The organism is Streptomyces guryensis, assembly GCF_021261325.1.
Lineage (GTDB): Bacteria > Actinomycetota > Actinomycetes > Streptomycetales > Streptomycetaceae > Streptomyces > Streptomyces guryensis.
In genome coordinates, this window is sequence record NZ_JAJSBI010000010.1 from 169,692 (window position 1) to 227,362 (window position 57,671).

The 57,671-nt window shown below is 68.7% G+C and carries 52 protein-coding genes and 4 tRNA genes (2 of these 56 cut by a window edge); 43 read left to right on the top strand and 13 right to left on the bottom strand.

Going from position 1 to position 57,671, the window contains the following annotated elements; genetic code table 11:
• Positions 1-332 carry the 3' portion of a DUF6082 family protein gene (locus LJ657_RS21400; RefSeq protein ID WP_232650372.1) on the top strand. Its footprint begins 232 nt before the window's first position, so the window shows 332 of its 564 coding nt (coding positions 233-564); the start codon falls outside the window, past its left edge; the stop codon is at positions 330-332.
• Between the two features lie 159 nt (positions 333-491).
• A complete protein-coding gene (locus LJ657_RS21405; RefSeq protein ID WP_030945221.1) occupies positions 492-749 on the top strand; it encodes a hypothetical protein in 258 nt (85 codons plus the stop codon).
• 98 nt (positions 750-847) lie between these two features.
• On the opposite strand, the gene LJ657_RS21410 is transcribed toward LJ657_RS21405, so the two are convergent.
• The 5 genes from LJ657_RS21410 to LJ657_RS21430 all read right to left on the bottom strand — a co-directional run bounded on the left by LJ657_RS21410 (position 848) and on the right by LJ657_RS21430 (position 7,796).
• Positions 848-1,927, bottom strand: a complete 1,080-nt coding sequence (locus tag LJ657_RS21410; protein WP_232650373.1) for a 2-oxoacid:ferredoxin oxidoreductase subunit beta — start codon at positions 1,925-1,927, stop codon at positions 848-850.
• The gene (locus tag LJ657_RS21415; RefSeq protein WP_232650374.1) at positions 1,920-3,848 is read right to left on the bottom strand and encodes a 2-oxoacid:acceptor oxidoreductase subunit alpha; all 1,929 of its coding nucleotides are present in this window, start codon (positions 3,846-3,848) and stop codon (positions 1,920-1,922) included. Before LJ657_RS21415 ends, LJ657_RS21410 begins: the two co-directional genes overlap by 8 nt.
• Before the next feature lie 282 nt (positions 3,849-4,130).
• A complete protein-coding gene (locus tag LJ657_RS21420) occupies positions 4,131-4,790 on the bottom strand; it encodes a response regulator (protein WP_308117070.1) in 660 nt (219 codons plus the stop codon).
• Positions 4,791-5,115: 325 nt separating this feature from the next.
• On the bottom strand, positions 5,116-6,474 hold the full coding sequence (locus LJ657_RS21425) for a sensor histidine kinase (RefSeq protein WP_232650376.1): 1,359 nt from the start codon (positions 6,472-6,474) through the stop codon (positions 5,116-5,118).
• Positions 6,475-6,602: 128 nt separating this feature from the next.
• Complete coding sequence (locus tag LJ657_RS21430) at positions 6,603-7,796, bottom strand: sensor histidine kinase (RefSeq protein WP_232650377.1); 1,194 nt, start codon at positions 7,794-7,796, stop codon at positions 6,603-6,605.
• Positions 7,797-8,023: 227 nt separating this feature from the next.
• Between LJ657_RS21430 and LJ657_RS21435 the strand changes: the two genes are divergently transcribed.
• The 13 genes from LJ657_RS21435 to LJ657_RS21495 all read left to right on the top strand — a co-directional run bounded on the left by LJ657_RS21435 (position 8,024) and on the right by LJ657_RS21495 (position 20,518).
• Positions 8,024-8,431 (top strand): NADH-quinone oxidoreductase subunit A, encoded by a 408-nt coding sequence (locus LJ657_RS21435; protein WP_232650378.1) that lies wholly within the window; start codon positions 8,024-8,026, stop codon positions 8,429-8,431.
• Positions 8,422-9,114: an NADH-quinone oxidoreductase subunit B gene (locus LJ657_RS21440; protein WP_232650379.1), complete on the top strand. Its 693-nt coding sequence runs from the start codon at positions 8,422-8,424 to the stop codon at positions 9,112-9,114. The genes LJ657_RS21435 and LJ657_RS21440 overlap by 10 nt, the downstream gene beginning before the upstream one ends.
• Entirely contained in the window at positions 9,111-10,571 is a 1,461-nt protein-coding gene (locus LJ657_RS21445) for an NADH-quinone oxidoreductase subunit C (protein WP_232650380.1), read from the top strand. The genes LJ657_RS21440 and LJ657_RS21445 overlap by 4 nt, the downstream gene beginning before the upstream one ends.
• Entirely contained in the window at positions 10,568-11,536 is a 969-nt protein-coding gene (locus LJ657_RS21450; RefSeq protein WP_232650381.1) for a complex I subunit 1/NuoH family protein, read from the top strand. The genes LJ657_RS21445 and LJ657_RS21450 overlap by 4 nt, the downstream gene beginning before the upstream one ends.
• Positions 11,536-12,156 (top strand): NuoI/complex I 23 kDa subunit family protein, encoded by a 621-nt coding sequence (locus LJ657_RS21455; protein WP_232650382.1) that lies wholly within the window; start codon positions 11,536-11,538, stop codon positions 12,154-12,156. The genes LJ657_RS21450 and LJ657_RS21455 overlap by 1 nt, the downstream gene beginning before the upstream one ends.
• Entirely contained in the window at positions 12,153-12,884 is a 732-nt protein-coding gene (locus tag LJ657_RS21460; RefSeq protein WP_372487944.1) for an NADH-quinone oxidoreductase subunit J family protein, read from the top strand. Before LJ657_RS21455 ends, LJ657_RS21460 begins: the two co-directional genes overlap by 4 nt.
• Positions 12,884-13,273 carry an NADH-quinone oxidoreductase subunit NuoK gene (gene nuoK, locus LJ657_RS21465; protein ID WP_232650383.1) on the top strand — a complete coding sequence of 130 codons (390 nt, stop codon included), beginning with the start codon at positions 12,884-12,886 and terminating at the stop codon, positions 13,271-13,273. Before LJ657_RS21460 ends, nuoK begins: the two co-directional genes overlap by 1 nt.
• The gene (locus tag LJ657_RS21470) at positions 13,270-15,264 is read left to right on the top strand and encodes an NADH-quinone oxidoreductase subunit 5 family protein (protein ID WP_232650384.1); all 1,995 of its coding nucleotides are present in this window, start codon (positions 13,270-13,272) and stop codon (positions 15,262-15,264) included. Before nuoK ends, LJ657_RS21470 begins: the two co-directional genes overlap by 4 nt.
• Positions 15,265-15,270: 6 nt before the next feature.
• The gene (locus tag LJ657_RS21475) at positions 15,271-16,869 is read left to right on the top strand and encodes an NADH-quinone oxidoreductase subunit M (protein ID WP_232650385.1); all 1,599 of its coding nucleotides are present in this window, start codon (positions 15,271-15,273) and stop codon (positions 16,867-16,869) included.
• Positions 16,866-18,386, top strand: coding sequence for an NADH-quinone oxidoreductase subunit N (locus LJ657_RS21480; protein ID WP_232650386.1), 1,521 nt, complete (start codon positions 16,866-16,868; stop codon positions 18,384-18,386). The genes LJ657_RS21475 and LJ657_RS21480 overlap by 4 nt, the downstream gene beginning before the upstream one ends.
• A gap of 193 nt (positions 18,387-18,579) precedes the next feature.
• On the top strand, positions 18,580-19,443 hold the full coding sequence (gene htpX / locus LJ657_RS21485) for a zinc metalloprotease HtpX (RefSeq protein WP_232650387.1): 864 nt from the start codon (positions 18,580-18,582) through the stop codon (positions 19,441-19,443).
• A complete protein-coding gene (locus LJ657_RS21490) occupies positions 19,440-19,832 on the top strand; it encodes a YccF domain-containing protein (RefSeq protein WP_232650388.1) in 393 nt (130 codons plus the stop codon). The genes htpX and LJ657_RS21490 overlap by 4 nt, the downstream gene beginning before the upstream one ends.
• Positions 19,833-19,951: 119 nt before the next feature.
• Positions 19,952-20,518 carry an SMI1/KNR4 family protein gene (locus LJ657_RS21495; RefSeq protein WP_232650389.1) on the top strand — a complete coding sequence of 189 codons (567 nt, stop codon included), beginning with the start codon at positions 19,952-19,954 and terminating at the stop codon, positions 20,516-20,518.
• A gap of 190 nt (positions 20,519-20,708) precedes the next feature.
• On the opposite strand, the gene LJ657_RS21500 is transcribed toward LJ657_RS21495, so the two are convergent.
• The gene (locus LJ657_RS21500; protein WP_232650390.1) at positions 20,709-21,959 is read right to left on the bottom strand and encodes an APC family permease; all 1,251 of its coding nucleotides are present in this window, start codon (positions 21,957-21,959) and stop codon (positions 20,709-20,711) included.
• Between the two features lie 171 nt (positions 21,960-22,130).
• Between LJ657_RS21500 and LJ657_RS21505 the strand changes: the two genes are divergently transcribed.
• Positions 22,131-22,397 carry a GlsB/YeaQ/YmgE family stress response membrane protein gene (locus LJ657_RS21505; protein ID WP_232650391.1) on the top strand — a complete coding sequence of 89 codons (267 nt, stop codon included), beginning with the start codon at positions 22,131-22,133 and terminating at the stop codon, positions 22,395-22,397.
• Between the two features lie 138 nt (positions 22,398-22,535).
• On the opposite strand, the gene LJ657_RS21510 is transcribed toward LJ657_RS21505, so the two are convergent.
• Positions 22,536-23,024 carry a YajQ family cyclic di-GMP-binding protein gene (locus LJ657_RS21510; RefSeq protein ID WP_232650392.1) on the bottom strand — a complete coding sequence of 163 codons (489 nt, stop codon included), beginning with the start codon at positions 23,022-23,024 and terminating at the stop codon, positions 22,536-22,538.
• 233 nt (positions 23,025-23,257) lie between these two features.
• Here LJ657_RS21510 and LJ657_RS21515 point away from each other — a divergent pair.
• Positions 23,258-23,339: transfer RNA gene (locus tag LJ657_RS21515), tRNA-Tyr, on the top strand.
• 464 nt (positions 23,340-23,803) lie between these two features.
• Here LJ657_RS21515 and LJ657_RS21520 read toward each other — a convergent pair.
• A complete protein-coding gene (locus LJ657_RS21520) occupies positions 23,804-26,275 on the bottom strand; it encodes an MFS transporter (protein ID WP_232650393.1) in 2,472 nt (823 codons plus the stop codon).
• Positions 26,276-26,505: 230 nt separating this feature from the next.
• On the opposite strand from LJ657_RS21520, the gene LJ657_RS21525 reads away from it, so the two are divergent.
• On the top strand, positions 26,506-26,718 hold the full coding sequence (locus LJ657_RS21525) for a hypothetical protein (RefSeq protein ID WP_232650394.1): 213 nt from the start codon (positions 26,506-26,508) through the stop codon (positions 26,716-26,718).
• A gap of 26 nt (positions 26,719-26,744) precedes the next feature.
• On the opposite strand, the gene LJ657_RS21530 is transcribed toward LJ657_RS21525, so the two are convergent.
• Positions 26,745-27,401: an NAD(P)H-binding protein gene (locus tag LJ657_RS21530; RefSeq protein WP_232650395.1), complete on the bottom strand. Its 657-nt coding sequence runs from the start codon at positions 27,399-27,401 to the stop codon at positions 26,745-26,747.
• A gap of 519 nt (positions 27,402-27,920) precedes the next feature.
• On the bottom strand, positions 27,921-29,225 hold the full coding sequence (locus tag LJ657_RS21535; protein WP_232650396.1) for an amidohydrolase family protein: 1,305 nt from the start codon (positions 29,223-29,225) through the stop codon (positions 27,921-27,923).
• A 297-nt stretch (positions 29,226-29,522) separates the two neighbouring features.
• Here LJ657_RS21535 and LJ657_RS21540 point away from each other — a divergent pair.
• From LJ657_RS21540 to LJ657_RS21575, 8 genes are all read left to right on the top strand, one after another.
• Positions 29,523-29,595: transfer RNA gene (locus LJ657_RS21540), tRNA-Thr, on the top strand.
• A 46-nt stretch (positions 29,596-29,641) separates the two neighbouring features.
• Positions 29,642-29,714, top strand: a tRNA-Met gene (locus LJ657_RS21545).
• A gap of 89 nt (positions 29,715-29,803) precedes the next feature.
• A complete protein-coding gene (rpmG, locus tag LJ657_RS21550; RefSeq protein ID WP_003948671.1) occupies positions 29,804-29,968 on the top strand; it encodes a 50S ribosomal protein L33 in 165 nt (54 codons plus the stop codon).
• A gap of 182 nt (positions 29,969-30,150) precedes the next feature.
• Complete coding sequence (locus LJ657_RS21555; protein WP_232650397.1) at positions 30,151-30,603, top strand: MaoC family dehydratase N-terminal domain-containing protein; 453 nt, start codon at positions 30,151-30,153, stop codon at positions 30,601-30,603.
• An 8-nt stretch (positions 30,604-30,611) separates the two neighbouring features.
• A complete protein-coding gene (locus tag LJ657_RS21560) occupies positions 30,612-31,040 on the top strand; it encodes a MaoC family dehydratase (RefSeq protein WP_232650486.1) in 429 nt (142 codons plus the stop codon).
• A gap of 150 nt (positions 31,041-31,190) precedes the next feature.
• Positions 31,191-31,760 carry a TetR/AcrR family transcriptional regulator gene (locus tag LJ657_RS21565; protein ID WP_232650398.1) on the top strand — a complete coding sequence of 190 codons (570 nt, stop codon included), beginning with the start codon at positions 31,191-31,193 and terminating at the stop codon, positions 31,758-31,760.
• Between the two features lie 122 nt (positions 31,761-31,882).
• Entirely contained in the window at positions 31,883-33,325 is a 1,443-nt protein-coding gene (locus LJ657_RS21570) for a DHA2 family efflux MFS transporter permease subunit (RefSeq protein ID WP_232650399.1), read from the top strand.
• 356 nt (positions 33,326-33,681) lie between these two features.
• On the top strand, positions 33,682-34,737 hold the full coding sequence (locus tag LJ657_RS21575; protein ID WP_232650400.1) for a UDP-N-acetylmuramate dehydrogenase: 1,056 nt from the start codon (positions 33,682-33,684) through the stop codon (positions 34,735-34,737).
• A gap of 19 nt (positions 34,738-34,756) precedes the next feature.
• Here LJ657_RS21575 and LJ657_RS21580 read toward each other — a convergent pair whose 3' ends face one another.
• Positions 34,757-35,389 carry an NAD(P)-dependent oxidoreductase gene (locus LJ657_RS21580; RefSeq protein ID WP_232650401.1) on the bottom strand — a complete coding sequence of 211 codons (633 nt, stop codon included), beginning with the start codon at positions 35,387-35,389 and terminating at the stop codon, positions 34,757-34,759.
• A gap of 103 nt (positions 35,390-35,492) precedes the next feature.
• Between LJ657_RS21580 and LJ657_RS21585 the strand changes: the two genes are divergently transcribed.
• Positions 35,493-36,089 (top strand): TetR/AcrR family transcriptional regulator, encoded by a 597-nt coding sequence (locus LJ657_RS21585; protein WP_232650402.1) that lies wholly within the window; start codon positions 35,493-35,495, stop codon positions 36,087-36,089.
• Positions 36,090-36,138: 49 nt separating this feature from the next.
• On the opposite strand, the gene LJ657_RS21590 is transcribed toward LJ657_RS21585, so the two are convergent.
• Both LJ657_RS21590 and LJ657_RS21595 read right to left on the bottom strand, forming a co-directional pair.
• A complete protein-coding gene (locus LJ657_RS21590; protein WP_232650403.1) occupies positions 36,139-37,167 on the bottom strand; it encodes an adenosine deaminase in 1,029 nt (342 codons plus the stop codon).
• A gap of 123 nt (positions 37,168-37,290) precedes the next feature.
• Positions 37,291-38,517 (bottom strand): pyridoxal phosphate-dependent aminotransferase, encoded by a 1,227-nt coding sequence (locus LJ657_RS21595; RefSeq protein ID WP_232650404.1) that lies wholly within the window; start codon positions 38,515-38,517, stop codon positions 37,291-37,293.
• A gap of 283 nt (positions 38,518-38,800) precedes the next feature.
• Here LJ657_RS21595 and LJ657_RS21600 point away from each other — a divergent pair.
• The 16 genes from LJ657_RS21600 to tuf all read left to right on the top strand — a co-directional run.
• Positions 38,801-38,873 (top strand) — tRNA-Trp (locus tag LJ657_RS21600).
• A gap of 108 nt (positions 38,874-38,981) precedes the next feature.
• Complete coding sequence (secE, locus tag LJ657_RS21605) at positions 38,982-39,266, top strand: preprotein translocase subunit SecE (RefSeq protein WP_232650405.1); 285 nt, start codon at positions 38,982-38,984, stop codon at positions 39,264-39,266.
• 80 nt (positions 39,267-39,346) lie between these two features.
• Positions 39,347-40,216 (top strand): transcription termination/antitermination protein NusG, encoded by an 870-nt coding sequence (nusG, locus tag LJ657_RS21610; RefSeq protein WP_232650406.1) that lies wholly within the window; start codon positions 39,347-39,349, stop codon positions 40,214-40,216.
• A 168-nt stretch (positions 40,217-40,384) separates the two neighbouring features.
• The gene (gene rplK, locus LJ657_RS21615) at positions 40,385-40,819 is read left to right on the top strand and encodes a 50S ribosomal protein L11 (protein ID WP_037858373.1); all 435 of its coding nucleotides are present in this window, start codon (positions 40,385-40,387) and stop codon (positions 40,817-40,819) included.
• 81 nt (positions 40,820-40,900) lie between these two features.
• A complete protein-coding gene (gene rplA / locus LJ657_RS21620) occupies positions 40,901-41,626 on the top strand; it encodes a 50S ribosomal protein L1 (RefSeq protein ID WP_030930575.1) in 726 nt (241 codons plus the stop codon).
• A 141-nt stretch (positions 41,627-41,767) separates the two neighbouring features.
• Entirely contained in the window at positions 41,768-42,700 is a 933-nt protein-coding gene (locus LJ657_RS21625; protein WP_232650407.1) for an SCO4651 family lipoprotein, read from the top strand.
• 110 nt (positions 42,701-42,810) lie between these two features.
• Positions 42,811-43,668, top strand: a complete 858-nt coding sequence (locus LJ657_RS21630) for an SCO4651 family lipoprotein (protein WP_232650408.1) — start codon at positions 42,811-42,813, stop codon at positions 43,666-43,668.
• Positions 43,669-43,942: 274 nt separating this feature from the next.
• Positions 43,943-44,473, top strand: a complete 531-nt coding sequence (gene rplJ, locus LJ657_RS21635; protein ID WP_232650409.1) for a 50S ribosomal protein L10 — start codon at positions 43,943-43,945, stop codon at positions 44,471-44,473.
• Positions 44,474-44,581: 108 nt separating this feature from the next.
• Positions 44,582-44,965 (top strand): 50S ribosomal protein L7/L12, encoded by a 384-nt coding sequence (gene rplL / locus LJ657_RS21640; protein ID WP_232650487.1) that lies wholly within the window; start codon positions 44,582-44,584, stop codon positions 44,963-44,965.
• Between the two features lie 589 nt (positions 44,966-45,554).
• Positions 45,555-49,040, top strand: a complete 3,486-nt coding sequence (gene rpoB, locus LJ657_RS21645; protein ID WP_232650410.1) for a DNA-directed RNA polymerase subunit beta — start codon at positions 45,555-45,557, stop codon at positions 49,038-49,040.
• 100 nt (positions 49,041-49,140) lie between these two features.
• On the top strand, positions 49,141-53,040 hold the full coding sequence (locus tag LJ657_RS21650; protein ID WP_232650411.1) for a DNA-directed RNA polymerase subunit beta': 3,900 nt from the start codon (positions 49,141-49,143) through the stop codon (positions 53,038-53,040).
• A 386-nt stretch (positions 53,041-53,426) separates the two neighbouring features.
• Positions 53,427-53,888, top strand: a complete 462-nt coding sequence (locus LJ657_RS21655; RefSeq protein WP_232650488.1) for a DUF1707 and DUF4190 domain-containing protein — start codon at positions 53,427-53,429, stop codon at positions 53,886-53,888.
• Between the two features lie 340 nt (positions 53,889-54,228).
• Positions 54,229-54,600: a 30S ribosomal protein S12 gene (gene rpsL / locus LJ657_RS21660; RefSeq protein WP_003948652.1), complete on the top strand. Its 372-nt coding sequence runs from the start codon at positions 54,229-54,231 to the stop codon at positions 54,598-54,600.
• Positions 54,601-54,602: 2 nt separating this feature from the next.
• Positions 54,603-55,073 (top strand): 30S ribosomal protein S7, encoded by a 471-nt coding sequence (gene rpsG / locus LJ657_RS21665; protein ID WP_003974303.1) that lies wholly within the window; start codon positions 54,603-54,605, stop codon positions 55,071-55,073.
• 39 nt (positions 55,074-55,112) lie between these two features.
• On the top strand, positions 55,113-57,239 hold the full coding sequence (gene fusA / locus LJ657_RS21670; protein WP_232650412.1) for an elongation factor G: 2,127 nt from the start codon (positions 55,113-55,115) through the stop codon (positions 57,237-57,239).
• Between the two features lie 179 nt (positions 57,240-57,418).
• Positions 57,419-57,671: the start of an elongation factor Tu gene (tuf, locus tag LJ657_RS21675; RefSeq protein ID WP_062706810.1), read on the top strand. Its footprint extends 941 nt past the window's final position; 253 of the gene's 1,194 nt are visible here — the first part of the coding sequence; the start codon lies at positions 57,419-57,421; its stop codon lies off the right edge, out of view.

The window sequence follows — 57,671 nt, forward strand, 5'->3', positions numbered from 1 at the left end:
TCGCCGACGCGTCGAGCACACTGGACGGCCTCAGTGAAGTGAAACGCCGTCAGATGATGTACGCCAACCGGCAGTTCGGCGCTCTCGTCCTCGCGCACCGGGTGGGCGCGCTCGACTGGGACCAGTTGCTCGGACACCTGCGGGTGCTGTGCCGCAACTCCGTGTTCGCCGAGTACTGGGACCGCACGGTCGAGCACCGGAGGAGTCTGCCGGCGGAGTCCGTGGACGCGAAGGTCGGCTCGGTCGTCGACGTCATGCTGGAGGAGCTGGCCGAGGATCCGGACGAGTGGTGGGTGGTGGGCTCGGTGCCCGAGCCCCCGGCGCATGAATGAGCCACTCCGTGCACCCGACGACCCAAGTGGGTGCGGAAAGCGCCGCATAGTCGTGCGTGCCGTGGCACATCAATAAGTGCGACGGGTTCATCGGGGTGGGCCGAACACGGCCGCACCCCGCTCAGGCGGGGCCACAGGCCCCAGGAGGGGACGGCTCAGTTGCACGACGAGTTCACGTCCGTCCGGATTGCGCGCCGCCTCGGCGATCCCCCTCGTAAAAGAGGCAGCTACACCCAGGAAACCTGCCCCGACCTCTTCGAACTCAGTGACGGAAACTTCGCCGTCATCGGGACCGAAGCCACGACCGCCCTCGACCCCCACCTCCCCCAGGACGCCGCCCGAGCCGACTACGAACGCATCGTCGTGATCAGCCGAGAGACCCTCATCCGCGCCAAGAAGGACATCCCGGACGCCTGACATCGACGCCTGACATCCGACTCCGACCCCTGACCGTCCGACACCGAGGGCCCGTATGCCGCACCGCCGCACACGGGCCCTCGGTACGCACGTACCGGTCAGCCGACGACCGTCCAGGTGTCCCCGCCGGCCAGCAGGGTGGCCAGGTCGCCCTTGCCGTTCTGCACGATCGCGGTGTCCAGCTGGTCGGCCATCTGGGTGTCGTAGACGGGCCGGTCCACGGACCGCAGCACGCCGATCGGGGTGTTGTGCAGGGTGTCCGGATCGGCCAGCCGGGACAGTGCGAAGGCGGTGGTCGGCGACGCGGCGTGGGCGTCGTGGACCAGAATCCGGGACTCGTTGTCCGCGGTCACGTCGACCACCTTCAGGTCACCGGTGGCCGCATCCCGGACGACGCCCTTGGACAGGTCGCTGCCGAAGCGGATCGGCTTCCCGTGTTCCAGCCGGATCACCGCCTCCTCGGCCTGCTGCTTGTCTTTCAGGGCCTCGAAGGCGCCGTCGTTGAAGATGTTGCAGTTCTGGTAGACCTCGATCAGCGCGGTGCCGGGGTGGGCGGCCGCCTCGCGCAGCACCGACGTGAGGTGCTTGCGGTCGGAGTCGATGGTGCGGGCGACGAAGGACGCCTCCGCGCCGATCGCCAGGGACACCGGGTTGAAGGGCGCATCCAGCGAGCCCATCGGCGTCGACTTGGTGATCTTGCCGACCTCCGAGGTCGGCGAGTACTGCCCCTTGGTCAGGCCGTAGATCCGGTTGTTGAACAGCAGGATCTTGAGGTTCACGTTCCGGCGCAGTGCGTGGATGAGATGGTTGCCGCCGATGGACAGCGCGTCGCCGTCACCGGTGACCACCCACACGGACAGGTCGCGCCGGCTGGAGGCGAGCCCGGTCGCGATGGCGGGCGCCCGCCCGTGGATCGAGTGCATGCCGTACGTGTTCATGTAGTACGGGAAGCGGGACGAGCAGCCGATGCCCGAGACGAAGACGATGTTCTCCTTGGCCAGGCCCAGCTCCGGCATGAAGCCCTGGACGGCCGCCAGGATCGCGTAGTCACCGCAGCCGGGACACCAGCGCACTTCCTGGTCGGACTTGAAGTCCTTCATGGACTGGCGGCCCTCGGCCTTGGGGACGAGCGTGAGCGCCTCGATCGTGCCCGCGCCTTCCGTGGACGTCTCAGCCATCGATGGCCTCCTTGAGAGCCGTGGCGAGTTGCTCGGCCTTGAACGGCATGCCGTTCACCTGGTTGTACGAGTGGGCGTCGACCAGGTACTTCGCCCGGACCAGCGTGGCGAGCTGCCCGAGGTTCATCTCGGGAATCACCACTTTGTCGTAACGCTTCAAGACCGCGCCGAGATTCCGCGGGAAGGGGTTCAGATGGCGCAGATGGGCCTGTGCGATGGACTCCCCGGCCGTGCGCAGCCGCCGTACCGCGGCGGTGATCGGCCCGTACGTCGAGCCCCAGCCGAGCACCAGCGTGCGGGCCTCGTGCGGGTCGTCGACCTCCAGCTCCGGCACGTCGATGCCGTCGATCTTGGCCTGCCGGGTGCGGACCATGAAGTCGTGGTTGGCGGGGGCGTACGAGATGTTTCCGGTCCCGTCCTCCTTCTCGATGCCGCCGATGCGGTGCTCGAGGCCGGGCGTACCGGGGATGGCCCAGGGGCGGGCGAGGGTCTGCGGGTCGCGCTTGTACGGCCAGAAGACCTCGGTGCCGTCCTCCAGAGTGTGGTTGGGTCCCTGCGCGAACTGCACGGTCAGGTCCGGGAGTTCGTCCAGTTCCGGGATGCGCCAGGGCTCCGAGCCGTTGGCCAGATAGCCGTCGGAGAGCAGCATCACCGGGGTGCGGTACGTCAACGCGATCCGCGCCGCCTCCATGGCCGCCTCGAAGCAGTCGGCGGGCGTGCACGGGGCGATCACCGGGACCGGTGCCTCGCCGTTGCGCCCGAACATGGCCTGCAGCAGATCGGCCTGCTCGGTCTTGGTCGGCAGTCCGGTGGACGGCCCGCCGCGCTGGATGTCGATGACGAGAAGCGGCAGCTCCAGGGAGACGGCGAGTCCGATGGTCTCGCTCTTGAGCGCCACACCCGGGCCGGAGGTCGACGTCACCCCCAGCGAGCCGCCGAAGGCCGCGCCCAGTGCCGCGCCGATGCCGGCGATCTCGTCCTCGGCCTGGAAGGTCCGTACGCCGAAGTTCTTGTGTCTGCTCAGCTCGTGCAGGATGTCCGAGGCCGGAGTGATCGGGTACGAGCCCAGGAACAGCGGCAGGTCGGCCTGGCGGGAGGCGGCGATCAGGCCGTAGGCGAGGGCCAGGTTCCCGGAGATGTTGCGGTAGGTGCCGGGCGGGAAGGCGGTCGTCGCCGGCGCGATCTCGTAGGAGACCGCGAAGTCCTCGGTCGTCTCGCCGAAGTTCCAGCCCGCGCGGAAGGCGGCGAGGTTCGCCTCGGCGATCTGCGGCTGCTTCGCGAACTTGGTCCGCAGGAACTTCTCGGTTCCCTCGGTCGGCCGGTGGTACATCCAGGACAGCAGGCCCAGCGCGAACATGTTCTTGCTGCGCTCGGCCTCCTTGCGGGACAGGTCGAAGTCCTTGAGGGCCTCGACGGTGAGGGTGGTCAGCGGCACCTCGTGCAGGCTGTACCCGTCGAGCGAGCCGTCCTCCAGCGGGGAGGCGGCGTACCCGACCTTCTGCATCGCCCGTTTGGTGAACTCGTCCGTGTTGACGATGATCTCCGCGCCCCGCGGCAGGTCCGCGATGTTGGCCTTCAGCGCGGCCGGGTTCATGGCGACCAGCACGTTCGGCGCGTCGCCCGGGGTGAGGATGTCATGGTCGGCGAAGTGCAGCTGGAAGCTGGAGACACCCGGAAGGGTCCCGGCAGGGGCCCGGATCTCGGCGGGGAAGTTGGGAAGCGTCGACAGATCGTTCCCGAAGGAGGCGGTCTCGGAGGTGAAGCGGTCACCGGTGAGCTGCATACCGTCACCGGAGTCCCCCGCGAACCGGATGATCACCCGGTCCAGCCTGCGTACGTCCTTTGTTCCGCCCGGCCCCCGCTGCTCTCCGACGACGGCTCCGTCTGCCTGCTCCGCTGTCCTGCTGACCTGGCTGGTCACTGAACTGGACCTCCCTCGAGGCGGCTGTCTGGGACCGGCCTTCCCGTGGGCCTTCCCAGGATCAACCCTACGTCCGTTAGGGTCGCCTTCCTGTGGCCATTCGCATCATGGACACAGTTTTGAGACGGTTTGACGCCCTGACTTGTCACGATTTCTCGCCCCCCGGCGCTCCCTTTGAAGACGCTCCGCATGATTGATTCGGTTCTGGGCGTGGACGGACGCCGACCGGACAGTGGATCAAGGCGACGACTGAACGCGCGCTTACTGACTCAGTGTCAGCCGTCATGAGTTCAGATAGGTGAGGACCGCGAGAACACGCCGGTGATCCCCGTCACTCTGGGACAGTCCGAGCTTCAGGAAGATGTTGCTGACGTGCTTCTCGACGGCGCCGTCGCTGACGACCAGCTGCCGCGCGACGGCCGAGTTGGTCCGCCCCTCGGCCATCAGCCCCAGCACCTCCCGCTCCCGCGGGGTGAGCCCGGCCAGCACGTCCTGCTTACGGCTGCGCCCGAGCAGCTGCGCGACCACTTCCGGGTCCAGCGCGGTACCCCCTCGGGCCACCCGCACCACCGCGTCCACGAACTCCCGGACCTCGGCCACCCGGTCCTTGAGCAGGTACCCCACGCCATGACTGGAACCGGCCAGCAGCTCGGTGGCGTAGCGCTCCTCCACGTACTGCGACAGCACGAGCACGCCGAGCCCCGGATGGGCCTTCCGCAGCTGCACCGCGGCCCGCACCCCTTCGTCGGTGTGCGTCGGCGGCATCCGCACGTCCGCGACCACGACATCGGGCAGCTCACCCTGCTCGTCCAGCTCGGTGATGGTCTTGATCAGTGCGTCCCCGTCACCCACCCCGGCGACCACGTCATGCCCACGGTCGGTCAACAGCCGGGTCAGCCCCTCCCTGAGCAGCACTGAATCCTCGGCGATGACCACCCGCACCCTGTCCTCCACGATTCCCGGCCCCCCCAGCCCGTCTCCGTCTGCCAGTAGTCCAGCATTCCAGCATTCGGACCCGACCGCCCCTGACCAACGGGAATCAACGGGAATCCGCACACGGTACGAAGGGTTTCGGCCGCTGGGGTGGCGGGTTGTCGATCATTGGAGCCGGGCCACGGCGGAGGATCGGCAGCGGGGGCCGATTCTTCTGGCGCGGGTGTGCACACTCCAGCCCGTCCGGCGCTTGAGAACGAGGCCGTTCGTGGGACGGGTAAGGGCGGCGGGGGCGAGCTGCATCCATCAGCGGGTCCGCCGCGGCCCCCGGCGCTCACCCCAGCGCCCGCTCCCCCCGCCACGGCAACTCCGCAGTCACCCGAGTAGGCCCCCCCACCGGAGAATCCACCACCAGAATCCCGTCCACCGCATCCAACCGCTCAGCAAGCCCCTTCAGCCCGGACCCGCCGGAGGCATCCGCCCCACCCACCCCGTTGTCCACAACCTGCACCATCAGTCGGCCCTCCACCCGCCACACATCCACCGCAGCCCGCGTCGCCCGCGCATGCTTGCTGATGTTCTGCAGCAGCTCCGACACGGTGAAATACGCGATCCCCTCGATGGCAGGCGCCGGCCGCTCCACCAGATCCACCTCCACCTGCACCGGCACAGTGCACCGCGAGGCCACAGCGGACAACGCCGCATCCAGCCCCCGATCCGTCAGCACCGCCGGATGAATCCCGCGCGCCAGATCCCGCAGCTCCTGCAACGCCGTCTTCACCTCACCGTGCGCCTCGTCCACCATCCGCGCCGCCGCCCGCGGATCCTCCGCCAGCTTCTCCTTCGCCAGCCCCAGATCCATGGCCAACGCCACCAGCCGGGCCTGCGCCCCGTCATGCAGATCCCGCTCGATCCGCCGCAGATCCGCGGCCGCCGTGTCCACCACGACGCCCCGGTCCGACTCCAGCTCCACCACCCGCGTCGCCAGCCGTGACGGCCCGAGCAGCCCGTGCACCATCACCCGGTCCACCATGGTCAGCGCCCGCACGATCCACGGCGTCGCCAGCGTGAACAGCAGCCCCACCAGCGCGGTGACGGTGATCTCGAAGGGGTTGTCGAGGTAGATGCTGTGGCTGCCGTCGCCGTACAGCTGAAGCCCGCCCTGACCGCCGTACACCGGAAAGAGCCAGAACCACAGCGGATACGTCAGCAGTCCCCACCCGTACGCCCAGAAGTTCACGGCGACCACGAACGAGAACACCGACCACGGGAACTGAACCAGCGCGTACAGCAGCGTCCGCCATGACGTGCCGCTCTTCAGCACGGCCCCCATCCAGGCCATCGCGCCGGACTTCTTCATCCGCAACGGCTCCGGGTCGCCCACCTCCAGGCCCAGCAGCCCGCGCGCCCGCGCGCGCTCCAGCGCCCCGAAGCTCCGGCAGCCGGCCAGCCCCGCCGCCAGCACCGGGATCCCGAGGAACGTCACCAGCAGACCCGCCCCGAGCGACACCATCGTGACGGCGTAGACGAAGAGCATGATGCCGATCGGCAGGCTCAGCAGCACATACCCGAACTCGCGCCAGGTGCGCCCCTCGAAGGGTGCCCGCAGCCCGGCGGGCAGCCGGCGCCGCGTCCCTGCGGTGAACCCGAGCCCGCTGTCGTGCCCGTAGCCCTGTCCGTACTCCGTGGCCATCGGCGTCGTCCGTTCTACTCGTCCCGTTCGCCCTGTCCGGCTGCGGCTGTCCCGCCGTACCTCCACCCTGCTGCGCCGCAGGTCCGCGAACCATGGAGGCCGTCGGCGTCTTGGAAGGGGGGTTTTCCCTACCCCTCGCCGGGAGCGCGGTCGCGCCACGGCAGCTCCGCCGTGACGACGGTCGGCCCGCCCTGCGGCGAGTCGATGACGAACAGTCCGTCGACGGCGTCCAGCCGGTCGGCGAGCCCCTGCATCCCCGACCCGCCGTCGAGGCGCGCGCCCCCGCGGCCGTCGTCCTCGACCTGGATGAGCAGCCGGTCCGTCGCCCGCCACACCTCGACGGACGCGGTCCTCGCCGCGCTGTGCTTGCTGATGTTCTGCAGCAGCTCGGAGACGGTGAAATAGGCGATGCCCTCGATGGCCGCGGCAGGCCGTGAGGCCAGATCGACCGTCACCTTCACAGGCACCGTGCAGCGTGAGGCGACCGCGGACAGCGCGGCATCGAGCCCCCGGTCCGTGAGTACGGCGGGATGGATCCCCCGGGCCAGATCCCGCAGCTCCTGCAGCGCGAGCTTCACCTCGCCGTGCGCCTCCGCGACCATCTCCGCCGCCGAGTCGGGGTCCTCCAGAAGCTTCTCCTTGGCCAGGCCCAGCCCCATCGCCAGATTGACCAGGCGGGCCTGCGCCCCGTCGTGCAGATCGCGCTCGATGCGCCGCAGATCGGCGTTTGCCGTGTCGACCACGACCCCCCGGTCCGACTCCAGCTCCGCGATACGCCGCTCCAGTTCGTCGGAGGGCGACAGCAGCCCCCGCACCATCGCGCGGTCGGCGTTGGCCAGACCCCGCGCGATGAACGGCAGCACCGGCCACAGCACGAACAGCGAGGTCAGCGTGATGACGAAGGTCAGGATCCCCCAGGGCAACCGGATGAAGTCGTACAGCGCCGTCCGCCAGCCCACCGGGTCCTTCACCCTCATCCACAGCCAGGGCAGGAAGCCGGTGCCGCGTCCGGGCAGCCTGCTCGGCTCGTCCACCCGCACGCCGAGCAGCTTCCTGGCCCGCGCCCGCTCCATCCTGCCCAGCAGCCGCGCACCCGTCAGACCGGCGGCCAGCAGCGGGAACCCGATCACCGTCACGGTCAGCCAGAAGCCGGTGAACAGCACCGTCACGACGTAGACGAACCCGATCAGCGCCACCGGAAGGTTCGCCAGCAGATGCGCGATCTCCTTCCAGGTGTGCCGGTCGTAGGCGAAACGGACTGGCGGCAGACGGTCGCCGTCACCTTCCTGGGCCCCCATCGGGCGCGAGAGTCGTTCGGTCATATGGGCCAGCGTGCCGCGCGTCGCCCGCCCGCGCCATGAGGTCGGCCGCCCCCGTCCCCTGGGGAAAACCCCACCCCGGCAGCTCGTCGGCGGCCTTTCCGCATCTCAAGGACGTCTCAAGCGGTGACGGGCTGCTTACCGTCTCTTTATCAGGGCCTAGACTCCCGTGCGTACAGATCGTCGAACAGCAGCGTTCATCAAAGTCGCAGGGAGCAAGGGGTACGGACGTGCGGGAATCGACCGTCGCCGGTCCGGCCGTCGTCGCGGCGGGCTACTTCCAGTCGTACTCGGTCGTCGGACTGCTCGCCGTCGTCGGCGTGCTCTTCGTCGCGGTCGCCTTCGGTGCCGGCCGACTGCTGCGGCCCGTGGTCCCCACCCCCGAGAAACTCCTGACGTACGAGTGCGGAGTCGACCCCGTCGGCGAGGGCTGGGCCCACACCCAGGTCCGCTACTACGTCTACGCCTTCCTCTACGTCATCTTCGCCGTGGACTCGATCTTCCTGTTCCCCTGGGCGACGGTGTTCGCCGCCCCCGGCTACGGCGCGACCACCCTCGTCGAGATGTTCATCTTCCTCGGCTTCCTGGCCGTGGGACTGCTGTACGCATACAAGAAGGGCGTCCTGGCATGGACGTGACGACGCCGGACACCAACGGTCAGCCCGTACTCCTCCCGGAGCCGAAACGGTTGGGCGCCCTCGCCCGCCTGGCTCCCGAGCCGATGAAGGTGGTCCTGAACTGGGGCCGCCGGTACTCGCTGTGGGTCTTCAACTTCGGCCTCGCCTGCTGCGCGATCGAGTTCATCGCCGCGTCGATGGCCCGCCACGACTTCATCCGCCTCGGTGTCATCCCCTTCGCGCCGGGCCCCCGCCAGGCCGACCTGATGGTCGTGTCCGGCACGGTCACGGACAAGATGGCCCCGGCCGTCAAGCGCCTGTACGAGCAGATGCCGGAACCCAAGTACGTCATCTCCTTCGGCGCCTGCAGCAACTGCGGCGGCCCGTACTGGGACTCCTACTCCGTCACCAAGGGCGTCGACCAGATCATCCCGGTCGACGTCTACGTCCCCGGCTGCCCGCCCCGCCCCGAGGCCCTCCTCCAGGGGATCCTGAAACTCCAGGAGAAGATCGCCCGGGAGTCGCTGGGCGAGCGGTACGGAACCGACCCGGCCCGCCCCTCGGCGGCGGCCCTCCAGAGCGGCCTGGTGAAACCGCCGGCACCCGACTCTTCTTCGGCTGCCGACTCTTCTTCTACTCCCGGGTCTCCTTCGGCTGCCGATCCTCGTTCGGCTCCCGACTCTCCCTCGGGGGAGGACCGATGAGCACGGTCGGCTGGCTCCCCGCCCCCGCAGACGAACTGTTCGGTACGGAGACCACCGCCGAGGAGGCATACGACCTCCTGACGGTCGACGTCCCGCCCGCGAGCTGGCTCGAAGCGCTGACCGTGGCCCGCGACCAACTGGGCTGCACCTACTTCGACTGGCTCAGTGCGGTCGACGAACCGGGCACGGGTTTCCGCGTCTCGGCCCACGTCGTGTCCCTGTCTCCCGTGCGCCGTCTGCTGCTGCGTACCACCGTCCCGCACGAGGCGCCGACCCTGGCCTCCGCCGTCGGCGTCTACGCGGGCGCGGCCTGGCACGAACGCGAGACCCACGAAATGTTCGGCGTCCTCTTCGAAGGCCACCCCGCCCTTGACCACCTCCTCCTCCCGGAAACCTTCGAAGGCCACCCCCTCCGCAAGGACTTCGTCCTGGCCGCCCGCGTGGCCAAGGCCTGGCCGGGCGCAAAGGAACCCGGCGAGTCCGACCACGGCGGGCCCAAGCGCCGCCAGATGCTCCCCCCAGGCGTCCCCGACCCCAACGAATGGGGCCCCCTGAAGGGCCAGCTCCCCCCTGCCCCGGCCCGCCCCACCCGAGCCGCCGGCCGCCCCTCCGCCGACCGCCCCGCCCGCACCGCAGGCGACCGCCCGGTCCGCCGTGCGCGCTCGGCCGCGGAGGGCTCGGCGAGCCAGGCGGCGACTCCACCCTCGCCCGATGCCCCGACCACACCGCGGCGTGCGCGTTCGGCCGCGGAGGGCCCGGCGAGCCAGGCAGAGGGTGCGAGCGGTCGGTCGGCGGATGCGGTGACTGCCGATGCCCCGGCTGCTTCGCGGCGTGCGCGTTCGGCCGCAGAGGGGTCAGCGAGCCAGGCGGCGTCGACTCCGGCGGAGGGTGCCCCGGCCGACCGCCAGCCGGGTGCCTCCGGCGCGGCAACTCCGCGGCGCACACGCAGCGCGAGCGAAGGCTCGGCCTCGCAGGCTCCCCGAACCCCGTCGCCAGAAGGCCCAACCAGCCGCCCCGCTCCCACCCCCCGCAGTTCCGACGCCCCGTGGCACCACGCCCGCCCGGCTTTCGACGAGCCGGAGAACGCGAAGTCATCGGCCCCGGAGGCCGAGCCGAGCTCGATGCTGGAGCGGCAGCCGACAGCTGAGCCGAGTCCAGACGCCGAGTCCGTCGCGGAAGCGCCGGGAGGAACCGAACCCACCCCGAAAACGTCTGCTGGTGCTGGTGCTGGTGCTGGTGCTGGTGCTGGTGCTGGTGCCGAGTCCGACGCTGGTTCCGGCCCGGCCAAGGCGACCCCCGGTGGACCCCCCTCAGCGCCGACCTCCTCCGAGGAGGCCCCCGTCGAGAAGTCCCCCGCCACCCCCGAAGAACCGGTCGCCGAAGAACCGGTCGCCGAAGAACCGGTCGTCGAAGAACCGGCCCCGAATCCTGAAGACCCCTCCGGAGGCCCGCAGTGACCGACGCTCTGGACGTCACCCTGCGACTTCTGATCGTGTTCGTCGTCTTTCTCACCTTCCCCTTGGTCGTCGGCCAGACCGAGCACAAGGTCATGGCCCACATGCAGGGCCGCCTCGGCCCGATGTACGCAGGCGGCTTCCACGGCTGGGCCCAACTCGTCGCCGACGGCGTGAAGTTCGCACAGAAGGAAGACGTGGTCCCGGCGGGCGCCGACCGCCGCATCTTCCAGCTCGCCCCCGCCGTCGCCCTCCTTCCGTACCTCCTGGTTCTCCTCGCCATCCCCATCGGCCCCGGCGAGGGCGCCGTGGGTCAGGTCCTGGACGCAGGCATCTTCTTCGTCCTGGCGGTGATGGGTGTAGGTGTCCTCGGCTCCCTCATGGCCGGTTGGGCCTCCGCCAACAAGTTCTCCCTCCTCGGCGGCCTCCGCACCGCCGCGCAGCTCCTCGCCTACGAACTCCCGATGCTTCTCGCCGCCGCCTCCGTCGCGATGGCGGCCGGCACCGTCTCCCTCCCCGGCATCCTGGACGCCTTCCACTGGTGGTGGCTGCCCTGGCAGATCGTCGGCGCGATCGTGTTCTTCGTCGCCGGTCTCGCCGAACTCCAGCGCCCGCCCTTCGACATGCCCGTCGCCGACTCGGAGATCATCTTCGGCGCGTACACCGAGTACACCGGCCTGCGTTTCGCCCTGTTCCTCCTCGCCGAGTACGCCGGAATCATCGTTCTGTGCGGTCTGACCACCGTCCTCTTCCTGGGCGGCTGGCACGGCCCCTGGGGCGCCGACGGCCTCGGCTGGGTCTGGACCCTGCTGAAGACGGCCGTCCTCGCCTTCGTCGTGATCTGGCTCCGCGTCACCTATCCCCGCCTGCGCGAGGACCAGCTCCAGAAACTCTCCTGGACCCTCCTCGTTCCCCTCTCCCTCGCTCAGATCGCCCTCACCGGCATCGTCAAGGTGGTGATCTCCTGATGGCTGAGCCGCTCCCGCCCACCCGTTCCCGCATCCCCGGTTCCGGCCTGGCCAAGGGGCTGGCGGTCACCCTCCGCACCATGACGCGGAAGACCGTCACCGAGCAGTACCCGGACGTCCAGCCCGACCTCCCGCCCCGCACCCGCGGCGTCATCGGCCTGTTCGAGGAGAACTGCACCGTCTGCATGCTCTGCGCCCGGGAGTGCCCGGACTGGTGCATCTACATCGACTCCCACAAGGAGACGGTGCCGGCTGCGACGCAGGGCGGCCGCGAACGCAGCCGCAACGTCCTCGACCGCTTCGCCATCGACTTCTCCCTGTGCATGTACTGCGGTATCTGCATCGAGGTCTGTCCTTTCGACGCCCTGTTCTGGTCCCCGGAGTTCGAATACGCCGAGACCGACATCCACGAACTCACCCACGAACGCGACAAGCTCCGCGAGTGGATGTGGACGGTCCCGGCCCCGCCCGCCCTCGACCCCGGCGCGGAGGAACCGAAGGAGATCGCCGCAGCCCGCAAGACGGCCGAGAAACTCGCGGCCGCGCAGGCCGAGCCCGCCGCGCCCGCCGAACCTGTCGAGCCTGCCCGGCCGACCGACCCCGAGGGAGGCGCGTCGTGACCCTCATCGCAGCCACCGCGACAGCGGCACACGCCACGGCAGCTCAGGCGACGGCAGCCCACACAGCCGCGACCACGGCCGCCGGCGGCACCCACGGCTTCCTCTCCCCGACCGGCGTCGAGATCGCCTTCCTCCTCGTCGGCCTGGCCACCTTCGGCGCAGCCCTCGTCACCGTCTCCACCCGGCAACTGGTGCACGCCGCCCTGTGGCTGGTGGTCGCCCTCGGCGGACTCGCCATCGAATACCTCCTGCTCACCGCCGAGTTCATCGCCTGGGTGCAGGTCCTCATCTATGTGGGTTCCGTCGTCGTCCTCCTCCTCTTCGGTCTGATGCTCACCAGGGCCCCGATCGGCCGCTCCCCGGACGCCGACTCCGGTAACCGGTGGGCGGCGCTCACCGTGGCTGTCGCCGCGGCCGCCGCCCTGGTCTGGGTCGTCGTCGACGCCTTCCGCACGACCTGGATCGACCTGGGCGGCCCGGCCGCCGGCTCCACCGCCGTCACCGGAGCGAGTCTCTTCCAGAACTGGGTCCTCCCCTTCGAGGCACTCTCCGTCCTCCTCCTCGCCGCCCTGGTCGGCGCGATCGTCCTGTCCCGCAAGGCAAAGGCGGAGATGAGCTCTCCCCCTGTGAACTCCCGGGCCGCGACCGGCAGTTCCCCATCCGTCCCTGATTCCCGTAATCACCCGATCGAGGGAAACAGCCCGGCCGAGCAGGAAGGCGCCCGCTGATGCACCTCGCCTATCCCGCCGTACTCTCCGCCCTCCTCTTCTGCACGGGCCTGTACGGCGTCCTCGCCCGCCGCAACGCGATCCTGGTCCTGATGTCCGTCGAGCTGATGCTCAACGCCGTCAACCTCAACCTCGTCGCCTTCGACGTCTGGCTCAGCAAGGCCGCCCGGGACACCCTGCACTCCGGCCAGGCCCTGACTCTGTTCACCATCGCCATCGCCGCCGCCGAGATCGGTATCGGCCTGGCGATCGTCCTCGCCGTCTACCGCAACCGCGGCACCTCGGACATCGACAAGCTCCGCGACAGCGCCGAGGGCCACGAGAGCGACGGCCCCGACAGCAACGCCCTCGCGGCGGAAGAGACCGGGAAGGCTGAGGCCGCCGCGTGACCACGACCACCCTCGCCCTCCTCGTCCCCCTCCTGCCGTTCCTGGGCGCCGCCGCCGGCCTGCTCCTGGGCCGCACGGCCCCCGGCTTCGTCCGCCCGCTCGCCGTTCTGCCGGTCCTCGCCTCCCTCGTGCTGGCCGTGCTGGTCGCCGTGCGCCAAGGCGGCGACCAGGCGATCGACGCCGCCACCGAGCTCACGCCCACCGGCTCGGTCCCCATCGAACTCGCCCTGCACATCGACGGCTTCGCCGCCCTCGTCGCCATCCTGGTCGGCGTCGTAGCCACCTGCGTGCAGATCTACTCGACCGGCTATCTGCGCGACGACCCGCGCTACCCCTCGTACGCCGCCCTTGTCTCCCTCTTCACCTCCGCGATGCTGCTCGTCGTCTACTCCGGCGACCTGATCGTGCTGCTGGTCGGCTGGGAGGTCATGGGTATCTGCTCGTACTTCCTGGTCGGCCACTACTGGGAGACCCCGCAGGCCCGGGCCGCCTCCATCAAGGCCTTCCTGGTGACCAAGCTCGGTGACGTCCCCTTCCTCATCGGCCTGTTCGCCCTTGCCACCGACGCCGGCTCCTTCCGCATCACCAAGGTCCTCGACACAGTCGCGAGTGGCGGACTCAACCACCCGACTCTGATCGCCCTGCTGCTCCTGGCGGGCGTGGCGGGCAAGTCGGCGCAGTTCCCGCTGCACACCTGGCTCCCCGACGCGATGGCGGGCCCGACACCCGTCTCAGCGCTGATCCACGCCGCGACGATGGTGGCCGCCGGCGTCTACTTCATCGCCCGTCTCCTCCCGGTCTTCGAGGCGTCCCGGGCCGCGATGGTCGTCCTCGCCGTCATGGCCGCCGTCACGATGGTCGGCTCCGGTCTCGCCGCGCTCGCCCAGGACGACATCAAGCGCGTCCTGGCCTACTCGACGATGGGCCAGCTCGGCTACATGACCGGCGCCCTCGCCGTCGGCGACCGCGGAGCCGCCGTCTTCCACCTCCTGTCCCACGGCGCCTTCAAGGCGCTGCTGTTCCTCGCGGCCGGCGTGATCATCCACGCCGCCGGCACCAACTCGCTGGCCACCATGTCCCGCATGCAGGGCCTGCGCGAACGCATCCCCGACGCCTACTGGACGATGACCGTCGCGCTTCTCGCGCTCGCCGCGATCCCGCCCTTCAGCGGCTTCTTCTCCAAGGAGTCGGTCCTCAGCGCCGCCGAGCACGTCGCCACCGGCCACACCGGGCACGCCCCCGGTGCCGCGGGTTGGATCACCCTCGTCGCAGGCCTGCTCACCGCCGTACTCACCGCGGCGTACGCGATGCGCCTGTGGCTGCTGGCCTTCCACGGCCGGGGCGTCGAGGCCCCCGACCACGGCCGTCAGCCGCTGACCATGACCGTGGTGCTGTGGGTGCTCGCCGTCCCCTCCCTCGCGCTCGGCGGGCTCGCCTACCGCTCTCTGCCCGAGTGGTTCGACGGCCGTGACCTCACCCCCACCCTCACCACCTCCGTGCTCGGCACGGGGGTGGCCCTGGTCGGCGGCATCGCCACCTATGCGGCCTGGCGGCACACCACCGCCCTCGCGTCCCACGTCCCGCTCGGCGCGGTCGCGGCCCACCCCGAGGGCGACGCCGGACGCGTCGAGGCCGAGGCCATCGCCAGCCACGCGCCTGCCTACGGGGGAGTGGCCTATGCGCCTGACCCGGCAGACCCGGCACGGCTGTTGCTCGGCCCGCTGCACCGGCATGCAGCCGTCGGCTTCCACCTCGACGCCGTGTACGCGGCCCTCTTCGTCCGCCCGGTCCAGGCCGGAGCGAGTCTCGTCCGGTTCCTGGACCGCGAGGTCGTCGAGACCTACGTACGCGGTGCGGGAGCCCTACCGCGCCTGCTCGGTGCCGCCGTACGGCGCGCCCAGACCGGCAATGTGCAGACCTATGTGAGCGCGCTGCTCGCCGGCACCGTCGTCCTGGCGGTCGCCGTCCTCCTCGTCGCCACGGGAGCGTGAGCAGGCGTGATCGATATCAGCGAGTCCGTGATGCAGTTCCTTCTGGCATTCGTCGTCGTCGGCCCGCTTCTTGGGGCCGCCGCCGCTCTCCTGCCCGCCCCGCCCGGGCTGAAAGGGAAGTCACCCGAGCAGGCCGTGCTCCGCCACGGCGTGACCGTGACCGGCGTGGTCCTCATCGCCGTGATCGCCCTCGCGCTCGGCTTCGACCACGACCACCCGTCGAAGATGCAGGCAACGACGGACATCAGCTGGATCCCCGCGCTCGACGTACGGATCCACCTCGGCATCGACGGCATTTCCCTCCCCCTTCTGGTCCTGACCGCGCTGCTGACCTTCCTGTGCGCGCTCTACTCGTACTTCAAGCAGCAACATCAGCGGCTGACGCCGCAGGCCGCGGGCCCGACCCCGAAGGCCTTCGTCGCACTGATGCTGGTCCTCGAGTCCGGCACCCTCGCGAGCTTCGCCGTTCTCGACCTGCTGCTGTTCTTCCTCGCGTTCGAGATGGTGCTGATCCCGATGTACTTCCTCATCGCCCGCTGGGGCGGCGAGGGCCGGACCCAGGCCGCCTGGCGGTTCATCCTCTACACACTGCTCGGTTCGGTCGTCATGCTGCTCGGCCTGCTCCTGATCGGGATCAAGGCCGGCACATTCGACATGGTGGCACTCGCCACTGACAACGGCCGGTCGCTGACCACATCCGTGCAGGTCATCGCCGTTCTGGCGATCGGGATCGGCCTCGCGGTCAAGACGCCGATGTGGCCTCTGCACAGCTGGCTGCCCGACGCCCACACCGCCGCCCCGACCGTCGGCTCAGTCCTGCTGGCCGGCGTCCTGCTGAAGATGGGTACGTACGGATTCGTCCGGATCATCCTTCCGATCGCGCCGGACGGATTCCACACCTTCGCGCCCTACCTCGCCGCCTTCGCCGTCGTCGGGATCATCTACGGATCCCTGGCCTGCCTGGCCCTCGCCAAGCAGGGCGCGAAGGGCGACCTCAAGCGCCTCATCGCCTACTCCTCCGTCGGCCACATGGGCTTCGTCCTGCTCGGCATCTCGACCATGACCCCGACCGGCGTGAACGGCGCCCTGTTCGCGAACATCGCCCACGGCCTCATCACCGGCCTTCTCTTCTTCCTGGTCGGCGCGCTGAAGGACCGCACGGGCACGACCGACCTCGACACCCTGGCCGAGGAAACCGGTGCCGCGCTCTACGGCAAGGCCCCCCGCCTCGGCGGACTGCTCGCCTTCGGCGCGGTCGCCTCGCTCGGTCTGCCGGGTCTGGCCGGTTTCTGGGGCGAGATGCTGGCTCTGTTCGGCGCGTTCAAGCCCGCCGGCGACCTCAGCCGCCCCGCCTACCTCACCTTCATGGCGATCGCGGCGTTCGGCACCCTCCTCACGGCCGCGTACATGCTGGTCGTGGTGCGCCGCGTCTGCATGGGCGCCGTACCGCAGGAAGCGCCGCACCTCGCCGACGTGCACACGTACGAGTTCGCAGCCTGGACCCCGCTCGTCGTCCTCACCGTCGCCGCCGGCCTGTGGCCCAAGGCCCTCCTCGGCCTGACCGACCCGGCCGTGCAGCAGCTCCTCTCAGGAGGCACCCGATGAGCTCCCTGGCCCAGCCGCTGGCCGCGAGTGTGATCCAGTCCGTCGACTGGCTCGCCATCGCACCGCCCACCCTCACGGCGGTCGTCGCACTCGCAGTCCTCGTCGCCGACCTTTTCGTCGCCGACGCCAAGAAGTCACTCCTCGGCTGGGTCTCGGTCGCGGGCCTCGCCGCTTCCGCGCTCCTGTTGCTGCCCCTCCTGGACGACGACCGCAGCACCTTCTGCGTGAACGGCACACACGCGTGCAGCTACACCGCGGACCGCTTCACGCTCGTCATCCAGCTCCTGGTCCTCGGCGGCGCCCTCCTCGCCGCACTCCTGTCGGTGACAGCGCTGAAGGACGCCGGCAAACAACTCCCGGAAGGGGAGTACTGGTTCCTGCTGCTCTCCTCCGCGGCAGGCGCCGCTCTCCTGCCGGCCTCCCGCGACCTCGCGACCCTGATCGTCGCCCTGGAGGTCGCCTCCCTGCCCGCCTTCGCCCTCGTCGGCATCCGGCACGGCGACAAGAAGTCCTCCGAAGCGGCCCTGAAGTTCTTCCTGTCGTCGGTCACCGCGACCGCGGTCAGCCTCATGGGCATCAGCTTCGTGTACGCCTCCACCAGCACCCTCTACCTCACCCAGGTGGCCGACCGGATCCAGCACGTCGACGGACAGCTCCACACGCTCGCCCAGACCGGTGTCGTTCTCACCCTCGTCGGGTTCGCCTTCAAGACGGCCGCCGTGCCCTTCCACTTCTGGGTCCCGGACACCTACGTGGGAGCGCCCCTGCCCATCGCCGCCTACCTGTCGGTCGTCGGGAAGGCGGTCGGCTTCTCCGGCCTGATCCTCGTCACGGTCGTCGCCTTCCCGTCGTACGCCGACGTCTGGGGTCCCGCGCTCGCGGCCCTGGCCGCGCTCACCATGACCGTCGGCAACGTCGGCGCACTGCGCCAGCAAGCCACGCGCGCGTACAGCGCGGTACGACTCCTAGCCTGGTCGTCGGTGGGCCAGGCCGGCTACCTCCTCGTACCGATCGCCGCAGCCGCCTACTCCGACGACGCCGAGCACTCCATCGGCTCCACCGTCGCCTACGCCCTCATGTACGCGGCCGTGAACCTCGGAGCCTTCGCGGTGGCCGCTGTGGTGGGCCGTACCAGGTCCGCGAACCGCATCACGGACTACCGCGGCCTCTACGCGAGGAACCCGCTCGCCGCCCTTCTGCTGGCCTTCTTCCTGCTCTGCCTGGCCGGACTGCCCCCAGGCATCATCGGCCTGTTCGCCAAGGTCACCGTGTTCTCGGCAGTTGTCGGCGCGGGACTCGGCTGGCTGGCCGTGGTCATGGCCGTCAACGTCGTCATCGCCCTGTTCTACTACCTCCAATGGACGGCACTGCTGTTCCGCGCGCCCGAGGGAGAGCCTGTCAAGCACCGTTTCCCGGCGCCCCTCACCGCCGCGATCAGCCTCACCGGTGTCCTCGGCATCGCCCTCTCCGGAGCACCCCAGCTGGTCCTGCGCTTCGCCGGCACAGCCCTTTTCTGAGCCGATGTCGGCCGTCCAGGGCCGCCATCACCCGGACGGCCCACGAACGCCGCCGTACGCACAAGGGAACTAGTGGTCCTCGCCTGGCGTTGACCAGTACGGGAGGGTCCACTGGACGTGACACCACGGCACCAGTGGCACCGGAGATCAGCAAGCAAAGGGTTCCCCTGCTGCACGACTTGGAGGGCGTACCGTGCACCGCCGGCACAACGGGCTAAGGACCGCAGTTCTCCTCGGAGGTCTGTCCGCCCTCATCATCGTCATCGGCAGTTTCTTCGGCCGCATGGGGCTCGTCGTCGCGGTTCTGATCGCACTGGGCACGAACGCGTACGCGTACTGGAACAGCGACAAGCTGGCGCTACGCGCGATGCGCGCGCGCCCCGTCAGCGAGTTCGAGGCGCCCGCCCTCTACCGCATGGTCCGCGACCTCTCCACCCAGGCCCGCCAGCCCATGCCACGCCTGTACATCTCCCCGACGGAGGCTCCGAACGCCTTCGCGACGGGCCGCAACCCGCGCAACGCCGCCGTGTGCTGCACGGAAGGCATCCTGCGCATCCTGGACGAGCGTGAACTGCGCGGCGTCATCGGCCACGAGCTCAGTCACGTCTACAACCGTGACATTCTCATCTCGTCGGTCGCCGGCGCCCTGGCCTCCGTGATCATGTTCCTGGTCAACTTCGCCTGGCTGATCCCGGTCGGACGCTCCAACGACGACGACGGCCCGGGCCTCCTCGGCATGCTGATGATCATGATCCTGGGCCCGCTCGCGGCCACCCTCATCCAACTGGCCATCAGCCGCTCCAGAGAATACGAAGCCGACGCTTCCGGCGCCCAGCTGACCGGCGACCCCCTCGCCCTCGCCAGTGCGTTGCGCAAGCTCGAAGCGGGCACCAAGCAGCTGCCGTTGCCACCCGAGCCGCGGATCGAGACCGCGAGCCATATGATGATCGCGAACCCCTTCCGCCCGGGCCAGGGACTCTCCAAGACGTTTTCGACCCACCCGCCGATGACGGAGCGCATCGCTCGGCTCGAGAAGATGGCAGGTCGCCCCCAGTGAAAACCATCCTGAACGTCATCTGGCTCGTCCTGAGCGGCTTCTGGCTGTTCCTCGGCTACCTGGCCGCGGGCCTTCTGCTCTGCATCACGATCATCGGCATCCCGTTCGGCATCGCGGCGTTCCGAATCGGGGTCTACGCCCTGTGGCCCTTCGGATACACGACGGTCGAGCGCCGCGACGCCGGTGCGCCCTCCTGCGTCGGCAACGTGCTGTGGCTGGTCCTCGCGGGCTGGTGGCTCGCGCTCACGCACATCGTCACCGGCATCGCCCTGTGCATCACGATCATCGGCATCCCGTTCGGCATCGCCAACTTCAAGCTGATCCCGGTCTCGCTGCTGCCGCTCGGCCGTGAAATCGTGCCGACGGACCAGCCGTTCGCAAATCGCTGACCGAGGGGGACGAGGGCGGGGCAACCTGCCCGACCCCATCCGAGTGACCGGGTTTTCCACAGCCCGTCGGTGGTCCACAGGCCGGCCCGATTGTCAGTGGCGCCTTGCATCATGAACCCATGACCGAGAACGAGCAGTTGCTGGCACGGGTGTCCGTCAAGGCGCACAACACCCGCCCATGGGGCTGGCCTTCACTTCCGGAGCCCGCCGACGCGTCCACGCTGGCCCGCGCCGAGACCAGCCTGGGCTTCCCTCTGCCTTCTCTGCTCGCCGACCTCTACCTGCGCATAGGAGACGGCGGGTTCGGTCCGGAGTACGGCCTGTTGCCCCTCCTCGACAGCCCGCCCGCCGGCGAGCCCGCCGCCGTCGTGCAGTACCTCGCCAACCGTGACAGCGGCCGCAAGGACCCCGACTGGCCCTGGCCCGAAGGGGTCCTGCCGATATCCCACTGGGGCTGCGCGATGTACGCATGCGTGGACTGCCGCAGCCCGCAGGCCCCCGTTCTCCTCTTCGAGCCGAATGCGGACAACGCCGACCACGCCTGGTACATCGACGCCCCCAGCCTCATGGCCTGGCTGAGATCCTGGGTGGACGGCACGGGCTGGTACGAGGAGACGAACGAGGAACCGGAGATGGCCCCTTGGACCGACTTCCGTATACGCACCACGGCGGCGCGAGCGTTCTAGCAGCCGCGACACCATGCGTACGACATCGCAGCGCACCCCCTGGTTGGCGCCTGCGGAGATCCCGCAGGCGCCAACAGCGGGAAGAACGTGCCCTGCCCCGCCCTGACTGCCGGTCCGCTATGCGCACCGTCTCCGGAAGCCTTGACCGGGCGCCCCTCGCCCCGACCGCAGTTCGGCCCGGCCCGCCCCGCTACCGCGCAGCCACCCGTCGCCGTACGCCATACGCGCCCAAGCCCACCGCCAGCACTCCCGCGCCCGCGACCACCGAAACCACCGGCAGCGAGAACGCCAGCACCACGCACCCGAGAAGACCCACCGCGGGCAGCGCCCGAGCCGTCGGAGCCGGACTCAGCGTCCAGGCGGAGGCGTTGGCCACGGCGTAGTAGGCCAGTACACCGAAGGAGGAGAAACCGATCGCACCCCGTACGTTCACCGTGGCGGCCAGGGCGGCGACTACGACACCCACGGCCAGTTCGGCCCGGTGCGGTACCTGGAAGCGCGGATGCACTGCCGAGAGCGCGCCGGGAAGGTACCGGTCGCGGGCCATGGCCAGCGTCGTCCGCGAGACGCCCAGGATCAGGGCGAGCAGCGAACCCAGCGCGGCCACGGCGGCACCCACCCGAACCACCGGAACCAGCCCCGGCACCCCGGCCGCCCGCACCGCGTCGGCCAGCGGAGCGCCCGCCTGCCCGAGACCGCCGGCCCCGAGCACGGAAAGGACAGCCACGGCCACACACACGTAAACCGCCAGCGCGATGCCCAGAGCCAAGGGGATCGCGCGCGGGATGGTGCGCGCCGGATCCCGTACCTCCTCGCCGAGGGTCGCGATGCGCGCGTACCCGGCAAACGCGAAGAACAGCAGCCCGGCGGCCTGCAGCACCCCGCCCACGCCCCCCGAGATACCGACACTGAGACGCCCGGCGTCGGACGCCCCGGACCTCAGGCACACGAGCACGACGGAAGCGAGGACAGCCAGCACCACCGCCACGATCACCCGGGTCACCCAGGCCGACTTCTGGACACCGCCGTAGTTCACCGCCGTGAGCGCCACCACGGCCGCGACCGCCACCGCGTGCGCCTGTCCCGGCCAGACGTACGCCCCCACGGTGAGCGCCATCGCCGCGCAGGAGGCGGTCTTCCCGACCATGAACGCCCAGCCCGCGAGATAGCCCCAGAACGGGCCAAGTCGCTCGCGCCCGTACACATACGTGCCGCCCGAGGCCGGATACATGGCGGCCAGCCGCGCCGACGCCATGGCGTTGCAATAGGCGACGACGGCAGCGACGGCGAGACCGAGCAGCAGCCCGGACCCGGACGCGCGCGCCGCGGGTCCCAGGGCGGCGAAGATCCCGGCCCCCACCATCGAGCCGAGCCCGATGACGACGGCGTCGCCGACGCCCAGCGTGCGTCGCAACTCGGAGGCAGAACGGGCCGATGCCATGTCATGCACCCTACTGATCACTGCAACCGGCGAGTGCCACCACGGCGTCCTGTTCGTCAACAGAGCGGGAACAAGCAATAGCAGCAACAAGCACATGGCGCACTGCGGATCTTGACCGAAATCTCACTGTCCGGAAAGTGCATCCATAGTGCGGAAGGGCAGGTTCACGGCATGACCATCATCAGCTGGATCATCCTGGGGCTGTTGGCCGGAGCCATCGCCAAGTTCTTGCTGCCGGGCCGCGACCCGGGCGGCTTCATCGGCACGACTCTCATCGGCATCGCGGGCGCGTTCATCGGCGGCTGGATCTCGGCCCGCTGGCTGGACCACCCGATCACCAAGCACTTCTACGACGGCGCGACATGGGCCGCGGCCATAGGTGGCTCGCTCGTCCTCCTGATCGCCTATCGCATCCTCTTCGGCAACTCGCGCAACTGAGTACGACCGAGCACGCCCTCGGACTGCAGCCAGCAGGCGAGAAGGGTGGGCACCCGCCAGGTGCCCACCCTTCCTCGTGGGCCGGCGGTGGGTGATGGCCGGCCAGTGACCGTCAATCGGCGCTGGTAAGCCAGTGGCTTACCGGTAGTTCACGAACTGCAGGGCGAAGTCGAAGTCCTTGCCCTTCAGGAGCGCGATCACGGCCTGCAGATCGTCACGGCTCTTCGAGGTGACGCGCAGCTCGTCGCCCTGCACCTGCGCCTTGATGCCCTTCGGGCCCTCGTCGCGGATGATCTTCGCCACCTTCTTCGCGTTCTCCTGGGAGATGCCCTCCTCGATCGACGCGAAGATCTTGTATTCCTTGCCCGAGAGCTGGGGCTCGCCCGCGTCCAGCGCCTTCAGTGAGATCCCGCGCTTGATCAGCTTGGACTGGAAGACGTCGAGGACGGCCTTGACTCGGTCCTCGGAGTTCGCCTCCATAAGGACCTTGTCACCGGACCACGAGATCGAGGCACCCACGCCCTTGAAGTCGTAGCGCTGCGAGATCTCCTTGGCGGCCTGGTTGAGGGCGTTGTCGACCTCCTGCCGCTCGACCTTCGAGACGATGTCGAAACTGGAGTCGGCCATGTCCTGTGGCTCCTTGTATCGGTGCATGATGGGGGTGCGTACGGGGGTGTATCGGCGTACGTGGGGGCGGCGCCGAGCCCGGCGTGGTCCCGGGCCGCATCCGGACAAGCCTAGCCACCCGTCGTCCTCCGGGCGCAGATCAATCGGGTGGCGAAGCACCCCTCGGCATCGGGTATTGTTTACGTCGTTGCCAGGGAGCACCGCCGAAAAGCGGTTCGAACGGCAGCAAACCCGGCGGTGTGCCCGAGCGGCCAAAGGGAGCAGACTGTAAATCTGCCGGCTCAGCCTTCCCAGGTTCGAATCCTGGCGCCGCCACGCTGAGAGAGACCCCCTCCGAACTGCGGAAACGTAGAGCGGAGGGGGTCTTTGCGTGCCTCGGGGTGACCTCTCGAGTGGAATCGAAATTAGGCGGCTTGTCTCATTCCCGGCGCGTGGGTCCCGGGGCTGATCAGGGTGAGCGCTTTGGGGCCGATAGAGGCTCCTGCGTGTCCCGAGTTGCGCAACAGCCCCAGAGTGGCTCACGCCTACTTGGACGGGGCGTCGATGAAACGTCTGAATGTCGCTCCCAGGGTCGGTCGGGATGGGAGAAGCAACTGTCTTCGGCCACCGGCTGGCGCGGCAGGCACGGACGACGCCATCCAACGCCCGGGCCGACCGCCTTGCTGGTGTTCGACGGACCGGTCCCGGATGGAGTTTTCCATCTGTGAGGTGAGCAAGAGACGGGCCAACTCGTCTGGTGCATCGAATCCGGGTCGGCCCGTAGGAGGAACCAGGCGGAACTAGTCTCCGCTGTGGGCAAGTTCGATGTCATGGTCGTCCGCGCCGCCGCCCGACACCGTCACCGTCGCTGCCTGCGGCGGATAGCCCGTGGCGATGACCGTGTACGCCCCGCTGTCCAGGTCGGAGAAGGCGTACGCACCGTCGTGGCCGGTCCTCGTCGTGGCGACCACGTTGCCCGCGGCGTCCACCAGGGTCACCCGGGCGTCGCCCACAGGGGCGCCCGCTCCGCGCACCGTGCCCCGGACGTGGGCGCCGGGCCGGAGCTCGACCTCCAGGCGTGTGGTGCCGGCGCCGCCGATCTCGACGGGCAGGGCCAGGGGGCGGTGCTTGGGGGAGTTGACGGCGAGCGTGACCGTCCCCGGCACCAGGTCGGTGACCCTGAACTCGCCCAGCGTGTCGGTCCGTCCGGTGGCCAGCACGTTCCCGCGCACATCGGTCACGATCACCACGGCGTCGGCCACCGGGGCCCCGCTGTCCGCGGACCGCACCAGTCCCGAGAGGCCGCTCGTGCCGCTCAGCAGGACGTCGTACGAGACCGGCACGCCGGCGGCGACGAGCGTCGAGGCATGCGGCTGAAAACCGTCGGCGGAGATGATCAGGACGTACGAACCGGCGGCGGGCACCTCGACACGGTACGCACCGTCGCCCTCCGAGACCGACCAGCTCAGCTGCTTTCCGCCGAGCGAGATGAGCGTGACGGCGGCCCCGGCCACAGGGACCCGCTCCGCACCCAGGACATGCCCGCTCACCGGAATTCCGCCGCCGGTGGAGCCGCTCGCCCCGTCGGGCTCGGCGGTCGCGACGGAAGCCGATGAGGATACGGGCACAGCCGAGGATCCGCTGGAGCGCGCGGCCGACAGACCTGGCGCACCCTCCCCGATCGCGGCCGCGGCCATGACGGATCGGCCCGGCGCATCCTCCTCAGCCAGGCGAAGCGCCCTCTCCTCGGCCGTGCCAGGCGCACCCTTCTCGCCCCCGGCCGCGGAAGGCGACGTATCGGACGCCCCTCCGGCAGCCTTCTCCGCGGCCGCGGAACCGCCCCCGGCCGCGGCGGCCCGATGCCGCGGAATGAAGGACGCGACGGCGAAGGCCAGCAGCGCCGCGCCGCCGCCGATGGCGAGGACGGTCCTGAAGCCGTTCTCCGAGGGGAGGGGGACCCCGCCGAGGTCCGTGGTCATCTGCGACAGGACGACGCCGGCCACGGCGCTGGCGGTCGACGTACCGATGGACCGCATCAGGGTGTTGAGGCTGTTGGCCGCGCCCGACTGCGACGGCGGTACGGCGCCCATGATGAGCGCGGGCATCGCGCCGTAGGTGAAGCCGATACCGGAACCGATGACGCAGGACACCAGTACGAACTGCCAGACCTCGGTCATCAGGAGGATCTGCAGGCCGTAGCCGGCCGCCACGATCAGAGAGCCCAGCATCAGGCTGGCCTTGGGGCCCTTGGCCTTGGAAAGGGCGGCCGAGACGGGGGCGATCGCCATCATCACCAGCCCGGAGGGGGCCATGACCAGGCCTGCGGTCAGCAGCGACCTGCCCAGACCGTAGCCGGTCGCCTCAGGCAACTGCAGGAGCTGCGGAAGTACCAAGGACATCGCGAACATGCCGAAGCCGAGGGCTATCGAGGCGAGGTTGGTGACCAGTACCTGCCGGCGGGCGGTGGTACGCAGGTCGACCAGCGGCTGCTCGGTACGCAGCTCGTACCAGCCCCACAGCAGCAGGACCGCCACCGCCGCCCCGAACAAGCCGAGCGTGGTGCCGCTGTCCCAGCCCCAGTCGCCGCCCTTGGAGATGCCGAGCAGCAGGCAGACCAGGCCGACCGCCATGCCTAGGCCGCCGACGACATCGAAGCGGCCGCCCGTCCGCACCTTGGACTCGGGTACGGCGAACGCCACCAGCAGAAGCGCCACGGCACCCATCCCGGCCGAACTCCAGAACAGCACGTGCCAGTCGAAGTGGTCCGCGATGAGGGCGGCGGCGGGCAGACCGAGCGCGGCACCGACGCCCAGCGAGGCGCTCATCAGCGCGGTCGCCGAACCGAGCCGTTCGGCGGGCAGCTCGTCCCGCATGATGCTGATGCCGAGCGGGATCACGCCACCCGCCATGCCCTGCAGGACCCGTCCGACGATCATCGGGGCCAGGGAGTCGCTGAGCGCGGCGGTGACCGATCCGGCGACCAGCAGGACCAGGCTGACCAGGAGCATGCGGCGCTTGCCGTACATGTCGCCCAGCCGGCCCATCATGGGGACGGCCACGGCGGCGGCGAGCAGTGTGGCGGTGACGGCCCAGGCGGTGTCGGACGCCGGGGCGTTCAGAAGCTTCGGCAGCTCCGGGACGATCGGGATGACCAGGGTCTGCATCAGCGAGACCACGATCCCGCCGAAGGCCAGGACCGCTACGACGGCATTGGCCCGCGGCGCTGCGGACACCACCCCGTCGTCGGCGGGGCGGGGAAGGGCGTGGGACATGGGTCGGGCCTCCGTGGGCAAGGGGCATCGGGTGTGCGCGACATCCTCAAGTTAAGTCAGTTGATTGACTTAAGCAAGCGTGGTTGGGTTTTGTAGGGGCCCGGTGAAATCTTCGCGATTGCAGGCGCCCGGGGGAGTCCATCGGTGACACCACGGCGCGCGAGGTCCGTGAGAAGACCGGGGCGTGCGCCCCGCGCACAACGCGCCTTCCCCCGGGGCACACTGACCCCATGTCCACTCGTCGCAGGCGCTGCCCCGAATGCCGTCGCGAGATCGCCGTCGTCGCCGGACGGTTCGCTCGTCACGACCCGCCCGGCGCGCGCGAGAACGGCGTACTCGTCTCCTGCCCCGGCTCACGCAGCCAGGCACAACTCGGCGCGGTCCAGGCATCATTGGACGGCTATGTCGTCCCGGAGATCCCCGGCCAACTGCCCCTGTTCTAGAGAGGCACACGGCGCCCCGGGCAACCTCAGTTCCCCGCCACCGACTTCACCGCGACCGACACCGGCGCCGATCCGCCGACCAGTTCCAGGATCAGGCCGGCCGTCGCCGGGGTTTCCACCAACTCGGCCAGTACGGCGGCCACGTCGTCGCGGGGGACGGCGCCGCGGCCCGTGTGGGCCTCCAGTCGTACGAGGCCCGTGCCTGCGTCGTTCGTCAGCATCCCGGGGCGCAGAATCGTCGCGTCCAGGGCGTCCTGCCGCAGCACGTACGCGTCGGCCTCGCCCTTCGCGCGCAAGTACACGTCGAAGATGTCGTCCCCCTGGTGCGCGGGATCGGCGCCCATCGACGAGACGACCACGTGTCGTCGTACGCCCGCCCGAACCGCCGCGTCCGCGAACAGGATCGCCGCCCCCTTGTCCACCGTGTCCTTGCGGGCCGCCCCGCTGCCCGGACCCGCGCCCGCCGCGAACACCGCCGCATCGGCGCCCTGCAGATGTGCCGCGACCTCCTCGACCGAGGCCGACTCCAGATCCAGCAGAACCGGTTCGGCGCCCGCCTCCCGCAGGTCGTCGCCCTGTTCGGCGTGACGGATGATCCCCGCAACCTCTTCTCCGCGCGCAGCGAGCAGCCGCTCCAGCCGCAGCGCGATCTGACCATGACCACCAGCGATGACAATGCGCATGTTTCCGACCGTACGCCCGGACGGCCGCGTCCGCCGCACGACTTGAGCCACGCCTCAGGGTGCGCATCCGGAGCGCACAGGTGGAGGGTGCGCGCTGGGCGCATGAGCCCCGGTCATGCGCTGCCGGCGCTCGCCTCTGATGCAGGCGCTGCGCGCTCGCTCCGTGCCGGGGACCTCGGACGAGGCTCTGGTGGCACGCGTCTCCGGCGTGCGAACCGACGGCCTGGCTCCGCGTCGGTATGCCGGTGGGGCGAAGTGCGGTGCGCGAGTGGGCGGCGCACAGTCCCAGCGCAAGCGCCCGGCGCACAACCCTCATATCGAGCGCTCAAGCGCCCCTGACGCCTACACGTGACGCCTACATGCGCCCCCCCAACGCGCCCCTAGCGCTCATTGAGAGGACTCACTGCCCCGCACCGCGAGCACCACACCGCGCACACCCCACAAGCGCGCCTCACGACTCGCGCCTCACCACACGCACCCCAACCCCAACCCCCATTCTCAACCCCCGCCCTCAACCCCTCACGACAACTCCCCCCGCCCCTGCCGAGGCAACCCGAGCTCCGCCGCCGCCGCAGAGTTGCAGTACTCCCGGACCGCGCTCGTCCGCGCCACCACCCGCCCCCGATGCACCACGATGCGGCTGTACGCCAGCGACAACGCCCCCGCCAGCCGGTCGCCCCGCAGGGCCAGCAACTCGGCCGGGAAACCCGCCTCCACGCGCACCTCAGGCAGTCCCATGACCGACCGCGCCGAGGAGCTCACCGCGTCGTACGAGTCCTCCGGCCGCAGCCCGTACCGTGAGGCCAGCAGATAGGCCGCCTCCAAGGGGTCCCCGCGGCCCACCGGGTTCGACACGTCGCGCAGGGCGCCGCTGCCCGCGGCCACCCGTACGCCGGCCGCCCGCAGCAGCCGTACCGGGGCCGTGTCGCGCTCGTCGGTGCCGCCGCAGCCGCCCTGAGGCAGACACACCACCCCTACGCCGGCCGCCGCGAGCTGGTCGGCGGTGCGCCGGGCCGTCTCGGCTGCCAGTCGGCCGAGGCCGCCGCACGGTCCGAGCGTCACCCCGGGACGCAGGCCGCCGGCCATCGCGACGATGCGGGCGAGGCGGGCCGGATCGGTGGCGTCGGTGTGCAGGTCGACAGGGCAGCCGTGTTCGGAGGCGACCTCCAGGACCGCCTCCACGTACCCGGTCGGATCCGGGTCCAGGTCCGGACAGCCACCCACCACGGAAGCGCCCATCTTCAGGGCGTCCCGCAGCATCGCCAGCCCGTCCGCCCCTGCCACGCCGGTCAGCAGCCGCGGCATCGCCACCGCCGTGAGTTCCGTCAGTCCGCGCAGTGAACGCCGCGCCTGCAGCACGGAGCCCAGCGCTCCCAGCCCCTGGACGTCGCCCACGCGCACGTGTGCCCGCAGCGCGGTCGCCCCGTGTCCCAGCTGCAACAACGCCGCCTCGGTGGCCCGACGCTGGACGTCCAGGGGCTCGTACGAGGCCGGACCGTCGCCCTCGGCGGACAAGGCGGTGTCCCCGTGCGCGTGCGGCTCGGCCGGGGCCGGCAGCAGCAGATAGCCGCTGAGATCCACGCGCATGCCGCAGTCCCGCATTCCGCCGACAGCCAGACTTCCCGCCGTGCCGACCGCCTCGATGCGCCCGCCAGCCAGCCGTACGTCCACGGTCCGGCCGTCGGTCAGCCGAGCCCCGCACAGCAGCAGGGCGGCCGGGTCGCCCGCCCGTCCCGAGGAGCCCGGAGAACCCGAGGAACCCGATGAGGAGGACGAGCCCGACGAGGAGGACGAGTGGGGTTGCTGCGGCTGGCTGTCGGGCATCGCGTTCCAGGGGCTAGGGGCTAGGGGCTAGGGGGCTAGGGGGCTAGGGGGCTGCGCAGGGGGACGCAAGATCACGCAGAGTGAGTCGAGCCTAGGCTGGCGATCCGCTCGTGTCGGGGAGGAGCGCAATAGTCGTACCGGTGTGGTCCGCCGTGTCGGAGGGGCCTCAGTTGCTCGTGGGAGAGCCGGGAAACCGGCCCGGGCTGAGGCCGGGAGCGCCTGTGGAACAGGCCGGGACGGGGGCCGCGAAACGGATTTGGGTGAACGGCGGCCGAGCGTGTAATGTCTTCATCGCTCGCCCCAATAGCTCAGTCGGCAGAGCGTCTCCATGGTAAGGAGAAGGTCTACGGTTCGATTCCGTATTGGGGCTCTGGTGTGTGAGGTTCCCGTCGCAAGGCGGGAACGGATCGCATCACAGCGGTGTAGCTCAGTCGGTAGAGCAAGCGGCTCATAATCGCTGTGTCACCGGTTCAAGTCCGGTCACCGCTACTGACAGTAGCCGATTGTGGGGTCGGTCCTTCGATCGGCTACTCTTTTATGCGTTAAACCGTCCCATCCGTTCGTCAAGGAGCACTCACGTGGCTGCCACCGACGTCCGCCCGAAGATCACGCTGGCCTGCGTGGAGTGCAAGGAGCGGAACTACATCACCAAGAAGAACCGGCGTAACAACCCGGACCGACTGGAGATGAAGAAGCACTGCCCGCGTTGCAACGCGCACACCGCGCACCGCGAAACGCGATAAAACAGGCTCGTACACGAGGCCGCCCCCACCAACCGGGGGGCGGCCTCGCGTCGTTTCGGCCCCGGTTACCGGCCGGTTCCGGTCGATCACAGGGCGCTCGAAGCAGATGTCCGGCGGGCATCCGCGGACACCAGTAGGTCAGCACTCAGCAGTCAGCAGGCAGACACAGGAGGTGCCGAGCCATGGCGCTCGACCAGTCCTTCGTGGGGCGCAGCTACCCGCCCACCGAGCCCTACGAGGTGGGCAGGGAGAAGATCCGTGAGTTCGCCGAGGCGGTGGGGGACCCCAACCCGGCGTACACGGACCCGGAGGCCGCCAAGGCGCTCGGCCACCCCGACGTCATCGCTCCGCCGACCTTCGTGTTCGCGATCACCTTCAAGGCCGCGGGCCAGGTCGTCCAGGACCCGCAGCTGGGCCTGGACTACAGCCGAGTCGTCCACGGTGACCAGAAGTTCTCGTACGTCCGCCCGGTGCGAGCGGGTGACCGCCTCACCGTCACCTCCACCATCGAGGCCATCAAGTCCCTGGCGGGCAACGACATCCTGGACATCCGCGGCGAGGTCCACGACGAGGCGGGCGAGCACGTCGTGACCGCGTGGACGAAGCTCGTCGCGCGCGCGGCAGAGGAGGCGTGAGGAAGACGATGACGGCGAAGATCGCATACGACGAGGTCGAGGTCGGCACCGAACTGCCCGCCCAGACCTTCCCCGTGACACGCGCCACGCTCGTTCAGTACGCCGGCGCCTCCGGGGACTTCAACCCCATCCACTGGAACGAGAGGTTCGCCAAGGAGGTCGGGCTGCCGGACGTCATCGCGCACGGCATGTTCACCATGGCCGAGGCGATCCGGGTGGTCACCGACTGGACCGGCGACCCGGGCGCGGTCGTCGAGTACGGCGTCCGCTTCACCAGGCCGGTCGTCGTCCCGAACGACGACGAGGGCGCCGTCATCGAGGTCAGCGCCAAGGTGGCCGCCAAGCTCGACGACAACACGGTCCGCGTGGACCTCGCGGCGACCAGCGCCGGGCAGAAGGTGCTGGGGATGTCGCGGGCGGTCGTACGGCTGGCCTGAGGGGCGTACAACGGCCTGGAGGTAAGGGGTGTTCTCCATTGAGGGCGCCCCTTACTCGTATGTGCCCCCCTGCCTGCGACAACGTCTCGCGGCCGGGAGGGGTTCCTTTCTCTCTTGACGAAGTTAGTGATTGAGTACTAACTTACTTGCATGGCCAGGATGAGCGCAGATGAGAGGCGCGAGAGCGTCATTCGAGCGGCGACCGCGGAGTTCGCCCGAGGCGGCTACTACGGCACCTCGACCGAGGCGATCGCCAAGCGGGTCGGTGTCTCGCAGCCGTATCTCTTCCGGCTCTTCCCGGGCAAGAAGGCGCTCTTCCTCGTGGTGGCGCAGCGGTGCATGGAGGACACCATCCGCACCTTCGAGGAGGCCGCCGAGGGGCTGGAGGGCGAAGAGGCCCTGCGTGCCATGGCGAACGCGTACACCAAGGTCATCGCCGAGCAGCCCGAGCGGCTGCTGATGCAGATGCAGATGTACGTCAGCGTGGCCGCCGCCGAACAGGCGGGCGACCACGAGCTCGGCGAGGCGGTGCGCAACGGGTGGATGCGGCTGTGGGACACCGTTCATCTGCCGCTGGGTGCCGACATCGGCGAGACGACGACGTTCATGGCGTACGGGATGCTCATCAACTGCCTGGTGGCCATGGGCTTTCCTCCCGAGCATCGGGTCTGGGAAGGGCTGTATCCAGAGGCGCGGCTGGAGGGCCGTCTGGAGAAGTAGCGCCCGGACTCCACGCAGTCCACGGGAAAGGCGCCGCAACCGTTTTTCATGCCCGCAAAAGTTAGTCATCAATAACTAACCGAACAGACCTACCGAGCGACTGATCACCCTCTGGGGGAGCGATGTCACAGCAGACCGCACGTCGCGGGGGAACCGTCTGGGCCCTCGTCATCACCAGCGTCGCCGGATTCATGGCGGCCCTCGACAACCTCGTAGTCACCACCGCCCTGCCCTCCATCCGCAAGGACCTCGGCGGAGCTCTGGGCGACCTGGAATGGACCGTCAGCGCCTACACCCTCACCTTCGCCGTCCTCCTGATGTTCGGCGCGGCGCTCGGCGACAGGTTCGGCCGCCGCCGGCTCTTCCTCGCCGGTCTCACCGTCTTCACCGGCGCCTCGGCGGCAGCGGCCATGGCGACGGGCATCGACTCCCTGATCGCCGCCCGCGCGGTCCAGGGCGTGGGCGCTGCGGTCATGATGCCGCTGACGCTCACCCTTCTCACCGCCGCCGTGCCGGCCGCCAAGCGCGGAATGGCGTACGGGATCTGGGGCGCGGTCAACGGCCTCGCGGTGGCCTCCGGACCTCTCATCGGCGGAAGCCTCACCGAGCACGTCTCCTGGCACTGGATCTTCTGGCTGAACGTCCCCCTGGGTCTCGCCCTGCTGCCGCTCGCCCGCCTGCGTCTCGCCGAGTCGCACGGCACCGGCGCCCCGCTCGACGTCCCCGGCACCCTGCTCGCCAGCGGCGGCCTCTTCGGCATCGTCTACGGCCTGGTCCGCGGCCCCGCCGACGGCTGGACCGCCACCCTGGTCCTGACCGGCCTGTTCGCCGGAACCGCACTGCTCACAGCATTCGTCGGCTACAGCCTGCGAGCCAAGAACCCCATGCTGCCGATGCGGTTGTTCCGCTCCCGTGCCTTCTCCGGCATCAACGCCGCGAGCCTGCTGATGTTCCTCGGGATGTTCGGCTCGATCTTCCTGCTCAGCCAGTTCATGCAGGGCGTCCTCGGCTACTCGCCCACCGAGGCGGGCCTGAGGATGCTGCCGTGGACCGGCATGCCGATGCTCGCCGCGCCGATCGCCGGCATCCTCTCCGACCGCATCGGCGGCCGCCCCGTGGTCGCCACCGGCCTCTTCCTCCAGGCGGTCGGCCTCGGCTGGATGGCCTCCGTGGTGGCACCCGGCGTCTCCTACACCGCCCAGCTGCCCGCCCTGATCATCAGCGGCATCGGCATGGGGCTGTACTTCGCCCCGGCCGCCAACCTGGTGATGTCCAGCGTCCGCGCCAAGGAACAGGGCATCGCCTCCGGCGCCAACAACGCGCTGCGAGAGGTCGGCGGTGCGCTGGGCATCGCGATCATGTCGTCGATCTTCTCGGCACAGGGCGGTTACGAGTCCGCGCAGACCTTCGTCGACGGCCTGCAGCCTGCGCTGGTGACCGGGTCCGTGGTCGTGGCGCTCGCCGGGGTGGCGGCACTGATGATCCCGAGGCGGCGCGCCACGGAGGCCACCACACCGACGCCGACGGACGAACCGACTCCGACGCTGGAGCCGGTCGCAGGCTGACCCGAGCCACGCCTGGCCCCGTCCGAAAGGGCGGGGCCGCCGCGTATGTCCGGCGGCCGGAACCGGGACGGGGCGGGTTTCGCCCACCCGTGCCGGCGGGGTGCCGCCTGCGCCCACCCGCGCCGCCCCCAGCGGCACGACTGCCCGCAGGCCAGGGGGATGAGAGGCGCGCACCCGCAGTCGCGGCCCCGCCCACCGCCCGCACCACAGGCGCTACGCGTACCCCCACCGGACCTGCCCAGGCGCCGCGGGCATCCGCACCGCAGGCGCCACCCACACCCCACCGATGCCGCACGAGCGCCCCCGGGCACACCGGCACCGCACCAGCGCCGCAGGCGTCTCGTACCCTTGAGCCCGTGCAGGAACGACACGACGCCCCCCTCGCCCCGCTGACCACCTTCCGGCTGGGCGGCCCCGCCGCCCGCCTGATCACCGCCACCACCGACGCCGAGGTGATCGCAGCCGTCCGGGAGGCCGACGCCACCGGCACCCCGCTCCTGCTGATCGGCGGCGGTTCGAACCTGGTCATCGGCGACAAGGGCTTCGCCGGCACCGCACTCGTCATCGCGACCAAGGGCTTCGACCTCGACGGCACGCGCCTGGAGCTCGCCGCCGGCGAGGTGTGGACCGACGCCGTCGCCCGCACCGTCGAGGCCGGACTCGCCGGCATCGAGTGCCTGGCCGGCATCCCGGGCTCGGCCGGCGCGACCCCCATCCAGAACGTGGGCGCGTACGGCCAGGAGGTCTCCTCGACCATCACCGAGGTGATCGCCTACGACCGCCATACCCGCGAAACCGTCACCGTCCCGAACGCCGACTGCGCCTTCTCGTACCGCCACAGCCGCTTCAAGGCCGACCCCGAGCGCTACGTCGTCCTGCGCGTCCGCTTCGAACTGGAGGACGCCGACGGCCTCTCCGGCCCCGTCAAGTACGCCGAGACGGCCCGCGCCCTCGGCGTGGAGCCCGGCGACCGCGTCCCCCTCGCAGCCGCCCGCGAGACCGTCCTCAAGCTGCGCTCCGGCAAGGGCATGGTCCTGGACCCCGAGGACCACGACACCTGGTCGGCCGGTTCCTTCTTCACCAACCCCATCCTCACCGACGCCCAGTTCGCCGCGTTCCACGCGCGCGTGCAGGAACGGCTCGGCGACGGCGTGGAGCCGCCCGCGTACCAGGCGGGCGAGGGACACACCAAGACCTCCGCGGCCTGGCTGATCGACAAGGCGGGCTTCACCAAGGGCTACGGCACCGGCCCCGTCCGCATCTCCACCAAGCACACCCTCGCCCTCACCAACCGCGGCGAGGCCACCACGGAGGACCTGCTCGCACTCGCCCGCGAGGTCGTCGCCGGCGTCCGCGAGGCCTTCGGCATCACACTCGTCAACGAGCCGGTGACGGTCGGCGTCAGCCTGTAGGGGCCCGCACGGGAACGCCTCAGTACGCCACACCCACCCCCTGCTTCACCGTCCCCGGATCGCCGGCCATCGCCAGCATCGCGTGCGCCACATCCGCGCGCCCGATGAAGCGGCCCTTCGCCGGGAAGCCGCCGACCACCGTCCGGTACGCGCCCGTGACCGGCTTGTTCTGCAGCCGCGGCGGCCGTACGACTGTCCAGTCCGTGGTGCTGCCTGCCAACTCGGCCTCCATGGCGCTCAGATCGGCGTAGACGTCCTTGAGCAGCGCGGAGACGATGCCGCGCGCCGTGCGGTCGAGCGGCCCGTCCCCCTCGGGCGGCGGACCGACCGGACCCGCGCTCACCACGAGCAGCCGCCGCACCTGCTCCGCCTCCATGGCGCCCAGCACCGTGCGCGTGAGCCGGGTCGCGACCCCCGCCTCCTTGCGGCTGCGCGCACCGAGCCCCGACAGGACCACGTCCCGGCCGGCCACGGCGGGGCGCACCGCCTCCAGGTCGACCAGGTCGTCCCGGAACACCTCCAGGCGCGCGCCCGTCACGGACAGCCGCGCGGGATCCCGTACGACCGCAGTGACCTCGTGACCCGAGTCCAGGGCCTGGCGGACGACTTCCCGGCCTATGCCGCCGGTGGCGCCGAAAACGGTGAGTCTCATGGGTGCTCCCATGTTCGTAGGCAGTGGGTGAGTATTCACTCACCCTTTCTCCCACTAGAGTGAGTAAGCACTCACCCATCCGTCAAGCCCGATTGGACGACACATGGAAACGAAGCCGGCCCGTGTCCGCATCCTCGATGCCGCTCACGAGCTGATGCTCACCGTCGGGCTGGCCCGCGCCACCACCAAGGAGATCGCCAAGGCGGCCGGCTGCTCCGAGGCCGCGCTCTACAAGTACTTCGCGAGCAAGGAAGAGCTGTTCATCCGCGTCCTCACGGAGCGGCTGCCCCAGTTGACGCCGCTGCTGCGCGACCTGGCCGCCGAGCCCGGACAGAGCACGCTGGAGGAGAACCTGACCGAGATCGCCCGCCAGGCCGCCCTCTTCTACGAGCAGAGCTTCCCGATCGCCGCGTCCCTGTACGCCGAGACCCAGCTCAAGCGTCGGCACGACGACGTGATGCGGCAGATGGGAAGGGGCCCGCACATGCCGATCCAGGGTGTGGACACGTACCTGCGGGCCGAACAGGAACTGGGCCGGGTCAGCCTCGACGCGGACACCTTCGCAGCCGCGTCGCTGCTGCTGGGCGCCTGTGCCCAGCGGGCATTCGCCTACGACGCGACGCGAGAGGCGGTGCGGCCGCCGGTGGACGAATTCGCCAAGCGGCTGGCGCGGACCCTGCTGGCCGGCATCGCCGACTGACCCCGCCCCCTGCGGAAGTGCGTGCCAGGGCCGGTCCGCCGGACAGACCCTAGGCCAGCCAGTCGTCCACCCCCGCCAAGAGCTTCGCCTTCACATCCTCCGGCGCCGCCGACGCCCGCACCGACTGCCGGGCCAGCTCCGCCAACTCCTCGTCCGTGAATCCGTGGTGGTGGCGGGCGATGTCGTACTGCGCGGCCAGCCGGGAACCGAACAGAAGCGGGTCGTCGGCGCCCAGGGCCATCGCGACACCGGCGTCGTACAGCCTCCGCAGCGGAACGTCCTCGGGCTTCTCGTACACACCCAGGGCCACGTTCGAGGCGGGGCAGACCTCGCACGTCACACCCCGCTCCGCGAGCCGCTTCAGCAGCCGCGGATCCTCCGCGGCCCGCACCCCGTGCCCGATCCGGTTCGCGTCCAGGTCGTCGAGACAGTCCCGTACCGACGAAGGCCCTGTCAGCTCGCCGCCGTGCGGCGCCGACAGCAGCCCGCCCTCCCGGGCGATGGCGAAAGCCCGGTCGAAGTCCCTTGCCATACCCCGGCGTTCGTCGTTGGACAGCCCGAAGCCGACCACACCCCGGTCGGCGTACCGCACGGCCAGCCGGGCCAGCGTGCGCGCGTCCAGGGGGTGCTTCATACGGTTCGCGGCCACCAGCACCCGCATGCCCAGGCCGGTCTCCCGCATCGTCGTGTCCACCGCGTCGAGGATGATCTCCAGCGCCGGGATCAGACCGCCCAGACGGGGCGCGTAGGAGGTCGGGTCGACCTGGATCTCCAGCCACCCCGAGCCGTCCTTCAGATCCTCCTCGGCGGCCTCCCGCACCAGACGCCGGATGTCCTCGGGCTCCCTGAGGCACGAGCGCGCCGCGTCGTAGAGCCGCTGGAAGCGGAACCAGCCCCGCTCGTCCGTGGCCCGCAGCTTCGGCGGCTCGCCGCTGGTCAGCGCCTCGGTCAGCGCTTCGGGCAGTCGTACCCCGTACTTGTCGGCCAGCTCCAGCACGGTGGCGGGCCGCATCGACCCGGTGAAGTGCAGATGGAGATGGGCCTTCGGCAGCTCAGAGACATCACGTACACGCTCCATTCCAGGATCCTGCCGCACGTCACCGCCGTCCCGGTAGCGGATTCCCCGTACGTGGTCTTGCTCGCACAAAGAAACAGGGGGCTGCTCCGAAAAACCGGAGCAGCCCCCTGTACAGGGCGGACGTCAGTCCTGCGCCTCCGCCAGCAGCTTCTGGATCCGGCTGACGCCCTCGACGAGATCCTCGTCACCCAGGGCGTACGACAGCCGCAGATAGCCCGGCGTACCGAAGGCCTCGCCCGGGACGACCGCGACCTCGGCCTCCTCCAGGATCAGCGCGGCCAGCTCGACCGTGTCCTGCGGGCGCTTGCCGCGGATCTCCTTGCCGAGCAGGCCCTTGACCGACGGGTAGGCGTAGAAGGCGCCCTCGGGCTCGGGGCAGACCACGCCGTCGATCTCGTTGAGCATCCGCACGATGGTCTTGCGCCGCCGGTCGAAGGCCTCGCGCATCTCGGCGACGGCGTCCAGGCCGCCGGAGACGGCGGCCAGCGCCGCGACCTGAGCGACGTTCGACACGTTCGACGTGGCGTGCGACTGCAGGTTGGTCGCGGCCTTGACCACGTCCTTCGGGCCGATGACCCAGCCCACCCGCCAGCCGGTCATGGCGTACGTCTTCGCGACACCGTTGACCACGACGCACTTGTCGCGCAGCTCGGGCAGCAGCGCGGGCAGGGACACGGAGACCGCGTCGCCGTACACCAGGTGCTCGTAGATCTCGTCGGTCAGGACCCACAGGCCGTGCTCGACGGCCCAGCGGCCGATCGCCTCGGTGTCGGCCTCGGAGTAGACCGCGCCGGTCGGGTTGGACGGTGACACGAAGAGGACGACCTTGGTCTTCTCCGTGCGGGCGGCCTCCAGCTGCTCGACCGAGACGCGGTAACCGGTGGTCTCGTCCGCGACGACCTCCACCGGGACACCGCCGGCCAGGCGGATCGACTCCGGGTACGTCGTCCAGTACGGCGCGGGCACGATGACCTCGTCGCCCGGGTCGAGGATCGCGGCGAAGGCCTCGTAGATGGCCTGCTTTCCGCCGTTGGTGACCAGGATCTGCGAGACGTCCGGCTCCCAGCCGGAGTCGCGCAGCGTCTTCGCGGCGATCGCGGCCTTCAGCTCTGGCAGACCGCCGGCCGGCGTGTACCGGTGGTACTTCGGGTTCTTGCAGGCCTCGATGGCGGCCTCGACGATGTAGTCCGGGGTCGGGAAGTCCGGCTCACCGGCGCCGAAGCCGATCACCGGACGCCCGGCGGCCTTGAGGGCCTTGGCCTTGGCGTCCACGGCGAGGGTGGCGGACTCGGAGATCGCGCCGACTCGGGCGGAGACCCGGCGCTCGGTGGGAGGGGTTGCAGCGCTCATGGGCCCCATCGTTTCAGACTGGAAACGACCCCGGCACGCGGGTTTCACAGACTGAACATGTGTGGGTCGACCACTGAACACCTGTCCGGAATCAGCCGGTGGCCTGGGTGATCTTCCATCGGTTTTCCGGCGATCTTCCGCCGTCAAGGTCCCTACGGGCGCTTTCTGTTCGACGATGGGCTCCGGAGCACGTACACTCTCACCTCGTTGGCCATCAGCAGCCGCGCCGCAGGCGGTGCACACCGAGCACCCGGTCGGATGCGGTACGTTGGGGGACACACAAAGGGTCGTAGCTCAATTGGTAGAGCACCGGTCTCCAAAACCGGCGGTTGGGGGTTCAAGTCCCTCCGGCCCTGCTACACACACCTTCGCCAGGATGTGTGCGCATGTACGTACAGCAATGCAACGCCGTGCGGCTCAGACCGGGCGCGGCACGGCCACGACCCGGGAACAGGTGAGGACGAATGGCGGACGCCGTGGGCTCCATCGACACGCCTGATGCCCAGGACGAGGCGCAGGAGACGAAGAAGGCCCGCAAGGGCGGCAAGCGGGCCAAGAAGGGCCCGTTCAAGAGGCTTGCCCTCTTCTACCGCCAGGTCGTCGCAGAGCTTCGCAAGGTCGTCTGGCCTACGCGTAACCAGCTGACGTCGTACACCACCGTGGTGATCTTCTTCGTCGCCGTCATGATCGCCCTGGTGACCGTGATTGACTATGGGCTCAACCACGCGGCCAAGTACGTCTTCGGCTGAGCCGAGAGCGAAGGGCGCCGAGGTACCCGGCGCCCCTTTCGCATGTTCCACCCCTATGTATCCAGGAAGAAGCAGCCACCGTGTCTGACACGAACCTGAACGACGACGCCATCGAGCCGGACGAGTCCGTGGACGACGAACTCGACATCGTCGAGGGCGCGGACGAGCAGGACGAGTTCGAGGCTGCCGAGGCCGAGGCGGGGGAGCCTGCCGAGGAGGCCGCCCTGCAGGTCGTGGACGAGGACGAGACCGCCGCCGACGAGGCCGACGACGACGAGACCGCCGCGGACGAGACCGCCGAGGAAGAGATCGCGGAGGAGGAGTCCGAGCCGGTCGACCCGGTCGAGGCCCTCCGCGACGAGCTGCGCTCCCTGCCCGGCGAGTGGTACGTCATCCACACCTACGCCGGTTATGAGAACCGCGTGAAGACCAACCTGGAGCAGCGCGCCGTCTCGCTGAACGTCGAGGACTTCATCTTCCAGGCCGAGGTGCCGCAGGAAGAGGTCGCGCAGATCAAGAACGGTGAGCGCAAGACCATCAAGCAGAACAAGCTCCCGGGCTACGTCCTCGTCCGCATGGACCTGACGAACGAGTCCTGGGGTGTGGTCCGCAACACTCCCGGCGTCACCGGCTTCGTGGGCAACGCCTACGACCCGTACCCGCTGACCCTGGACGAGATCGTCAAGATGCTCGCTCCGGAGGCCGAGGAGAAGGCCGCCCGCGAGGCCGCCGAGGCCGAGGGCAAGCCCGCCCCGCAGCGCAAGGTCGAGGTCCAGGTGCTGGACTTCGAGGTCGGCGACTCGGTCACCGTCACCGACGGCCCGTTCGCCACGCTCCAGGCGACCATCAACGAGATCAACCCCGACTCGAAGAAGGTCAAGGGCCTGGTGGAGATCTTCGGCCGCGAGACGCCGGTCGAGCTCTCCTTCGACCAGATCCAGAAGAACTAGCGGCTTCTGGACCCACCACTTCCGCGCAGGTCAGGCGGGCTCTCGCAGCCGGTCTGACCTGCTCGGTTTTCAGCCGCGCATCTATACCCGTTATCGTTGTGCGGTATGCCTTCATCCGGGACGCGACCCGGGCGGAGGCACGCCTCAACCGAAAGGACCCGGAGAGTAATGCCTCCCAAGAAGAAGAAGGTCACGGGGCTCATCAAGCTCCAGATCAACGCCGGTGCGGCGAACCCGGCTCCGCCGGTCGGCCCCGCGCTGGGCCAGCACGGCGTCAACATCATGGAGTTCTGCAAGGCGTACAACGCCGCGACCGAGTCGCAGCGTGGCTGGGTGATCCCGGTGGAGATCACGGTCTACGAGGACCGTTCCTTCACCTTCGTCACCAAGACGCCGCCGGCCGCCAAGATGATCCTCAAGGCCGCGGGTGTGGAGAAGGGCTCCGGCGAGCCGCACAAGACCAAGGTCGCCAAGATCACCGAGGCGCAGGTCCGCGAGATCGCCCAGACCAAGCTCCCCGACCTCAACGCCAACGACCTGGACGCCGCGTCGAAGATCATCGCCGGCACCGCCCGTTCCATGGGCATCACGGTCGAGGGCTGAGCCCCACTCCCGTAAGACAGCAGAAGTGGCAGGGCCTGCTCGGCCCGGACCACGACTCCTCAGACACACACAGGAGCAGTAGTGAGCAAGCGCAGCAAGTCTCTCCGCGCTGCGGACGCCAAGATCGACCGGGAGAAGCTCTACGCCCCGCTCGAGGCCGTCCGTCTCGCCAAGGAGACCTCCACGACCAAGTTCGACGGCACCGTCGAGGTCGCCTTCCGTCTGGGTGTCGACCCGCGCAAGGCCGACCAGATGGTCCGTGGCACCGTGAACCTTCCGCACGGCACCGGTAAGACCGCCCGGGTCCTGGTCTTCGCGACCGGTGACCGTGCTGCGGCCGCGGAAGCCGCGGGCGCCGACATCGTCGGCTCCGACGAACTGATCGACGAGGTCTCGAAGGGCCGCCTGGACTTCGACGCCGTCGTCGCCACCCCGGACCTCATGGGCAAGGTCGGCCGCCTCGGCCGTGTGCTCGGTCCCCGTGGTCTCATGCCGAACCCCAAGACCGGCACCGTGACCCCGGACGTGGCGAAGGCCGTCAACGACATCAAGGGCGGCAAGATCGAGTTCCGCGTCGACAAGCACTCGAACCTGCACTTCATCATCGGCAAGGTGTCCTTCGACGACACCAAGCTGGTGGAGAACTACGCGGCGGCGCTGGAGGAGATCCTCCGTCTGAAGCCGTCCGCCGCCAAGGGTCGCTACATCAAGAAGGCCGCGATCAGCACCACGATCGGCCCCGGCATTCCGGTCGACTCCAACCGCACCCGCAACCTCCTCGTCGAGGAGGACCCGGCCGCCGTCTGATCCTGACGGCAGTCGCGCGTACGCGTATCCGGCGCGAGCCCCGCAACCTTCCGAGGTGCGGGGCTCGTCCCTTTTCCCGGACGTGTGTCAGTGCCCTGGGTTAGCGTGCGGGTACAGCTGTCGCAGAGGGGTGGGGGACCAATGAAGAGCACGACCGTGCGCCGGGTGGGCCTGTCGATCGCAGCGGTGACCGCGCTGTCGGGGGCGGCCGCCTGCGGCTCCTCGGGCTCCTCCGGCAAGGGCGACGGGGCCTCCGGCAAGGGCGCGACGCACGTCAGCCCCATAGCGGCCCTGCGCACCGCCGAGAAGTCCACCGACGGCGCCGACTCCGCCAAGGTCGAGTCCACGACCACCACGGGCTCCCTGATGTCCATGAAGGCCGACGGAGCCCTGGGCTGGGCGGACGGCCTCACCGGCAACCTGACCATCACGTACACCGGCGGAACCATGGCGGACACCATGCGCCGGCTCGGCACCACGTCGATGGAGGCTCGCTATCTACCCGACGCCTACTACGCGAAGATGGGCGAGAAGTTCGCCGAGCAGGCGGGCGGCAAGCACTGGATCCGGTACGGCTACGACGACCTCGCCGCCCTCGGCGGCAGCTCCGGCGTCTACCTCAAGGACCAGATGCAGAACACGACGCCCAACCAGTCGGTGAAGCTCCTGCTGGCCTCCGGGGACGTCAAGAAGGTCGGCACCGAGCAGGTGCGCGGCGTGCACACCACGCACTACGCGGGCACGGTGGACATCGCCGACCTCGCCGGCAAGAACTCCAGCCTCACCGCGAGCCAGCTCGCCGGCCTGAAGAAGCAGCTCACCCAGGCCGGCGTCAGCACGGAGTCCGTCGACATCTGGGTCAACGACCAGGATCTCCTGGTCAAGAAGATCGAGAAGGGCCGGATGTCGGCCGGCGAGTACACCCAGACCGCGTACTACAGCGACTACGGCGTGAAGGTCTCCGCCACCAGGCCCGCGGCGAGCGACACCGAGGACTTCAGGCAGCTGCTGAAGAAGCAGGGCATGACTCCGGGCAGCAGCGACACCGCGAGCGGGTCCGGCAGCAGTTCCTGAGGCAGTCGGGGCTCCCGATGTCCGGGGGAATACGGAAGACTCGCGCAGCCTCCTGAGGTTAGGCTCGCCTCCTTACTGTGTATCGGCCATGCATTCCTTGGGGGGAATCAATGGGAACTTCTGTACGTGATGCAGCGCGCCGCAGAGCGACGGGCGCCGGGCTCGCCGCCCTGCTGCTCGCCGGGGGAGCGGTCGGCTGTCAGAAGAGCGACTCCGCCCAGTCGCCCGCGATGACACCGGCGGCGGCCGTCGCCAAGGCGGCGAAGAACAGCGAGGACATCAAGTCCCTGCACTACCGGATGACGGGCAAGGTCCCGGGGGCCGGCCGGATCTCCGCCGAGGCGGCGATGAGCATCAAGCCGCTGGCCATGAGCATGAAGATGACGGCCCGGGACCAGGCCACCCAAGGCCCGGTCGAGATCCGCCTCGTCGGCAAGGCCATGTACATCGGCGGGAACGCCTCCCTGGCCAAGGAGATGAACGGCAAGAGCTGGATCAAGTTCGACATGTCCAAGCTCGGCGCCGGCAAGGGGCTGGCGACGGATCAGCTGGGGGGCGGCCAGGCCGACCAGAACCCGGCCGCCAACTCCACCTTCCTCACCGGCTCCAAGGACGTGAAGAAGGTCGGCACCGAGACCGTCGGCGGTGTGAGGACCACCCACTACGAGGGCACGGTCACCGTCGACGACCTCAAGGCCTCACTCAAGGACAAGAACAAGACCGTACGGGAGCAGCGCGAGAAGGCTCTGGAGCAGTACGAGAAGCTGGGCGTCGACTCGTTCACCATGGACATGTGGATCGACGGGGACAACCACACCAAGCAGTTCCGGATGCGCGGCAAGGCCGACAAGGGGCCGCTCGACGTGACGATCGTCTTCCTCGACATCAACAAGCCGGTGACGGTCACGGCCCCGCCCGCCAAGGACACCGCCGACCTCGCCGAGATGATGAAGGGCGCCCAGAGCTGAGCCGTCCGGACGGATTTGCTTGACGGCCCTCCGGTCCCGTACTCTCCTGAAGAAGCCAAAGACCGCTGGTCGTTGCCGTGCGCTCCTGGAGGGCGCGGTGGCCGAAGGATCCGCTGAACCGCGGACGACCCGCGCAGGTGACTGTGGAAGTGCTCCCGGAACGCCCCACTGGGGAATTCAGGTCGAGCTACGCCCCGTGCGCCTGCGCCGGGGCGTTTCGTTTGTCCCAGCCCCTTCCGAGCGGTCGTCATCACCCGGAAGGAGGCCGACGCTCATGGCAAGGCCCGACAAGGCTGCCGCGGTGGCCGAGCTCACGGAGCAGTTCCGTAGCTCGAACGCCGCCGTGCTGACCGAGTACCGGGGTCTCACCGTGGCGCAGCTCAAGACGCTGCGTCGTTCGCTCGGTGAAGACGCCCAGTACGCCGTGGTGAAGAACACGCTGACCAAGATTGCGGCCAACGAGGCCGGGATCTCCACGCTCGACGACCTGTTCAACGGTCCGACGGCGGTCGCCTTCATCACCGGTGACCCGGTGACGTCGGCGAAGGGTCTTCGTGACTTCGCCAAGGACAACCCGAACCTCGTCATCAAGGGCGGTGTCCTTGACGGCAAGGCGCTGTCCGCCGACGAGATCAAGAAGCTCGCGGACCTCGAGTCCCGCGAGGTTCTGCTCGCCAAGCTGGCGGGCGCCATGAAGGGCAAGCAGACGCAGACTGCTCAGCTCTTCCAGGCGCTCCCGTCGAAGCTCGTCCGCACGGTGGACGCGCTTCGCGCCAAGCAGGACGAGCAGGGCGGTGCCGAGTAATTCGGCTCGCGCATTGACCGCCGCCTGAGGCGACGGTCACAGCGGGCCGAACGTACGCCCGCCAGACATGTACATCCGGCACCAGCCGAAATTAGTGGAAGGAAAGCCATCGTGGCTCTCACCCAGGACGAACTGCTCGCCGAGTTCGAGACGATGACCCTCATCCAGCTCTCCGAGTTCGTGAAGGCGTTCGAGGAGAAGTTCGACGTCACCGCCGCCGCTGCGGTCGCCGTCGCCGGCCCGGCCGGCCCGGCCGCCCCGGCCGAGGCTGCCGAGGAGAAGGACGAGTTCGACGTCATCCTCACCGGCGCCGGCGACAAGAAGATCCAGGTCATCAAGGTCGTGCGTGAGCTGACCTCGCTGGGCCTCAAGGAGGCCAAGGACCTCGTGGACGGCGCCCCGAAGCCCGTTCTCGAGAAGGTCGCCAAGGACGCCGCCGAGAAGGCCGCCGAGTCCCTCAAGGGCGCCGGCGCCTCCGTCGAGGTCAAGTGACCCCACGGAGTCCCGCAGGACTCCCTTGCTAGCTGACACGGCTCCTCACAGAGGGCTGTAACGCTGACGCACCGAAGAGCGATCATCCATCCGGGTGGTCGCTCTTCGGCGTTCCTGGGTGCCGGTGGTGGCTGCCTTGCACCCGCGGGTGTGCGGAGTATGGTGATCTTCGTCGTGGCTCCAAGCACCCCAGGTGGTATGTGGTTTGGGCCATGGGGGCCTTGACGAACCGCACGCAGCGCGCAATTCTCAGGACGCGTCGTCACAAGGATCCGAATCCGAGGCATGGATCGGCGACGAAGAGGGCAGTATCAACGTGCATTGAGGGCGTGGGCTTGCTGCAGGTGTTGAGGACAACGAGGGTCTCAGAAATCGGGGCTGGACATCAGTGTGCCGAGTGGCTACACTGACCCTTTGCGCTGCCTGTTAGCTGTCCCCTGCCCGTCACCAGGGGCATGCCCTCACTTGAGCACCGACGATCAGAAGTCCCTGACCTGGCCTTTCGGCCGAATCAGGGAATCCTGTCTCTGTGTGTGGGAGAGGGACCGGTACGCGCGTAGTGAGTCCGAGCCCTCGGAAGGACCCCCTCTTGGCCGCCTCGCGCACTGCCTCGACCGCGAATACGAACAACGGTGCCAGCACCGCCCCGCTGCGCATCTCCTTTGCAAAGATCAAGGAGCCCCTCGAGGTTCCCAACCTGCTCGCGCTGCAGACCGAGAGCTTTGACTGGCTGCTCGGGAACACCGCCTGGCAGAGTCGGGTCGAGGCGGCTCTCGAGTCCGGTCAGGACGTCCCCACCAAGTCCGGTCTGGAGGAGATCTTCGAGGAGATCTCTCCGATCGAGGACTTCTCCGGGTCGATGTCGCTGACGTTCCGCGACCACCGTTTCGAGCCCCCTAAGAACAGCATCGACGAGTGCAAGGACCGCGACTTCACGTACGCGGCCCCGCTCTTCGTGACGGCCGAGTTCACCAACAACGAGACCGGCGAGATCAAGTCCCAGACGGTCTTCATGGGCGACTTCCCGCTCATGACCCACAAGGGCACCTTCGTCATCAACGGCACCGAGCGTGTCGTGGTGTCGCAGCTCGTCCGCTCGCCGGGTGTCTACTTCGACTCCTCCATCGACAAGACGTCCGACAAGGACGTCTTCTCTGCCAAGATCATCCCGTCCCGGGGTGCCTGGCTGGAGATGGAGATCGACAAGCGCGACATGGTCGGTGTCCGTATCGACCGCAAGCGCAAGCAGTCCGTGACCGTTCTGCTCAAGGCTCTCGGTTGGACGACCGAGCAGATCCTGGAGGAGTTCGGCGAGTACGAGTCGATGCGCGCCACCCTGGAGAAGGACCACACCCAGGGCCAGGACGACGCGCTGCTCGACATCTACCGCAAGCTGCGTCCGGGCGAGCCCCCCACGCGTGAGGCCGCGCAGACGCTTCTTGAGAACCTGTACTTCAACCCGAAGCGTTACGACCTCGCCAAGGTCGGCCGCTACAAGGTCAACAAGAAGCTGGGCGCGGAGGCGCCGCTGGACGCGGGCATCCTGACCGTCGAGGACGTCATCTCGACGATCAAGTACCTCGTGAAGCTGCACGCGGGCGAGACTGAGACGGTCGGCGACAGCGGTACGAACATCGTCGTCGAGACCGACGACATCGACCACTTCGGCAACCGTCGTCTGCGCAGCGTCGGCGAGCTCATCCAGAACCAGGTCCGTACGGGTCTGGCGCGTATGGAGCGAGTCGTCCGTGAGCGCATGACGACCCAGGACGTCGAGGCGATCACGCCGCAGACCCTGATCAACATCCGGCCGGTCGTCGCCTCCATCAAGGAGTTCTTCGGCACCAGCCAGCTGTCGCAGTTCATGGACCAGAACAACCCGCTGTCGGGTCTCACCCACAAGCGCCGTCTGTCGGCTCTTGGCCCGGGTGGTCTCTCCCGTGAGCGGGCCGGCTTCGAGGTCCGTGACGTGCACCCGTCCCACTACGGCCGCATGTGCCCGATCGAGACGCCCGAAGGCCCGAACATCGGTCTGATCGGTTCGCTCGCCTCCTACGGCCGCGTCAACGCGTTCGGTTTCGTGGAGACGCCGTACCGCAAGGTCGTCGACGGTGTCGTCTCCGACGAGGTCGACTACCTGACCGCCGACGAAGAGGACCGCTTCGTCATCGCGCAGGCCAACGCCACGCTCGACGACGGCATGCGCTTCACCGAGAACCGCGTCCTGGTCCGCCGCCGTGGCGGCGAGGTCGACTACGTCCCCGGTGACGACGTGGACTACATGGACGTCTCGCCGCGCCAGATGGTGTCGGTCGCGACCGCCATGATCCCGTTCCTGGAGCACGACGACGCCAACCGTGCCCTGATGGGCGCGAACATGATGCGTCAGGCCGTGCCTCTCATCAAGAGCGAGGCCCCGCTCGTCGGCACCGGCATGGAGTACCGCTCCGCCGTCGACGCCGGTGACGTGGTCAAGGCCGAGAAGGCGGGTGTGGTCCAGGAGGTCTCCGCGGACTACATCACCACCGCCAACGACGACGGCACGTACATCACGTACCGCCTGGCCAAGTTCGCCCGGTCCAACCAGGGCACCTCGGTCAACCAGAAGGTCATCATCGACGAGGGCGACCGCGTCATCGAGGGCCAGGTCCTCGCCGACGGCGCGGCCACCGAGAACGGCGAGATGGCGCTGGGCAAGAACCTGCTTGTGGCGTTCATGCCGTGGGAGGGTCACAACTACGAGGACGCGATCATCCTGTCGCAGCGCCTCGTGCAGGACGACGTCCTCTCCTCGATCCACATCGAGGAGCACGAGGTCGACGCCCGTGACACCAAGCTCGGCCCCGAGGAGATCACCCGGGATATCCCGAACGTCTCCGAGGAGGTCCTCGCCGACCTCGACGAGCGCGGCATCATCCGTATCGGTGCCGAGGTCATCGCCGGCGACATCCTCGTCGGCAAGGTGACCCCCAAGGGTGAGACCGAGCTGACCCCCGAGGAGCGCCTGCTGCGCGCGATCTTCGGTGAGAAGGCCCGTGAGGTCCGTGACACCTCGCTGAAGGTGCCGCACGGCGAGACCGGCAAGGTCATCGGCGTCCGCGTCTTCGACCGCGAGGAGGGCGACGAGCTTCCCCCCGGTGTGAACCAGCTGGTGCGCGTGTACGTGGCGCAGAAGCGCAAGATCACCGATGGTGACAAGCTCGCCGGCCGTCACGGCAACAAGGGTGTCATCTCGAAGATCCTGCCCATCGAGGACATGCCGTTCCTCGAGGACGGAACTCCGGTCGACATCATCCTCAACCCGCTGGGTGTGCCGTCCCGAATGAACCCGGGACAGGTGCTGGAGATCCACCTCGGCTGGCTCGCCAGCCGCGGCTGGGACGTCTCCGGTCTCGCCGACGACTGGGCGCAGCGCCTGCAGGTCATCGGCGCCGACCAGGTCGCCCCGGGCACGAACGTCGCGACCCCCGTCTTCGACGGTGCGCGCGAGGACGAGCTCGCGGGCCTGCTGAACCACACCATCCCGAACCGCGACGGCGAGCGCATGGTGCTCCCGTCCGGCAAGGCGCGGCTGTTCGACGGCCGTAGCGGTGAGCCGTTCCCGGAGCCGATCTCGGTCGGCTACATGTACATCCTGAAGCTGCACCACCTGGTCGACGACAAGCTGCACGCGCGTTCGACCGGCCCGTACTCGATGATCACCCAGCAGCCGCTGGGTGGTAAGGCCCAGTTCGGTGGCCAGCGGTTCGGCGAGATGGAGGTGTGGGCGCTGGAGGCATACGGCGCCGCCTACGCCCTCCAGGAGCTGCTGACCATCAAGTCCGACGACGTCACCGGCCGCGTGAAGGTCTACGAGGCCATCGTCAAGGGCGAGAACATCCCCGAGCCCGGCATCCCCGAGTCCTTCAAGGTGCTCATCAAGGAGATGCAGTCCCTGTGCCTCAACGTGGAGGTGCTGTCCTCGGACGGCATGTCCATCGAGATGCGCGACACCGACGAGGACGTCTTCCGCGCTGCGGAAGAGCTCGGCATCGACCTGTCCCGGCGCGAGCCGAGCAGCGTCGAAGAGGTCTGACGGGAGTCCGGCCGGAGGACCTGGTGAGGAACCTCCGGCCGGCCCCTGGACCCCCGTTTCAGACCCCAAGACTTACAACCCTGAGAGGGATTGACGCATAGTGCTCGACGTCAACTTCTTCGATGAGCTCCGGATCGGTCTGGCCACCGCTGACGACATCCGTCAGTGGAGCCACGGCGAGGTCAAGAAGCCCGAGACCATCAACTACCGCACCCTCAAGCCCGAAAAGGACGGACTCTTCTGCGAGAAGATCTTCGGTCCGACCCGGGACTGGGAGTGCTACTGCGGCAAGTACAAGCGCGTCCGCTTCAAGGGCATCATCTGTGAGCGCTGCGGCGTCGAGGTCACTCGCGCCAAGGTGCGCCGTGAGCGGATGGGCCACATCGAGCTGGCCGCTCCCGTCACTCACATCTGGTACTTCAAGGGCGTTCCGTCGCGGCTGGGCTACCTGCTCGACCTCGCCCCGAAGGACCTGGAGAAGGTCATCTACTTCGCGGCGTACATGATCACGTACGTCGACGAGGAGCGCCGCACCCGCGACCTGCCCTCCCTGGAGGCGCACGTCTCCGTGGAGCGTCAGCAGGTCGAGAACCGCCGGGACGCCGACCTGGAGGCCCGCGCCAAGAAGCTGGAAAGCGACCTGGCCGAGCTGGAGGCCGAGGGCGCCAAGGCCGACGTTCGCCGCAAGGTGCGCGAGGGCGCCGAGCGTGAGATGAAGCAGCTGCGTGACCGTGCGCAGCGCGAGATCGACCGTCTCGACGAGGTGTGGACCCGGTTCAAGAACCTCAAGGTCCAGGACCTGGAGGGCGACGAGCTCCTCTACCGCGAGCTGCGTGACCGCTTCGGCACGTACTTCGACGGTTCGATGGGTGCCGCGGCGCTGCAGAAGCGCCTGGAGTCCTTCGACCTCGACGAGGAGGCCGAGCGTCTCCGCGAGATCATCCGCACCGGCAAGGGCCAGAAGAAGACCCGTGCGCTGAAGCGGCTGAAGGTGGTGTCCGCGTTCCTGCAGACCTCCAACAGCCCCAAGGGCATGGTCCTGGACTGCGTCCCGGTCATCCCGCCGGACCTCCGCCCGATGGTGCAGCTGGACGGTGGCCGCTTCGCGACCTCCGACCTGAACGACCTGTACCGCCGTGTGATCAACCGCAACAACCGCCTGAAGCGCCTTCTCGACCTCGGTGCGCCCGAGATCATCGTGAACAACGAGAAACGCATGCTCCAGGAGGCCGTCGACGCGCTGTTCGACAACGGCCGTCGTGGTCGCCCGGTCACGGGCCCCGGCAACCGCCCCCTGAAGTCCCTCAGCGACATGCTGAAGGGCAAGCAGGGCCGTTTCCGTCAGAACCTGCTCGGCAAGCGTGTCGACTACTCGGCGCGTTCCGTGATCGTCGTCGGTCCGCAGCTGAAGCTGCACCAGTGCGGTCTGCCGAAGGCGATGGCGCTGGAGCTCTTCAAGCCGTTCGTGATGAAGCGCCTGGTCGACCTGAACCACGCGCAGAACATCAAGAGCGCCAAGCGCATGGTGGAGCGCGGCCGCACCGTCGTGTACGACGTCCTCGAAGAGGTCATCGCCGAGCACCCGGTGCTGCTGAACCGTGCACCCACCCTGCACCGCCTCGGCATCCAGGCCTTCGAGCCGCAGCTGGTCGAGGGCAAGGCCATCCAGATCCACCCGCTCGTCTGCACCGCGTTCAACGCGGACTTCGACGGCGACCAGATGGCCGTACACCTTCCGCTGTCCGCGGAGGCGCAGGCCGAGGCCCGCATCCTGATGCTGTCCTCGAACAACATCCTCAAGCCCGCCGACGGTCGTCCGGTGACGATGCCGACCCAGGACATGGTCCTCGGTCTGTTCTTCCTCACCACCGACGGCGAGCTGCGTGACACCAAGGGCGAGGGCCGGTCCTTCGGCTCCACGGCCGAGGCGATCATGGCGTTCGACGCCGGTGAGCTCGCGCTGCAGTCCGCGGTCGACATCCGCTTCCCGGTGGGCACCATCCCGCCGCGCGGCTGGACCCCGCCGGCCATCGAGGAGGGCGAGCCGGAGTACCAGACCGGTGACACCTTCCGGCTGCGCACCACCCTGGGCCGCGCGCTCTTCAACGAGCTGCTGCCCGAGGACTACCCGTTCGTCGACTACTCGGTGGGCAAGAAGCAGCTCTCCGAGATCGTCAACGACCTGGCCGAGCGCTACCCCAAGGTCATCGTGGCGGCGACGCTCGACAACCTGAAGGCGGCCGGCTTCTACTGGGCGACCCGTTCCGGTGTCACCGTGGCCATCTCCGACGTCGTCGTTCCCGAGGCGAAGAAGGAGATCGTCAAGGGCTACGAGGCGCAGGACGAGAAGGTCCAGAAGCAGTACGAGCGCGGTCTGATCACCAAGGAAGAGCGCACTCAGGAGCTCATCGCGATCTGGACCAAGGCGACCAACGAGGTCGCCGAGGCGATGAACGCGAACTTCCCGAAGACGAACCCCATCTTCATGATGGTTGACTCGGGTGCCCGAGGAAACATGATGCAGATGCGTCAGATCGCCGGTATGCGTGGTCTGGTGTCGAACGCGAAGAACGAGACGATCCCGCGTCCGATCAAGGCGTCCTTCCGTGAGGGTCTGTCCGTGCTGGAGTACTTCATCTCCACGCACGGTGCCCGTAAGGGTCTGGCGGACACCGCTCTGCGTACCGCCGACTCGGGTTACCTGACCCGTCGTCTGGTGGACGTCTCGCAGGACGTCATCATCCGCGAGGAGGACTGCGGCACCGAGCGCGGTCTGAAGCTGAAGATCGCCACGCGCGGCGCCGACGGTGTGCTGCGCAAGACGGACGACGTCGAGACCAGCGTCTACGCCCGCATGCTCGCCGAGGACGTCGTCATCGACGGCAAGGTGATCGCGCCGGCCAACGTGGACCTGGGCGACGTGCTCATCGACCAGCTGGTGCACCACGGTGTCGAGGAGGTCAAGACCCGCTCGATCCTGACCTGCGAGTCCCAGGTCGGCACCTGCGCCATGTGCTACGGCCGCTCGCTGGCCACCGGCAAGCTGGTCGACATCGGTGAGGCGGTCGGCATCATCGCCGCCCAGTCCATCGGTGAGCCCGGCACCCAGCTGACGATGCGTACCTTCCACACCGGTGGTGTGGCCGGTGACGACATCACCCAGGGTCTGCCCCGTGTCGTCGAGCTCTTCGAAGCCCGTACGCCGAAGGGTGTCGCCCCGATCTCCGAGGCCAACGGCCGCGTCCGGATCGAGGAGACCGAGAAGACCAAGAAGATCGTCGTCACCCCGGACGACGGCAGCGACGAGACGGCGTTCCCGATCTCGAAGCGTGCCCGGCTCCTGGTCAGCGAGGGCGAGCACGTCGAGGTGGGCCAGAAGCTCACCGTGGGTGCCACCAACCCGCACGACGTGCTGCGCATCCTGGGCCAGCGTGCCGTCCAGGTCCACCTGGTCGGCGAGGTCCAGAAGGTCTACAACTCGCAGGGTGTGTCGATCCACGACAAGCACATCGAGATCATCATCCGGCAGATGCTGCGCCGTGTGACGATCATCGAGTCCGGCGACGCCGAGCTGCTGCCCGGCGAGCTGGTCGAGCGCTCGAAGTTCGAGACCGAGAACCGTCGTGTGGTCCAGGAGGGCGGTCACCCGGCCTCCGGTCGTCCGCAGCTGATGGGTATCACCAAGGCCTCGCTGGCGACGGAATCCTGGCTGTCGGCCGCCTCCTTCCAGGAGACGACCCGAGTCCTGACGGATGCGGCGATCAACGCCAAGTCCGACAGCCTCATCGGCCTCAAGGAGAACGTCATCATCGGTAAGCTCATCCCGGCCGGTACGGGCCTGTCCCGCTACCGCAACATCCGGGTCGAGCCGACCGAGGAGGCCAAGGCCGCGATGTACTCGGCCGTCGGCTACGACGACATCGACTACTCGCCGTTCGGCACCGGCTCCGGCCAGGCCGTCCCGCTGGAGGACTACGACTACGGTCCGTACAACCAGTAAGCGAGCAGCTTGAGTTGAAGGGCGGTCACCCCGTTTCGGGTGACCGCCCTTCGGCGTTCCGGCGACCGCAGACACGGCCCGGTGGTTGCCGTCGGCGTTCGGGCCGTGCGGCGGGCTGTGCCGGAAATCCTCTTTCGGCGCATCATGGAGGGACTCGGGGGTTCGGGGAGGTACTCGTGTCCAATCCGTCGTGGCAGCCCTGGCAGTCGGGGCAGGGGGACTCGCAGCGGGCGCAGGACGTCCCGCAGTCGGGGCAGGACGTCCCCCCGCGGCCCTGGCAGCGGACCCCGCAGCAGGGACAGCGCGGCCTGCCGCAGGCGTGGCAGGGGGCCTCGCCGCCGGTTCAGGGCTTCGGTCAGACCTGGCAGGGGCACTCCGCCCCGTCCATGCTCGCCTCCCACGCCGACCGGGAGCGGGCCGTGGACGTGCTCCGGGCGGGGTACGGAGAGGGGCGGCTGGAGAAGGGGGAGTTCGACCGGCGGGTGGCGCGGGCGTACGCGGCCCGTACGGTGGGGGAGCTGGCCCTACTGGTCGCCGATCTGCCGCAGGGCCCGGTGCCGGTCGCTCAGGCCGCTCCGCCCGTGCCGGCGACCTTTCTGCCGGTTCCGCCGCCGGCGAACGGCAAGGCGGTCGGCTCCATGGTCTGCGGGATCCTCACGTTCTTCACCGCCGGGCTCACCGGCATCCCCGCGGTCATCCTCGGTCACTCCGCCCGCAGCGAAATGCAGCGCAGCGGTGAGCGCGGCGAGGGCATGGCGATGACCGGTCTGGTCCTGGGCTGGATATCGGTCGCCGGATGGGCGCTGATCATCACGATTCTCATCGCGGCGGCCCTGGCCTCCGCATGACGCGGGTGAGCTGCGGGGACGTAGCTCATCGACGTGTCTGGAACGTGAATTCGAAGATCATGTACGGCGTAGGGTCTTGACAGGCTTCGCATGGCGATGCGGGCGCGGCCCATTTGTTTTGACCACAGCGTATGAGGTAGGTACGCTCAGACCTTGTGCCTGGGGTGTGCCCTGGCTCTCGTGCGTGCCTTCAACCGCATAGCGAGCCGTCATTGGCCACCGTAATCTGCGCCCTTTCCGCCTGGCGGCGGGAGTCTGCCGGATTCGACACACCCGACCGCGTGGGTCGGCGACGTTTCAGGTTAGCTGTACCTATCGGCACACAGAAACCGGAGAAGTAGTGCCTACGATCCAGCAGCTGGTCCGTAAGGGCCGGCAGGACAAGGTCGAGAAGAACAAGACGCCCGCACTCGAGGGTTCCCCTCAGCGTCGTGGCGTCTGCACGCGTGTGTTCACGACCACCCCGAAGAAGCCGAACTCGGCCCTGCGTAAGGTCGCGCGTGTGCGTCTGACCAGCGGGATCGAGGTCACCGCTTACATTCCGGGTGAGGGACACAACCTGCAGGAGCACTCCATCGTGCTCGTGCGCGGCGGCCGTGTGAAGGACCTGCCGGGTGTTCGCTACAAGATCATCCGTGGCTCCCTCGACACCCAGGGTGTCAAGAACCGCAAGCAGGCCCGTTCCCGCTACGGCGCCAAGAAGGAGAAGTAGAAATGCCTCGTAAGGGCCCCGCCCCGAAGCGCCCGGTCATCATCGACCCGGTCTACGGTTCCCCTCTGGTGACGTCGCTCATCAACAAGGTGCTGCTGAACGGCAAGCGCTCCACCGCCGAGCGCATCGTCTACGGCGCCATGGAAGGTCTGCGTGAGAAGACGGGCAACGACCCGGTCATCACGCTGAAGCGCGCGCTGGAGAACATCAAGCCGACCCTCGAGGTCAAGTCCCGCCGTGTCGGTGGCGCGACCTACCAGGTCCCGATCGAGGTCAAGCCGGGTCGTGCGAACACGCTCGCCCTGCGCTGGCTGGTCGGTTACTCCCGCGCCCGTCGCGAGAAGACCATGACCGAGCGTCTGCTCAACGAGCTTCTCGACGCTTCGAACGGCCTCGGTGCGGCCGTCAAGAAGCGCGAGGACACGCACAAGATGGCCGAGTCCAACAAGGCCTTCGCGCACTACCGCTGGTAGTCGCTACCCACATCGAGACCGAGAGAAGACCGAAGCCTTATGGCTACCACTTCACTTGACCTGGCCAAGGTCCGCAACATCGGGATCATGGCCCACATCGACGCGGGCAAGACGACCACCACCGAGCGGATCCTGTTCTACACCGGTGTGTCGTACAAGATCGGTGAGGTCCACGACGGCGCTGCCACCATGGACTGGATGGAGCAGGAGCAGGAGCGTGGCATCACGATCACCTCTGCTGCCACCACCTGTCACTGGCCGCTGGAAGACGTCGACCACACCATCAACATCATCGACACGCCGGGCCACGTCGACTTCACCGTCGAGGTGGAGCGTTCGCTGCGCGTGCTCGACGGTGCCGTGACGGTGTTCGACGGCGTCGCCGGCGTGGAGCCCCAGTCCGAGACGGTGTGGCGTCAGGCGGACCGCTACGGCGTCCCCCGCATCTGCTTCGTCAACAAGCTCGACCGGACCGGTGCCGAGTTCCACCGGTGCGTCGACATGATCTCTGACCGCCTGGGCGCTCAGCCGATCGTGATGCAGCTCCCGATCGGCGCCGAGGCCGACTTCAAGGGCGTCGTCGACCTCGTGACGATGAAGGCGTTCGTGTGGTCCGCCGAGGCCACCAAGGGCGAGATGTACGACATCGTCGACATCCCGGCCACGCACACCGAGGCTGCCGAGGAGTACCGCGGCAAGCTGGTCGAGGCCGTCGCCGAGAACGACGAAGAGATCATGGAGCTGTACCTGGAGGGCGAGGAGCCTTCCGTGGAGCAGCTGTACGCCGCGATCCGTCGTATCACCATCGCGTCCGGCAAGTCCAAGGACACCACGGTCACCCCGGTGTTCTGCGGTACCGCGTTCAAGAACAAGGGCGTCCAGCCCCTGCTCGACGCGGTCGTGCGCTACCTGCCCTCTCCCGTCGACATCGAGGCCATCGAGGGTCACGACGTCAAGGACGCGGAGACGGTCGTCAAGCGCAAGCCGTCCGACGACGAGCCGCTGTCCGCGCTGGCGTTCAAGATCATGAGCGACCCGCACCTCGGCAAGCTCACCTTCGTCCGGGTGTACTCCGGCCGCCTGGAGTCCGGCACGGCCGTGCTGAACTCCGTCAAGGGCCGCAAGGAGCGCATCGGCAAGATCTACCGTATGCACGCGAACAAGCGTGAGGAGATCGAGTCGGTGGGCGCCGGCGACATCGTCGCCGTGATGGGTCTGAAGCAGACCACGACCGGTGAGACGCTGTGCGACGACAAGGCCCCGGTGATCCTGGAGTCCATGGACTTCCCGGCGCCGGTCATCCAGGTCGCCATCGAGCCCAAGTCGAAGGGCGACCAGGAGAAGCTGGGCATCGCGATCCAGCGCCTGGCCGAGGAGGACCCGTCCTTCCAGGTCCACTCGGACGAGGAGACCGGCCAGACCATCATCGGTGGCATGGGCGAGCTGCACCTCGAGGTGCTGGTCGACCGTATGCGCCGTGAGTTCAAGGTCGAGGCCAACGTCGGCAAGCCGCAGGTCGCCTACCGCGAGACGATCCGCAAGGCCGTCGAGCGCGTGGACTACACCCACAAGAAGCAGACCGGTGGTACCGGTCAGTTCGCCAAGGTGCAGATCGCGATCGAGCCCATCGAGGGCGGCGACGCCTCGTACGAGTTCGTGAACAAGGTCACCGGTGGCCGTATCCCGAAGGAGTACATCCCTTCGGTGGACGCCGGTGCGCAGGAGGCCATGCAGTTCGGCATCCTCGCGGGCTACGAGATGACGGGCGTCCGCGTCACGCTCATCGACGGTGGCTACCACGAGGTCGACTCCTCCGAGCTCGCCTTCAAGATCGCCGGTTCGCAGGCGTTCAAGGAGGCCGCGCGGAAGGCCAGCCCCGTGCTGCTCGAGCCGATGATGGCCGTCGAGGTCACCACGCCCGAGGACTACATGGGTGAGGTCATCGGCGACATCAACTCCCGCCGTGGTCAGATCCAGGCCATGGAGGAGCGGGCCGGTGCCCGCGTCGTGAAGGGCCTCGTGCCCCTCTCGGAGATGTTCGGCTACGTCGGAGACCTCCGCAGCAAGACGTCGGGTCGCGCGAGCTACTCGATGCAGTTCGACTCCTACGCCGAGGTTCCGCGGAACGTCGCCGAGGAGATCATCGCGAAGGCCAAGGGCGAGTAACCCACTGCGTTAACGCTCTGCGTTCACACGCCTTAGGCTTGACTCCGGAGCCTGCCGGGGCATTCACCCGCATTCGTCACCGTTTGCGAGTGGTGTCCCGGGGCCCGGGCACTAACAGCAAAGATCACCTGGCGCCGATGAAGTAAGGCGTACCAGAACCACTCCACAGGAGGACCCCAGTGGCGAAGGCGAAGTTCGAGCGGACTAAGCCGCACGTCAACATCGGCACCATCGGTCACATCGACCACGGTAAGACGACCCTCACGGCCGCCATTACCAAGGTGCTGCACGACGCGTACCCGGACCTGAACGAGGCCTCGGCGTTCGACCAGATCGACAAGGCTCCCGAGGAGCGCCAGCGCGGTATCACGATCTCCATCGCGCACGTCGAGTACCAGACGGAGACGCGTCACTACGCGCACGTCGACTGCC

Excerpts from the sequence above, each read along its gene's own strand:
- LJ657_RS21410 (WP_232650373.1), bottom strand. The coding sequence starts at position 1,927 with ATGGCTGAGACGTCCACGGAAGGCGCGGGCACGATCGAGGCGCTCACG.
- LJ657_RS21425 (WP_232650376.1), bottom strand. The coding sequence starts at position 6,474 with ATGGCCACGGAGTACGGACAGGGCTACGGGCACGACAGCGGGCTCGGG.
- LJ657_RS21430 (WP_232650377.1), bottom strand. The coding sequence starts at position 7,796 with ATGACCGAACGACTCTCGCGCCCGATGGGGGCCCAGGAAGGTGACGGC.
- LJ657_RS21440 (WP_232650379.1), top strand. The coding sequence starts at position 8,422 with ATGGACGTGACGACGCCGGACACCAACGGTCAGCCCGTACTCCTCCCG.
- LJ657_RS21445 (WP_232650380.1), top strand. The coding sequence starts at position 9,111 with ATGAGCACGGTCGGCTGGCTCCCCGCCCCCGCAGACGAACTGTTCGGT.
- LJ657_RS21455 (WP_232650382.1), top strand. The coding sequence starts at position 11,536 with ATGGCTGAGCCGCTCCCGCCCACCCGTTCCCGCATCCCCGGTTCCGGC.
- nuoK (WP_232650383.1), top strand. The coding sequence starts at position 12,884 with ATGCACCTCGCCTATCCCGCCGTACTCTCCGCCCTCCTCTTCTGCACG.
- LJ657_RS21480 (WP_232650386.1), top strand. The coding sequence starts at position 16,866 with ATGAGCTCCCTGGCCCAGCCGCTGGCCGCGAGTGTGATCCAGTCCGTC.
- LJ657_RS21495 (WP_232650389.1), top strand. The coding sequence starts at position 19,952 with ATGACCGAGAACGAGCAGTTGCTGGCACGGGTGTCCGTCAAGGCGCAC.
- LJ657_RS21500 (WP_232650390.1), bottom strand. The coding sequence starts at position 21,959 with ATGGCATCGGCCCGTTCTGCCTCCGAGTTGCGACGCACGCTGGGCGTC.
- LJ657_RS21505 (WP_232650391.1), top strand. The coding sequence starts at position 22,131 with ATGACCATCATCAGCTGGATCATCCTGGGGCTGTTGGCCGGAGCCATC.
- LJ657_RS21510 (WP_232650392.1), bottom strand. The coding sequence starts at position 23,024 with ATGGCCGACTCCAGTTTCGACATCGTCTCGAAGGTCGAGCGGCAGGAG.
- LJ657_RS21520 (WP_232650393.1), bottom strand. The coding sequence starts at position 26,275 with ATGTCCCACGCCCTTCCCCGCCCCGCCGACGACGGGGTGGTGTCCGCA.
- LJ657_RS21525 (WP_232650394.1), top strand. The coding sequence starts at position 26,506 with ATGTCCACTCGTCGCAGGCGCTGCCCCGAATGCCGTCGCGAGATCGCC.
- LJ657_RS21530 (WP_232650395.1), bottom strand. The coding sequence starts at position 27,401 with ATGCGCATTGTCATCGCTGGTGGTCATGGTCAGATCGCGCTGCGGCTG.
- LJ657_RS21535 (WP_232650396.1), bottom strand. The coding sequence starts at position 29,225 with ATGCCCGACAGCCAGCCGCAGCAACCCCACTCGTCCTCCTCGTCGGGC.
- LJ657_RS21555 (WP_232650397.1), top strand. The coding sequence starts at position 30,151 with ATGGCGCTCGACCAGTCCTTCGTGGGGCGCAGCTACCCGCCCACCGAG.
- LJ657_RS21560 (WP_232650486.1), top strand. The coding sequence starts at position 30,612 with ATGACGGCGAAGATCGCATACGACGAGGTCGAGGTCGGCACCGAACTG.
- LJ657_RS21565 (WP_232650398.1), top strand. The coding sequence starts at position 31,191 with ATGGCCAGGATGAGCGCAGATGAGAGGCGCGAGAGCGTCATTCGAGCG.
- LJ657_RS21570 (WP_232650399.1), top strand. The coding sequence starts at position 31,883 with ATGTCACAGCAGACCGCACGTCGCGGGGGAACCGTCTGGGCCCTCGTC.
- LJ657_RS21580 (WP_232650401.1), bottom strand. The coding sequence starts at position 35,389 with ATGAGACTCACCGTTTTCGGCGCCACCGGCGGCATAGGCCGGGAAGTC.
- LJ657_RS21585 (WP_232650402.1), top strand. The coding sequence starts at position 35,493 with ATGGAAACGAAGCCGGCCCGTGTCCGCATCCTCGATGCCGCTCACGAG.
- LJ657_RS21590 (WP_232650403.1), bottom strand. The coding sequence starts at position 37,167 with ATGGAGCGTGTACGTGATGTCTCTGAGCTGCCGAAGGCCCATCTCCAT.
- LJ657_RS21595 (WP_232650404.1), bottom strand. The coding sequence starts at position 38,517 with ATGAGCGCTGCAACCCCTCCCACCGAGCGCCGGGTCTCCGCCCGAGTC.
- secE (WP_232650405.1), top strand. The coding sequence starts at position 38,982 with ATGGCGGACGCCGTGGGCTCCATCGACACGCCTGATGCCCAGGACGAG.
- rplK (WP_037858373.1), top strand. The coding sequence starts at position 40,385 with ATGCCTCCCAAGAAGAAGAAGGTCACGGGGCTCATCAAGCTCCAGATC.
- LJ657_RS21625 (WP_232650407.1), top strand. The coding sequence starts at position 41,768 with ATGAAGAGCACGACCGTGCGCCGGGTGGGCCTGTCGATCGCAGCGGTG.
- LJ657_RS21630 (WP_232650408.1), top strand. The coding sequence starts at position 42,811 with ATGGGAACTTCTGTACGTGATGCAGCGCGCCGCAGAGCGACGGGCGCC.
- rplJ (WP_232650409.1), top strand. The coding sequence starts at position 43,943 with ATGGCAAGGCCCGACAAGGCTGCCGCGGTGGCCGAGCTCACGGAGCAG.
- LJ657_RS21655 (WP_232650488.1), top strand. The coding sequence starts at position 53,427 with ATGCTCGCCTCCCACGCCGACCGGGAGCGGGCCGTGGACGTGCTCCGG.
- rpsG (WP_003974303.1), top strand. The coding sequence starts at position 54,603 with ATGCCTCGTAAGGGCCCCGCCCCGAAGCGCCCGGTCATCATCGACCCG.
- fusA (WP_232650412.1), top strand. The coding sequence starts at position 55,113 with ATGGCTACCACTTCACTTGACCTGGCCAAGGTCCGCAACATCGGGATC.